The organism is Erythrobacter sp., assembly GCF_039988855.1.
Classification (GTDB): domain Bacteria; phylum Pseudomonadota; class Alphaproteobacteria; order Sphingomonadales; family Sphingomonadaceae; genus Erythrobacter.
Map to the genome: position 1 here is coordinate 1 of NZ_JBDXIY010000019.1, position 57,671 is coordinate 57,671.

Genomic DNA, 57,671 nt, shown 5'->3' on the forward strand with positions numbered 1-57,671 from the left:
AAAAAAAGGCACCGCTCTCGATTGAGAGCGGGGCCTTTTTATTTGTCCAATGGTTGTTGTTATTCTGGCGGAGTTGAAGGGCCTACTGCCAAGTGCGAAAAGCTGGCTTGTGCGTAATTGCCGTCTGCTTTGTCTTGTTCCCAATCACCCGTTCCCGGGCATCCTGCATACCATGAGGATGCGCCAGTTCGCGTGCTGCATTGATTGTAGATGCCAGCCTTAAAATACAGCGAGTCCCCGCCATAAGCATAAGGATTATCCTTCGCATCAGCACCTCTGATCAGGCTGCGGGTTTGCTGAATTGTGCCCAAACGTTCATTGTGAAAGGTTAGGTACATCGTATTCCGATGGACGTTGATGGTGTAACTAAAATCCTCACCCAATGCGATGCCATTTGCACCAGGGTCTTCGTCGTTGTCCCATGTGTAGCCAAAGACTGGGACTGCAAGGTCCGAGCGATTGGGATCATCCTTTGCCAGATTGCGCTCATAGGTCCAGAAAACCGAACCGGTTTCATGCTCTGGGAATTTCTTATAATAGATCTTGATTGGCTCATTGCCATAACCAAACCCACTTCGCGTGCTCTTGTATTTGAGCGCGTGGATCTGGCCGACAACCGCTGAGAATGCCGGTCGCTTCGATGGGTCGCCGGCATTGGTGGAGACATGATCCACCCGAAGAGTTGCTTCGAGTTTGCCGCCGACCGCACCGAATTTATCGGAGCTCTTGCGTGCTTCTACTGCGAAGTTATTGCCGGGCTCATGGGTGCCAATGCGGGTGTTGGTCCCGCGCAGCATCTGACGCAGTTCGCTACGCGTATTGGTAGAGTTTGCAGTTGTTGGCGCCTTGTTCGGTGCCGCGAAAACCAATCTTCCTTCATCGTCCAAGAAAAAGAAATCTGAGTGAGTGAAACCTTGGAGTTCACTTACAGAAATGTCGTCTGGCTTCTTGTCGTTATTGCGATCGGTGGGCAGAGTTATCTTCCAGAAGCCCAGATCAAATGCGTCGCTTGGGGCGGGTGATGTATCACTCGCCGCGACCAGCGAGAATGGAATTGCAAGAGCGATTGCGCTCCCAGCGAGCGCCATACTGCTCTTCTTAAGACACTTAGCGAAATTCATTTTTTGTCACTCCCAGAATCCAATCTTTCTTTTATAGGGGCCCTGCACCAACACAGCCTGAACAAAGACCTCGCTCATAGGCGGTGATTCTGTGCTACGAGCCCTTCAAATGCTCCTCTTCTCACCTGCAACGGCGAGCAATCCACAGGCTAGGCCTTGTGGAGCGAGTGTCAATCAAATGAACATACCTATCAAGGCAGGTCTGTACTACCAATTAACCGATTTTCATCTAACATGCTGAGAGAAAACAAGAAGCACAGCCCAATTGGAGAGACTCGCGGTGAAATTTTGTTGCTTTGATCCAATGCTGTCTCGCGTACCGAATCACTATGGCGGAACCGAGCAACGATAGAAATGCTCACCTTCGTTCCGTTAGAAAAGATCTAACAAATCCAATAATTCAGTACCTTAGGGGCCATCACATTCCCTTGTTCTCAGGTTGTTGCAATTTGGCATCGTCTGCTAATTGGTTAGATAAAAAAGTACATTTTGGTATGTGGCAACGGTTGACACGTGGGGGGATGCCGGTATTCCAAAAGCTCAAAGAGCCTTTAGGGAGGGGCAAAATGGGAAATCGCGTAATTGGTCGCCGCGCTTCATCGCGCATTTCGTTCTCAGCTGCATTGCTTGCTGGAACCGCTTTTGTTGCGAGTCCTGTGCTTGCTCAGGATGAGCAGCCTGAGGAGGAAGTTGTAGATGTCTCTGAGGGGCAGGGCGATGAAATTGTTGTTGATGGTTTTCGTGCCGTCGTCCAAAGCTCGATTCAAGAAAAGCGTAATGCAACCGAGGTTTTCGATGCGCTTTCTGCGGATGAAATCGGCGATATCCCGGCGCTATCTATTGGTGAGGCGCTTGAGACGCTCACTGGCGCTGGCTCGCACCGCGAAAATGGCGGGGCGACCGAAATCTCGATCCGAGGTCTTGGTCCATTCTTGGGTTCGACGGTTATCAATGGCCGTGTTGCAACCAACGGTAGTGGTGATCGCTCGGTGAACTTCAGTCAGTTCCCTTCTGAGCTTTTCACGAAGATTGGTATCTACAAGACGCAGGCTGCAAGCTACATCGAAGGTGGTGTCGCTGGTCAGATTGTGCTCGAGACAGCGCGTCCGATCGACTTTGGTAAGCGCCGGGTTCAGGGTGAGATCAAAGCCGAGCTCAACCCAGACAATTTCGATATCGACTCTGATCAGCGGTTAAACGATGTTGGTTATCGCGGTTCGTTGAGTTTCATCGATCAGTGGTCGGTCGGTGATGGTGAGTTGGGTCTGTCCCTCGGTTACGAGCGGCGCGATTCCAACAATCCTGAACAAGAAGTTCGTGTTTCCAACACGATCCGTGCATGTGTGGTCGATCCAAGCACCACAACTGATGGTGTGTTCGACGATGGAAACTGCGATACGAACAGTAGCGTGATTGATGGTCTTCGTGACGGCAGCGTGGATTTGCCTTTCGTGATTGCGCGCAACAGTTATGCGCTCCGCCAGAATCTCTCTGCTGACACTCGCAATGCATTCTTTGGTGCAATCCAATATCAGCCGAGTCCGAATGTCGATATTAATGCAGATTTTCAATACTCGACCAGGAAGCAAAGTGAGCAGCGTTCTGATTTGAACTTTGCGGAGGGTCGTCGAATTGACGAGCAGGATGCTGCCAATTCGATCCCAGGCTTTGATCTTCTTTTCACCGAAAGCGGCGCGCTGCGTCAGTTCACGAGTGAGCAACGCATCGAAGCTGTCAGTGAGTTTCTTGAGCGTGATGAGGAATATTACGGTGGTGGCTTGTCGATCGATTTCAGCCCTGCTGATCGCCTCACGATTTCACTAGACGGATCGTACTCACAAACTCGCCGCATCGAAGAGGCTGTGCAGGTTCGTTTCCGGACTGAAGATGACGAAGACATCTTCGGCAATACGGGGGCATTCACACCGAGCGTTGAGAATGATGGCGGCACCCAGGATGACCGCGTTGAAAGCGTTATCCAAATCTTCCAAAATGGTTCCGAAGGCGTGAACTTCGTGGTTCAAGACTTTGATGTGGACAACCATAATTTGTTTGCCAACGATCCGCGCGTGCGTGCTGATTTGGAGCAGGATCGCTTTAACAGCATTTGGGCTGTGAGGGGTGATGTTGCCTATGAACTCGACGGTTTCTTTAGCTTGTTTCAGGCTGGCACTCGCTATCAAGAGCTAATCTATCGCGATGTTCCAGGTGCTCAATTAAATACCAGCCGTTTGGAATTTGGGCAGTCTACCGGTAACCCGTTTAGTGATAATCCAATAGATCCTAATGATCCGAGAAGTGGTGCGCTTGCGACCGCTAACCAAGAGTGTCGAACTAGTTTTCCTGAATCAGGTTTCTTATCCTCCATCTCTGGCGGCAACCCTCTGGTCACTCAAGTCGACGCTAGCGGAAATGTTGTGAGCACAACAAACACATTTGCAACGTTCGATGCGCGCTGCATTGTACAGGTTCTCGAGCGGGTGGATCCGCAGGGTCTGCCGCTTGATGAAGACGGCAATGTGATTTTCCCGACCGGCGAATTTGACTCGATCCAAAATACAGACGTGACGGAGCGGACCTGGGCGGGTTATGTTCAGGCCGACTTCGATGGCGAGCTTGGTCAAATGCCAATTCGCGGCAACGTGGGTGTAAGGGTGGTCGATACCTCGGTGCGTTCGCGCGGATTCCGTGCGGCACTTAATGTGATGGTTACGCCTGGCGATCCGTTGGATCCGACCGATAATGGTCAATTCGTACTGGCGCAGGACAATGCAACGTTGGTCTCGGAGGTGTTTGAGAACTCCTACACAGAGTTCCTTCCAAGCGTAAATTTAGTGGCTGAATTCCAGCCTGAATTGCTTGGTCGTTTTGCTGTGTATCGCTCTCTGTCTCGTCCTGACCCGTCCAGCCTTGGTAACGGACGCTTCTTTAGTACTAATAATGATGAGTTTGCGACCGCAATTGATGCACTTAACGGTGGTATTGATCAGGTCACTGCGACCGGCAATCCTGCAACAGAACCGCTGCTTTCGTGGAACGTTGATGCGGGGCTCGAATGGTATCCGAATGACGATACGATCCTTGCTTTCAACGCGTATTACAAGAGCTTCGATGGCGGGTTTGAAACTGTTGGGCAGTTTGAGCCTTTCTCAATTAGCGGCCAAGATGTCGACCTGTTGGTAACTCAGGTTCAAGTCAATGATGACACGAGCACTATTTTCGGTCTTGAGGTTACTGCTGCGCACCGCTTCAGTTACCTGCCGGCGCCTTTGGACGGTTTGGGTTTTAAGCTGAGCTACAATTACGCAGACTCAAACTTCGAATTTGAGGATGATACGCTCGGGGCGCTTACGACCCTCAACCCTGATGGTACTACTTCGGTGTCTAACGGCCTGATTCCGCCGTCAAATCTATTTGGTTTTTCAGAGCACGTTTTGTCAGCTCAAGCCTACTACGAAATCGGCGACTTCGATTTCCAAGGGATCTACAAATATCGGAGCGATTACTTCCAGCAATTCGTCACAACACCAGGCCGAATTCGCTTCGTCGATGATGTGAGTGTGTTTGAGGCGCGTATTACATACGCGCTGAATGACAATCTCCGTTTCTCGCTTGAGGGCCTGAACCTGTTCAACCAACCGCGCACTGACTTCCGCGGCGCAGCGGACGATCTTGGCCAGGTTCTGGTCTTCGGTCCTCGCTTCTTTGCAGGTGTAAGGGCGCGTTTCTAAAGACCTAGGACTGCCGCGCCTTAATTGGCGTGGCAGTCTACTCCTTTTGACCGACCGACTTGTCTTAACTATGGGACATTGAGATACGGAGTTCCGAGCATTAAGAGTATTGGAAGCGACAATGACGAGTAAGCGACTTTTCCAATCTGTGGCCGAGCAAATCTCGGAACTGATTGATGAAGGGGCATTTCCCCCAGGAACCCGCCTACCCGGTGAGCGGGAATTGGCAGAGCGCCTCGGGGTAAGTCGTGTGACTATTCGAGAGGCGGAAATTGCGCTTCAGGCTGTCGGTCGCCTTGAAATCAAAACCGGCTCGGGCGTTTATGTCGGTGAAACGGTCTCTGAGAATGTGGCTGCACTCCCTACCTCGAGCGCATTTGAGGTGACCGAAGCTCGTTTGCTCGTAGAATCTGAGACCGCTGCGCTTGCTGCGCATAATATGACCGATGCGGTGGTCCAACATCTATCGAGCCTTATTGAGCAAATGCGGACCGGCGACGAAGAGATCGCAAATGCAGCCGATGAGGAGTTTCACCGGGCGATCGCAGAGGCTTCAAACAATACCGCAATGGTGCACACCGTGAAAGAGCTTTGGCGGATGCGTGAAGATATTCCCGAGGTGAAGACGACTTACGAAGCTGTCTGTGTCCATGATGCGGAATCGCGCACTCAAGAGCATGAGGCGATCTTCTTTGCACTGCGTGATCGGGATCCGGCAGCGGCGCGAACCGCCATGCGTGAACACTTTCATCGTCTAATCGAGGCGATGCTCGACGCAACCGAGCGAATGGCGATGGAAGAGCTTCAAGAAAAGGCTTCTAAGAGCCGGGAGCGCTTCGCTGCCGCGTCAAAAATTGGCTAACCAAATTGGTGCGACAAAAAACCCTCAACTAATATGCCAGATTGATTGACACGCGTTGGCTCGGGTCTATAGTTGTGCAATAAGAGTTTGGATGAGGGGATTGATGGTATGTTGGCGAGGTTAAGCCTTGTGACCGCTGTGCTTTGGCTTTTGACTAGCCCAGCTGCTGCTGAACGCATCCTTGTTCATGATCAGGATCAGTATGCAGCCGCCGCAAAGTCGGTTGAGGCTGGTGATGAGATCGTTCTTGCAAACGGCGAATGGCGCGACTTTGACCTTGTGATCACTGGCAAGGGGAGTTCGGCTGAGCCGATAATTGTAACGTCGCAAGAGGCTGGAAAGGTTGTTCTTACTGGACAGTCTAGCCTTCGTATCGGCGGCGAATATATTCACGTGAACGGGCTTGTCTTCCGCGATGGGTTTAGTCCGCGCGGTGAGGTAATTTCATTCCGCCGCAACAAGGAAGATTTGGCACGCCACTCACGTGTTAGTGGAGTTGTTGTCGACGGCTTTAGTAAGTCTGATCGGTATGAAAGTGACTATTGGGTTGGAATTTATGGCCAGAACAATCGCTTCGACCACAACAGCCTCATCGGCAAAACCAATAAGGGTGTGACGCTCGCAGTAAGGCTTGATAGCGAGGGTAGCCGCGAAAACGATCACCGGATCGAGTTTAACTATTTCGGGCCTCGTCCTGTGCTTGGCTCCAATGGTGGTGAGACTCTTCGGATTGGGACCAGTCGTTATTCAATATTCAACTCGAACACTGTGGTGGCGAACAATATCTTCGACCGGACCAGCGGTGAGGTGGAGATCATCTCGTCTAAGTCGGGTGGCAATATTTTTCGTGGGAATGTCTTCCTGCGTTCACGCGGTACGCTGACGCTGCGTCATGGCGACAACAATGTTGTCGAGGGCAATGTCTTCTTAGGGGGTGGCGAGGGTCACACCGGAGGTATCCGTGTGATCAATCGCGGGCAGACAGTCCGCGGTAATTACATGGAGGGGCTCCGCGGAGAGGCCTTCTCCAGTTCGCTTGCCATTATGAATGGTGTGCCCAATTCACCCGTCAATCGCTATGTCGAGGTTGAGGGTGGTGTGATTGAAGGCAACACAATCGTCGATAGTCGGCGTCTCGCCTTCAATGTGGGGGCTGATCAAGAACGTTCGGCAGCGCCCAGTAATACGACATTTGCCAATAACCTTATGGCGGGCCTTGAGGGAGAGTCTTTCATCGAGGTCTACGATGACATTTCAAAAATCGCCTTTTCGAACAATGTTGTGGGCAAAGGTGAGGTCGACGAGGAGTTGCCTAGTTTTGCGCAGCGGCCCTTTGAAATGGAGCGCGCTGAGAATGGCCTGCTCTACCCGGTTGACCCCGCGCTTGCGGATGTTGGCGTTTCTCGTGCGCTTACCCCGGTAACGCTTGAGCAGGTTGGGGCGTCGTACTACCCCAAGCCTGAAAAAGGGGCTGTCTTTGGTTTTACAGGCAATGTGATTGCAGTTGAGCCGGGTGATGACACGTTGGTGGACGCTATTCTTGCGGCGCAAAGCGGTGATGTGTTGGAGCTTGCTCCGGGTGATTACACCGTAGAGCGGACCATTTCGTTGAAGACGGCGATTACTATCGCGGCAGCGCCAGGTGCGGGGAGCGAAAAGCCTGTCATCTACTTTGGCCGTCCCTCACTGTTTGAACTTCGTGAGGGGGGGAATCTCAAGCTTGAGAATGTGGTGATCGACGGGGCGCTTGCACCAGATTCCGTTGGGAATTCGGTTATTCGCACCACAACCTACCCGATCAAATCAAACTTTGCAGTAGAGATGCACGGCGTTACTGTGCGCGGGCTTATCGTCAATAAGAGCTTCAATGTGCTGACCCTTGGTAAAAGCACTTTAGCGGACCGGGTTGTCATCCGAAACAGCGCTTTTGCTGACATCACAGGATCCATCGTTTCAGCGAAAGCAGAGACCGAGGACTATGGACAGTATAATGTCGAAAACCTTGATATTAGCGAGAATACCTTTGCTCGGATCGGTGGTCCGATAGCGGATGTATATCGCGGTGGTAGGGATGAAAGCACCTTTGGTCCGGATGTCACCATTGCGCGCAATGCGATGGATGATGTTGGTCGAGCGTCGACAAATGGTTCACAGGCGTCGGTGCATCTTCACGGAGTTCAAATCGCTAAGGTTAGTGAAAATGCGATCCGCGGATCAGCGCCGGCTCGCGTCGTTCATACCGTGGGCACGCCTAAGACGGAAATCACTAACAACGCTTTTGCTGGGACCCCTGCGTTGGTCCTAGAAGAGCTCAACTTTGAAGGTGCGCACCGCGCCCAGCTTTCAGGCAATGAATTTGCCACTGGGGGAGATCAATGATGCGCGCCCTTACCTTTGCCTCCGCGCTTGCGCTTTCTGGCGTTCCGGCTATCGCGCTGGCCGCTGATGGACATGCGCAAACGGGTCACGAAGCAAATGACGCGCACGCCCCGCTTTTTGCAAGCGAAATGGAGCTGGCGCGCGGTTTCGTGGATGGCATGATGGCATCAGGGGTTGTGGTCCCGCAGCCCAAAGACCCCGGCGGCGGCTACACTCACGAACAACACAAACGCAATTTTCGAGCGATCTATCAAGGCGGGCAGCTGTTCCAGATCACCGGTGACGAGCGATACCGCGACTATGTGCGCGATCTGCTACTCGAATACGCCGAACTTTACCCGACCTTGGGCGAGCATCCAGCCAAAGCGAACCAATATTCGGGCCGCATTTTCTGGCAGGTCCTCAACGATGCCATGTGGTTGGTTCATGCGGTGCAAGGCTACGGCAATATCCGCGATACGCTGAGCGATGCAGATCGCCAGACAATCGACGACCAAGTGTTCCGCCCTGCGGCGCACTTCCTATCGGTTGAATCGGTTGCGACCTTTGACCGCATTCACAACCACGCCACTTGGGCGACCGCTGGTGTGGGCATGACGGGATATCTTCTGGGCGATGCTGACATGGTCGAGCGCGCTCTGGTTGGTTCTGACAAAAGCGGTGAGGCAGGCTTTATCCGCCAGACCGAACTGTTGTTTTCACCCGACGGATATTACACCGAAGGCCCCTATTATCAGCGGTTTGCCCTGCTTCCGTTCCTCGTTTTTGCCAATGCGATTGAGCGTAATGATCCGCAACGCGCGATCTTTGAGCATCGCGACGGCATTCTATTGAAGGCTCTGCGCACCACAGTTCAGCTGAGCTATCGCGGCTATTTCTTCCCTTTCAACGATGCGATCCGGGATAAGAGCCTGCGCACGGCAGAACTCTATGAAGGCGTTGCGATTGCTTACGCGCAAACCCGCGATCCGGCGCTTTTGTCGATTGCTGAATTTCAGGGACGCACTGTCCTGACGCCCGGCGGCGCAATGGTGGCAAAGGATCTGGCGGCGGGCAAAGCCCAGCCCTTTCCTTTTCGCTCTTTGCTCCTAAGCGACGGGCCAGAAGGCAACCAGGGCGCGGTCGCTGTCCTTCGCCAAGGCAAATCCAATTCGGAAGGTGAACCGGCCACCGTGCTGATCGCCAAAAACAGCTCGCAAGGTATGGGCCACGGCCATTTCGATAAGCTTGCATGGCAGCTTTACGACAATGGCAACGAGGTTGTTCGCGATTATGGTGCGGCGCGTTTCCTCAATATTGAGGCAAAGCGCGGCGGGCGTTATCTGCCTGAGAACACGACTTGGGCCAAAGCGTCTGTTGCGCACAACACCCTAGTTGTGGATGAGGCCAGCCACTTTGATGGCGATGGCAAATACGCTGACAAATTCTGGCCCACCCAAACATATTTCTCTGATGCTGATGGGCTTCAGGTCTCAAGCGGCATGATCGACAGCGCCTATCGCGGCGTTTCGATGAAGCGCACGCTTTTGATGGCTTCTATTCCCGGCTTGGAACAGCCTTTGGTGATCGATCTTGTGCATGCATCAAGCGATGCGGCGCACCAATATGATCTGCCATTGCATTATTCGGGTCATATCATGGAGTATGACTTCGACGCGCAGCGCAGTGTTGCTCAGCGTCCCGTGCTGGGCTCTGCCAATGGTTATCAGCACATTTGGGTCGATGCGACAGGGGCGCTGGACGATGGCAAGGGCGCGCTCACGTGGATCCTTGATGGGCGTTTCTACACTTACCGCTTTGCAGCCAACGGCCCGGTCACGGCGATCCTTGGTGAAAGCGGCGCGAATGATCCGGAATTCAACCTACGCCGCGAACCGCTTCTGATCCTGCGCGCGCAAAGAGAAGGTGGGCACGAGGGCGCAGTGTCATTTGCAAGCCTGATCGAAGCGCATGGCAGTTATGATGGCGCGGCAGAGCAAACACTCAATAGCCGTAGCTTGGTAGCTGACCTCACGCACACACGTGTGGGCGCGGCAGATATTGTTCAACTGACCCTGAAATCAGGGCAGCGTTACGCAGTTGCGGTTTCGCACAATCCTGATCCTGAAGCGGCGTACAGCGCCCAACTTGATGGCGAGACCATCAGCTGGAACGGATATGCGGGCGTCATTGTGTTGGCAGCAAAAGAGTAATGGGAGAGCCTAGAATGGAAATGGTGAAAGAGGCGCAAAGCCCGCCCTTTGTGGTCGCGAAGGATACACCCAAAGAGGACCTGGGAGGCGGCATATCGCGCCAGATCCTTGGCTATGGGCCTGAAATCATGATTGTGCGGGTCTGGTTTGAAAAGGGTTCAGTGGGTGACGTTCATTCCCATAGGCACAGCCAATCAACCTATATCGAAAGCGGCAAGTTTGAGGTCTTAATCGACGGGAGCAAGCAAGTTCTCGAAGCTGGCGACAGCTCCTACATCGCGCCCCATTTGGACCACGGCACAATCTGCCTTGAGGCTGGCGTGTTGATCGACACATTCAGCCCGATGCGCGAAGATTTTTTGGGTGAGGGGAACTAAAATGAAAATGCAGGGACTGCGTTGGTGGGTTGTAAGCCTCGTCGCGATTGCGACGATCATTAATTATATCGACCGCCAAACCATCAATGTTCTGTGGCCCGAGCACATCGCGCCTGATCTGTTCCCCGACATGGATGCCGACGGGCATAAAGAGATTTTGGGCCTCATCAGTGTGGTGTTCATTTTCTCCTATGCCGCGGGTCAGGCCATTTTCGGCAAGATTTTTGACTGGCTTGGCACACGGCTTGGTTTTGTCCTTTCCATTGGTGTTTGGTCGCTGGCAACAGCGGCACACGCCCTTGCGAAAGGCGTCGTTAGCTTCAGCATCTTCCGGGCAATTCTGGGTATCGCCGAAGCTGGCAACTGGCCTGGTGCGACCAAGGCGAATGCGGAGTGGTTCCCGACTAAGGAACGCGCCCTTGCGCAGGGTATTTTTAACTCGGGCGCAGCAATCGGTGGCATCATTTCGATCCCGTTGATCGGTTTCCTTGCGATTATCCTCGATTGGAAGCTGATCTTCATAATTGTCGGCTTGGTTGGCCTTGTGTGGCTCCTGCCATGGTGGTTCATCGTCAAAGGACCGCCCAAGAGCCACGATTGGCTGACCGAAGAGGAGCGCGAGTATATCCTTTCAGGTCAGAAGGCTGAACCTACTGACAGCATTGATGACGACGACGAATACAACCCTTCGACCGGCGAGCTTTTGTCACGCAAGGAAAGCTGGGGAGTGATTATCGCATCGGCGGCAATCGATCCTATCTGGTGGTTGTTCATCATCTGGATCCCGACCTATTTCCTTGAAGTTCATAACTTTGCGATCAAGGACGTCGCGGCCTCTGCGTGGCTACCTTATGTAGGCGCTATGGTTGGAGCATGGGCCGGCGGTCTTCTGGCCGGCAACCGCATCAAGGCGGGTTGGAACGTCGATAAGACCCGCAAATTCGTGATCACGCTGGGCTGTCTGATTATGCTGCCCTCGCTTCTTGCGCTTTCGGTTGCATCATCACCATGGACAGCTTTGTGGCTGATGTTTGCGATCCTGTTCGGCTTCCAGGTTGCTATCGGCAATGTGCAGACTTTGCCGAGTGACCTTTATGGCAAAGGCACCGTTGGGACTTTGTCAGGTATGGCCGGAATGGCGGCCAAGCTCAGCGCTGCGGCGTTGACGGCGATCGTTCCGATCATGACGGCGGGCGCCAATTATTATTCTGTTTTCGTCCTGGGGGCGGCCATGGCACTGACGGCAATTGCCAGTGTCTGGTTGCTTTGCGGCGAAATCAAACCACTCAAACCAAAATCGGCGTAAGGCCTCGTACATTCCTAAAGGGGAAACGAATATGAAATTTGCAGGCAAAGTGGCAGTGGTCACCGGCGGAAGTCGAGACATTGGCCGCGCGGTTTGCGTCAAGCTGGGCTCTGAAGGGGCAAGCGTTGTCGTCAACTATAACAACAATCAATCCGATGCTGACGCTACGGTTGCTGCGGTTGAAGCCGCAGGTGGTAAGGCAATCGCAGTCAAGGCGGATGTGACGAAGCCCGCCGATGTCGATGCTCTAATCGCTGCAACCCGCGAGGCGTTTGGCGACGAGGTTCATGTTCTCGTCAACAATGCTGGCGGATTGGTAGCGCGCAAGACGCTTGAGGAGATGGACGAAGAGTTTTTCAACTTCGTCATGCAATTGAACGCGACCTCTACTTTCCTTGCTTGCAAGGCGGCGGTGCCATTGATGTCAGAGGGCGCGTCGATCGTGAACCTTGCTTCGTTGGCTGGCCGTGATGGCGGCGGCGGCGGTGCAATCGCATATGCTACCTCCAAAGGCGCTGTGATGACTATGACCCGCGGTCTTGCCAAAGAGCTTGGCCCCAAAGGTATCCGTGTGAACGCGCTGTGCCCCGGCATGATTGCGACCACATTCCACGACAAATTCACGCCGGATGCCGCTCGTGAAAACGTTGCAAACTCAACTCCGCTTCGTCGTCAAGGCAAGGCTGAAGAAACCGCCAATCTTGTCGCATATCTTGCCTCTGACGAAGCTTCATTCGTGAACGGCGCGAACATCGACATCAACGGCGGTCTTGCCTTCTCATAAGAGCTACGAAGAGAAAGCAAACACATGGATACCTCTCTTTCAGAGCGCCTTGCATCTGCTCCTGTCGTCCCACTTATTGGTGAGAACGATGCGGACCGTGCTGTAAAAACCGCCGGTGCATTGGGCGCTGGCGGCCTGAGCGTCATCGAAGTGGTAATGCGCAGCGATGATGCGCAAAAAGGTATGGAGGCGATTCTTGCGCAGACCGAAGGCTTAATCGTGGGCGCTGGCACCGTGCTGACGCTGGATCAGGCGAAATCGGTTCGCGCAAGCGGCGCTGAATTTATCGTGTCACCGGGGCTAGTGGATGAGATCGCCGAATATTGCTTGGCGGAAGAGATCCCTTTCTTCCCTGGCACGATGACCGCAGGCGAAGTGCAGCGCGCTTATGCTCTTGGCCTTCGCGACGTGAAGTTCTTTCCGGCATCGCTCGCAGGCGGCGTGCCTATGCTCAAAGCCTTGAGCTCCGTATTTCGTGAGATGCGCTTTATGCCGACTGGTGGCGTATCCGCAGGAAATCTTGCTCAGTTTCTAGAATTGCCAAGTGTGCTTGCCTGTGGCGGCAGCTGGCTGACACCCAAGGAGGCAGTGGCCAGCGGCGACTACTCCAAGATCACAACCCTTGCGAGCGAGGCCTTGGCCATCGCGCAGTCTGCTCGCTGAATGAAGGCTCCTCTCCATGTCTGAATTCCTTTCTTTTGGTGAAATTATGCTCCGGTTGAAAACACCGGGCCACCAACGCTTTTTCCAATCACCCGAGTTTGAAGCAACGTTTGGCGGCGGTGAAGCCAATGTTGCTGTGGCCTTGTCTAATTACGGTTTCGATGCTGGCTTTGTCAGCGCACTGCCCGACAATGACATCGGCGAAAATGCGATCATGGAATTGCGCAAATTTGGTGTCGATACCGCTCACGTCAGCCGCTCTGGCGACCGGGTTGGTATCTACTTCCTTGAAACTGGGTCGAACCAACGCCCATCCAAGGTTGTATACGACCGCGCAAACTCATCGATCTGCAATGCAGGTTTGGATGAGTTTGACTGGCCGACAATCTTCAAGGGTGCAAAGTGGCTCCATATCACTGGCATTACCCCTGCGCTTAGCCAATCGGCAGCTGACCTTTCGATGGCCTGTGTGAAAGCAGCGAAGGAAGCTGGCCTCACGGTCTCATGCGACTTCAACTTCCGCGGGAAACTTTGGAAATATGGCAAGACAGCCCCCGAAGTGATGCGCGAACTCGTGAAGTATGTCGACGTCGGCATTGCCAATGAAGAAGATTGCCAGAAATCTCTCGATATCACTGTTGATGTAGATGTGGAATCAGGCGAGCTCGATACGGCAAAATATGAAGCATTGGGCCAGAAAGTCCTTGATATTTATCCGAACATGCACACGATTGCGATTACACTTCGCGAAAGCCTTTCTGCGGATCGCAACAATTGGTCAGCTTGCCTACGTACGCGCGAAGGTGGCTTTAAGCTCAGTCGCAAATATGAACTGACCGATATCGTGGACCGCGTTGGTGGAGGGGACAGCTTTGCCTCAGCCTTGATTTATGGCCTTAACGCCTATGAGGATCGCCAGCAAAGCTTGGAGTTTGCAGTGGCCGCAAGCGCGCTCAAGCACACGATCTTGGGCGACTTTAACCGCGTCACCGTGCCAGAAGTTGAAAAACTCATGAGCGGCGATGGCTCGGGCCGAGTTCAACGTTAAGGCGCTAAGTGTCGATAAGCCCAGCCTCGATCGTGCTTAGCATTCAAATGCTCCAAGAGATGAGCCCGCTTCCTCGCGCGATGAATGATAATTCGTCGCGCGAGCAGGAGTTATTCGAAAGGCGGGTTGAGCGCGAACTGGTTGATGATACCGACTAGCAGCGGGTTGACTTTGGATCGCTAAGCGGATGCGCTGGGCAGATTGATCTGCGGCTTGGGTCCGGACGTGAGGGACGGCGCACGCATCAATCTGTTGCGTGCAGAAGGCCTAATTACAAATCTCTGCTCTCCAGCTGGGTGCTTCATCGCGAAGTTCCCATATAATGGGCTGCAATTGATCGCACTGCAAAGTCATCCCGCCTCAAGAATGGAATACTCCATTTGGATGATGTTCCATTTGATTGGGCCAATACCTCACTCTAGGTGTGGGAGCGAAGATTAGAGCTGATCAAATAGAGGAATGGCACTTTGTCCAGAATTCTCATCGATGGATACAACTTGGGATTGGGGAAAGGCGCCAAACTTTGCGATCATGATGCCGCTTTTGACAGATGATCTGCCCACTGAATTCTATGGTTAGAGAGTTTGCTCTAGCGCTCCATCGACACTAACGGCGCTAGGACATTGTTGACGTGCGTGCCTATGATGTACGTGCGCAAAAACGATCTTGGCATAAGGGAACTGGGTATAGATGGGCAAACTTTCCGGTATTCGTGTTGTTGATCTTTCGCAGTTCCTTCCCGGCCCCATGATGAGTGTCATGATGGCGGATCAAGGCGCAGAAGTGATCAAAATCGAACCACCCCAAGGCGACCCAGCGCGCGAACAGGCTCCATTCAGCAGCTATAATGGTGAAGAGCACTCGGTTTGGTTCGCCAACCTTAACCGGGGTAAGAAGAGCGTTGTCCTCGATCTGAAATCGGACGAAGGCAAAGCGCGGCTACGTGAGCTTATCGCGGATGCCGATGTGTTTGTTGAAGGGTTCAGGCCAGGCGTGATGAAGCGGCTGGGATTTGATTATGGCAATGTGAAAACGATCAAACCCGACATCGTTTACTGCTCCATCTCTGCCTTTGGTCAGCAAGGTGATCTGGCCCATCACCCTGCACACGACATGGCTGTTCAGGCTCTTGCCGGATTTCTTGCTGTCAATGATGGTGCTGATGGCGCCCCGGTTGTGCCTGGCGCAGCGAGCGCTGATCTTGCTTCTGGACTTACTGCGTTGTCGGGTGTGCTAATGGCGCTCATCGGTAGGGACCGAACAGGCGAGGGTGCGTATATCGACTGCGCAATGTTCGACAGCCTTCTGCCGTGGTGCGCGCACACTGCCGGTAGCGCGATTGCAGGTGGACCCAGTCCCGTATCACAATCGCAACGCTCATTAGGCGGAGCCGGCTTTTATCAGGTCTATCAAACTTCAGACGGCAAACATGTCGCCTTGGGAGGGCGCGAGGTAAAGTTCGCTAAGAACCTTTTGACCGCGCTTGACCGCTTGGATTTGCTACCGCTCGCAGAAGCGCCCGCAGGAGAGCAAGGTGAATTGATCGCATTTCTGGCGCAGGTTTTTGCCACAAAGACGCGGAGCCAATGGGTAGAATGGTTTGCCGATAAAGACGTCGCTTTCGCGCCCGTATTGAACTTTCGAGAAGCCCTTGACGAACCCCATATCGCCGAGCGCGGATTGCTTGTCGAAGCGGAAGGCGGCGGCAATCACATCGCGCCAGCAATCCGGTTTTTGGGGGAGGAATGGACGCCGGGCTGCGTCCCAAAAAAGGGCGAGCATCATTCATGACACTGCGGCTTGAAATTGACGGGGCCGTTGGCCATTTGCTGATCGATCGGCTTGATCAACGCAATGCGTTTAACATGGATATGTGGAGCGCAATGCCAGAGCTGCTCGATCGAGCAGAGGCGAACCCGGATCTGCGTGTGTTGGTGCTCCGATCAGCCAATGCGGGAAGCGCATTTTGCGCCGGTGCCGATATCAAGGAGCTCTTGGCGAATAAGGATGATGCCAATTGGCGCAGCGCCAATCAGGCGGCAATCAACCGTGTTCAGTACAAGTTAGCGCGGTTAGCGCTTCCAACGCTCGCTTATATCGAAGGCGATTGCATTGGTGGCGGTTGTGGCTTGGCATTGGCCTGTGACCTTCGCGTAGCAACTTTATCTGCGCGGCTGGGAATTACGCCTGCAAAGCTTGGCCTTGTTTATCCATTTCACGATGTAAAACTGCTTACCGATTTGGTTGGCCCGGGACAGGCAAAGCGCATTTTGTTTACAGGCGGTTTGATTGATGCCCAAGAGGCAATGCGGATTGGTCTGATCGAATGTATCGACGATGATCCGACCTCAATAATCGAGGCATTGACCGCCGCGAGCCCCCATTCAATCCGCGAAGGCAAGAAATTCGTGCGCCGGGTCCTGGATGGCCAGGAAGAGGATGATGAGGCGACTTTGCGCGTCTTCGCTGATGCGTTTGTAGGCCCGGATTTTCTTGAAGGAACCACTGCCTTTGTTGAAAAACGCCGACCGCAGTTCGGTAAGTGACGATCACATTCCCCGCTGCGCTACGAAGATTTCCTGACGCCTGACCCAGTGTGCTTGACGTGAATGTGATAGGGCGCGATGTTCAGGTCAAAGAATAGAACAAGAATGGGGAGAGGGCTGTTGCGCAAAGCATGGGTGACACTCGCATGTGCGAGCATTTTGGCAATTGGTGTTGTTAGCTGTTCTGGTGGTGAACCCGAAGCGCCGCCTGAGCAATCCGGCGATGGTACTGATACAATCGAACTCGCAGAATTCCCCGATCGGCCTTATTGGGGCGATACGCACCTTCATACCGATAATTCGGTTGATGCCTTTGGGTTTGGGACAAGGCTTGGCCCAGAGGCGGCTTTGCGATTTGCCCGCGGCGAAACGGTAACAGCCACTACCGGAGCTGAAACACAGCTTTCGCGGCCGCTTGATTTTCTTGTGATCGCGGATCACTCCGACGCCCTTGGCGCGACCCGGCGGCTTTATGATGCACCGCGCTGGTATGTGAATTGGGTGATGGGTGACGAGACCGTACTTCGCTGGTACGACATGATGCACGAAAGCCCGGAACAATCGACGAAGGCTATTGGCGAACTGATCTCAGCGGCAGCAGAAGACCGCATCCCAGAGGCGATGGCAGCAGACGCCGAAGCGTCCGAAGAGGCGACGAAGGACATTTGGAATACGCAGCTTTCCATCCTCGATCGATATAACGAGCCCGGGGTCTTTACAGCACTTGCAGGGTATGAGTGGACGGCAATGCCCAATGGCAACAACTTGCACCGAGTGGTCATGTACCGCGACGGATCTGACAAGACCCGCCAAACTGTGCCGTTCCCCGGCCTTCAAACCACGCCTCCGCAGCTATGGGAATATATGAAGAGCTATGAGGAGAAGACCGGCGGGCGAGTGCTAGCTATTCCTCATAATCCGAACCTTTCCAATGGTTTGATGTTTCAGATGACCATGGAGGATGGCTCGCCAATGACGCCCGAATACGCGGCTCTTCGTGCTTGGGCGGAACCCGTGATTGAGGCGACACAGATCAAAGGTGACAGCGAAACGCACCCCTACCTGTCACCCAATGATGAAATGGCAGGTTTCGGTGTTCAAGGTTGGGACTTTGGCAATTTGTCTCTGAGCGAAATGACCGAACCTTCCATGTATGCAGGATCTTATGCGCGCTCCGCCTTGCTGCGCGGGCTTACGCTGGAAGAGCAGATGGGAGTAAACCCATACGCCTTTGGCATGATCGGTTCGACGGACAGTCACACTTCACTTGCAACCGGCGATGAAGACAATTTCTGGGGCAAGCATACCGGGAATGAGCAGAGCTATGAAGACCGCGCTATTGTGCCTCAAAATCTTGGCACTCGCGAGGGGCGCTTTGGTTGGCATTATCTCGCCGGCGGATATGCGGCTGCGTGGGCGCGGGGCAATACAAGGGCAGAAATCTTCGATGCTTTCGCCCGGCGTGAGGTTTACGCAACCACCGGACCGCGTATGAGCGTGCGCATCTTTGGCGGCTTTGGCTTTACCGCATCTGATTGGGACGAGGACTGGGTACGCAAAGGTTATACAAGCGGCGTCCCAATGGGCGGGGAGCTTGACGACCAAGGCGACGCGCCCAGCTTCCTAATCAGCGCGATGAAGGACCCGGACGGTGCAAACCTTGATCGTGTTCAGGTAATCAAGGGCTGGCTTGATGCCTCTGGCGCGATGCAAGAGCAGGTCTATGATGTTGTTTGGAGCGATATGGACACACGTCGCAGATCGGGCGGCAAAGTACCCTCTGTTGGCGACACGGTGAACCGTGATGACGCGAGCTACACCAACGATATTGGCGCTGCCGAACTGCGCACCACGTGGACCGATCCTGACTATGTGCAAGGCCATCGGGCATTCTATTATCTGCGTGTGTTGGAAATCCCAACACCGCGCTGGACTTTGTATGATGCGGTCCGTTTTGGGGTAACGTTGTCGGACGACGCGATGGCTGATGCTGTGGCACAGGAACGCGCATACACCTCACCAATTTGGCTCAAACCAAACAGCTAAGGGTTCTGCGCAAATGAAGCTACCCAATTGGACGCGCGAACCGCTCGTTCACTTCATGGCCTTGGGCGCTGTTCTTTATGTGGCGCTGACATGGGGTGGGACGCAGCCTGATCCGGCATCACGTGTGATCAGCGTGGGTTCTGCCGAAGAAGAAAAGATTGCCGAAAGCTGGACGCTTACCATGGGCCGCTCGCCGACCGACGCAGAACTTGATCTGGCGGTGGATGCCTATGTCCGCGAAGAGGTGCTTTACCGCGAGGCGTTACGCCTTGGCTTTGACGAAAGCGATGCGATTGTGCGTAGGCGGATGGTCTCCAAGATGGATATGTCCGCAAGTCTTGCGGCGGAGACGGCAGAGCCTTCGGAAGAGGTTCTTCGCGCATTTCTCGAGGATAATCCTGAACTTTACGCGGGCGAAGCGTCCGCCAATGCGAGAGTTAGCTTTGATCAAGCCGTCTTTTCCAGCGAGATGAGCGCGCGTGCCGCGATGGCCAGGGCTCAAGTAAAAGGCGATGCGACAGGCTTGCCCCGCAATGTGTCAACGACGCCCATGCGCGACATCGAAGCACAGTTTGGCCAGCAATTCGCCGCCGGAATGCGGGGACTTGAACCTGAAGATGAGTGGCAAGGACCGCTTGCCTCTGGCTTCGGTTGGCATCTTGTCCGTTTGACCGCGCGTAATGTGCCTGAACCTGATTTCGAAACTTTGCGCGTTTCAATCGTCAACGATTGGCGAAGTGCTGAAATCAAGGCGCGTAAGGAACGCGCCTATGAAACGCTGCGCAGCGCTTATCGCATCGATATCGACCGGTAGCTTTCGTGACCCGCTTATTTCTAGGCCTGCTTGCCGTATTGCTGGTTTTTCCGCTTGGCTCACTTAGCGCGCACGAATTGCGTCCGTCGGTCGTGGAAATGCGCGAAGTGGAGAGTGATCAATATACGCTTGATTGGAAGGTCACACTTTCAGCCGGCAGCGCTGGCATGCTTGCAAGCCGGTTAGAACCGGTGATCCCAGACAATTGCTCTATCAAAGGAGAGATAGTGCAACGTATCCAGTCCGCCGCGCTTATGGGGCGGGCCAGCATCGCATGCGAAGGTGATCCTGCAGGCGGCCAATTTGGCCTTAGTGAACTCTTGGGCAAGTCCGATGCAATCGCACGCTTCGTCCCGATTGACGCTCCCACGCAGAGTTTCCGTTTGACGGCAGACAACCCTGCGGCAGTTATTGCGTCAGAGCCTTCCCCCTTTGGTGTACTCGCCGACTATTTTGTGATCGGCGCAGAGCACATCATCTTTGGCTGGGACCACCTCCTTTTTGTGATCGCTCTTGTCTTGCTGGTGCGCAGTCCGTGGCCAGTGGTTAAAGCAGCGACGGCGTTTACAATCGCTCACTCCATAACACTTGTGGCGACAATCCTTGGCTTTTCAGGTCTGCCCGGCAGACCGGTGGAGGCGTTGATTGCACTTTCCATTGTATTCCTCGCGGTGGAGGTGGCGTTGGTATTGCACGATCCAGATCGGCAGACACTGACCCGGCGTTTTCCATGGGCGGTCGCTTTTGCATTTGGGTTGATCCACGGGTTTGGCTTTGCTGGCGCGCTAGCTGAGATTGGTTTGCCTCAGACACAGCTCGCGGCCGCTCTATTTGCGTTCAATATCGGGGTTGAGGCGGGCCAACTGCTCGTTATTGCGCTCACAATGATCATTCTCACAACCCTAGGCCGCGCGTCTGAAAACACACAAGGCCTCGCCCTCAAAACCAGCACCTATGCAATCGGGGCGATTGGCAGTTTCTGGTTGATCGAACGGATTATTGGCTAGTCCGGACCATTGAGCAAGAAACGTTTCAAGCGGGCGGGTAATGGTAGACTTGCTTGATTGGTACGAAATCCGTGCCGCGACCAAAAATTGGTCTTGTTGCATGGCCGATCGGCGCGATTGATCAAGACTTGTGCTGTGTGTGGGGCAAAATGCCTTGCGCATGGACGGAGTCTTGAATACCCGCAGACACAAATTGCCTTCGCGTGCGCCCATCCTAACGCAAAAATGCCGGGTCCGCCGCATTCACACTTAGCAGCCGCAATCGGCACTGGGATAGTTATGAGCCTTTACGCCTCTTACCTCGACGAGATTGAAACCCGCAAAATCCAAGGTCTTTCGCCAAAGCCGATTGATGGCGGACCGTTGGTCGAAGAGCTGATCGTGCAGATCAGAGATGAAGGACACGAGCACCGGGCGGATTCGCTGAACCACCTTATCTACAACACGCTTCCCGGCACGACGAGCGCGGCTGGTGTGAAAGCGGCGTTCTTGAAAGAGATCGTTCTGGGCAAAGAAGCGGTGGCTGAGATCACGGTTGGGTTTGCGTTTGAGCTGCTCTCCCACATGAAGGGCGGCCCGTCGGTCGAAGCTCTGCTCGACCTCGCACTTGGCGCGGATGCTGGCATATCTAAGCAGGCTGCCGAAGTCCTCAAAACACAAGTTTTCCTCTACGACGCCGACACGGCGCGCCTTGCAGCCGCCCATGAAGGCGGCAACGCGGTCGCTACCGAGATCCTCGAAAGCTACGCAAAGGCAGAGTTCTTCACCAAGCTTCCCGAAATTGACGAAGAGATCAAAGTCATCACCTATATCGCTGGCGAAGGCGATATTTCGACCGACCTCTTGTCTCCCGGCAATCAAGCGCACTCGCGCTCTGACCGTGAACTGCATGGCAAATGCCTGATTTCACCAGAGGCGCAAGACGAGATCACTGCGCTTAAAGAAAAGCACCCTGATGCGCGCGTCATGTTGATCGCGGAAAAAGGCACGATGGGCGTTGGCTCTTCGCGTATGTCGGGCGTGAACAATGTCGCGCTTTGGGCGGGGAAGCTGGCGAGCCCTTATGTGCCGTTCGTCAACATCGCTCCGGTTGTGGCGGGCACCAATGGCATTTCGCCGATCTTCCTGACCACAGTGGGCGTGACCGGCGGCATTGGCCTCGACCTTAAAAACTGGGTCAAGAAGACCGATGAGAACGGCGAGGCCGTAAAAGACGGATACGGCGACCCGATCCTTGAGCAAACCTATTCGGTTGAAACCGGTAAGGTCCTCACGATCAACACCAAGACGAAGAAACTCTACGAAGGCGACGAAGAGCTCGCCGATGTGTCGAGCGCTTTCACCGCGCAGAAAATGGAATTCATGAAGGCAGGCGGTTCATATGCCGTGGTCTTTGGTAAGAAGCTTCAATCATTTGCACAAGCTGCTCTGGGCCAACCGCTCAAATCGTCCTACGCGCCAAACCGCGAAATCAGCGTTGAAGGCCAAGGCCTCACCGCAGTTGAGAAAATCTTCAACCGCAACGCAGTGGGCGTTGCCGATGGTCAAGTGCTGCACGCAGGTTCTGACGTTCGCGTTGGCGTGAACATTGTTGGTTCGCAAGACACCACCGGCCTGATGACGAGCCAGGAGCTTGAAGCGATGGCTGCAACGGTGATCTCACCAACTGTGGACGGCGCTTATCAGTCGGGCTGTCATACCGCGTCGGTTTGGGACAAGAAAGCGCAAGCCAACATCCCCAAGCTTATGAATTTCATGAACAAGTTTGGGCTGATCACCGCGCGTGACCCTAAGGATGGATACCACGCGATGACCGATGTGATCCACAAGGTTCTGAACGACCTTACCATCGACGACCGCGCGGTAATCGTTGGCGGGGATAGCCACACACGCATGTCAAAAGGCGTCGCATTTGGTGCAGACTCTGGCACGGTGGCGCTGGCTCTTGCCACGGGCGAGGCGACTATGCCGATCCCTGAAAGCGTCAAAGTGACCTTCAAAGGCACGCTTAAAGACCACATGGATTTCCGCGATGTGGTCCACGCAACACAGGCGCAAATGCTTAAGCAATTTGGCGACAACGTCTTCCAAGGCCGCGTCATCGAAGTGCACATCGGCACGCTGCTGTCCGATCAGGCATTCACCTTCACCGACTGGACCGCAGAGATGAAGGCGAAGGCTTCGATCTGTATCTCCGAAGATGAGACGCTGATTGAATCGCTGGAAATCGCCAAAGGGCGCATTCAGATCATGATCGACAAAGGCATGGACAATGAAGGCGGTGTTCTCGCTGGCCTGATCGCGAAAGCGGACAAGCGCATTGCCGAAATCCGTTCTGGCGAAGTACCGGCGCTGCGCCCTGATGCTGACGCGAAGTACGCTGCCGAAGTGGCTGTTGACCTCGACATTATCGCTGAGCCAATGATCGCTGACCCGGATGTCAACAATAACGATATTTCAAAGCGGTACACCCACGACACCATCCGTCCGATCTCTTACTATGGCGGTGAGAAGAAAGTGGACCTTGGCTTCATCGGCTCGTGCATGGTTCACAAGGGCGATATGAAGATACTGTCTGAAATGCTCCAAAACCTTGAGAAGCAAAACGGCAAGGTCGAATTCAAAGCACCTCTCGTGGTTGCGCCTCCGACCTACAACATCGTTGATGAGCTTAAGGCAGAGGGCGATTGGGAGCTTCTCGCGAAATACGCAGGCTTTCAATTCGACGACACCGATCCGAAGAACGCGGCGCGCACCGATTACGAGAACATGCTCTATCTTGAGCGACCCGGCTGTAACCTGTGTATGGGCAATCAAGAGAAAGCCGCCAAGGGCGACACAGTGATGGCAACATCGACCCGCCTGTTCCAAGGCCGCGTTGTTGAGGATGCAACAGACAAGAAGGGTGAGAGCCTTTTATCATCCACCCCGGTTGTGGTGCTTTCAACGATCCTTGGCCGCACGCCAACGATTGAGGAATACATAGCAGCCGTTGAAGGCATCAACCTCACCAAATACGCACCGCCCGTTGCGGCGTAAGGGGGCCCTCGCAAGGCGATAACAGACCAAACCGTCCGGCCGCCGTCGTTGTTGGTTACGTGCGCATTGACTGGGTGGAGCAAGACTGCTCCCCCGTCGTGTGCCGCTGATCCGCGGCTGGGTTGGAGAGAGATCGCTTAAAGGCAAATGCATTGGTTCGCCGCTCAAATCTGACGAATTTCAAGTTGCTGCGCTTTTGTTGGTGATTTCCAAAATAACGATGGTTGAATGTGATCTAGCCAACGGATTGAACGATCTTCCGCCTCGTATTGAGCATGAGTTTGCGGGGGCGTTTTGGGTAAGGGTCGAGCATAAGGCTCAATTCAACAATTGGATCTGCTAGCAAAACAGGCTGTGATTGAGTGAGCTCTCAAGTAACTTGTATGAATACTTAGTGAGTACACGCCGAGGGTTTGTCCCTAACTCAGTGTTAACCAAACTGCTTTAACACATCCGCCAAGCATGAGGACCTTCATCTCATGCGCAAGCGGGGTTTCACAATGCAATCACAATCAAGTTTGCCTTCGCAAGATATAGCGGCACAAGTGGGCCCATGCGAAGGCGCAAATGGCTTTGTCGCGCCGGGATTCGAACCTGTCGCACACGCTTTTGCAGCGAGCGTTTTGTCAGGTGAAGCTCTGGGAGCAGCGTGCACTATCATCCGCAATGATGCGGTCTTGGTCGACCTTTATGGCGGGCGGAAAGATAGAAATCGCGATAAGCCTTGGGCATCTGATGACATTACCCTTGTCTATTCGCTTACCAAGGGTCTCACCGGCATGGCGGGCGCTGTTGCGGTTTCACGCGGGTTGTTCTCTTACGAAGAGGCGGTTGCGGACATCTGGCCCGAATTTGCGGCCCATGGCAAAGACCGTGTGACCGTTGGCGAGGCATTGTCAGAACAGGCTGGTCTTGCAGCAATCGACTTTAAACTCACGCTTGAGAACATTGGCGATGAGGCAGCGATTTGTGCTGCTATCGCTGCGCAAGAACCCAATTGGACGCCTGGAGATCACTCGGGCAACCACGCCTATACGCTAGGTTGGATTGCAAGTGAGCTGATCCATCGCCGCGATCGAAAGGGACGCCGACTGCCGCAATTCTTCGCTGAAGAAATTGCTGGTCCGCTTGGGCTGGACGTGTTTGTTGGCCTTCCGTCAAACTTCGACCGTGAACGCATCGCGCGGATTGAAGGGTTTGGCATGCAAGACCTGTTTATCCATCACACGACCATGCCATGGGCGCTCACGTTCGAGATGTGCCTGCCCGGTACATTGGCCTTCCGCACGCTCAACAACCCGTTGGTCCTTGCTGGGCCCGGGGCGCTCGACAATGAAGAGTTCTGGAAAGTCGGGCAGGGCGCAGCTGGAGGAATGGCTTCGGCGCGCGGTCTTGCACAGGTCTACAATGCATTTGCCCGCGGTGGTGAGAAGCTGGGCATCACTGAGCAAGTGATGGAGACCCTCAGGCAAGGGCATGCTTATCCGCATAAAGGCCTCAAGGACCAAGTGCTCACCGCCGACATGTATTATTCCTATGGCTTCGAAAAGCCGTTCAACGAGTGGGAATTTGCCCGGACCCGCAGCGCCTTTGGCAGCTTTGCGGTGGGTGGTTCACTCGCCTTCTGCGATCCTGAAGACGGTGTTTCCTACGCCTGGATCACCAATCGGCTTGGCACCGGAAAGTGGGATGACCCCCGCGAAAAAATGGTGCGCGATGCTTTCTACAAATGCCTGGAGAACTGCTCATGAGTATTGCTCAAGTTGTTCTGTCCGACGTCCATCTGGGCGCGCGCGACAGTATTATGACGCATCTAACCGCCCATGATGAGATCGCGGATGGCCCTTCTGAAGTCATGACGGCGTTTGCCAATGGAATGCGTGAAACGCTTGGAGATGCCAAACCGCAGCTTGTTCTGCTCGGCGATGCGCTTGACCTTGGGCTCTCGCCTTTCGGTGATGTTTCTAAGAGTTTTTTGCAGCTGCTTGATGCCTTCTTCCCAGTTAATGGTGAGGATATTTTTGCTCGCGAGATCATCTATATAGCTGGCAACCACGATCACCACTTGTGGCGTATTGCTCAGGATAATGGTTTCCTGGAAGCAGTTGAGGCTGGCGATATTCCAAGTGATTTGGCTTCAACCAGCCGCATTTTCGGCATGCCATCGCGCCGGTGTCGTTTGATGGAATCGCTCATGAAGCACCGTCCGCATCTTGCAGATGCTTCTGTGCACATTGCCTATCCCAATTGGGGCATTGCCAACAAAGACTTGAACCGCGCTGTTGTGATGCACCACGGGCATTACCTGGACGGCATGTACCGTGCGCTTTCCAATATGCGCGGCTTCCTTGGTGATAGCGATCCTCGTCCTGCAACTATGCAGCAGCTGGAACAAGAAAACGGGCCTTGGATTGACTTTCTGTGGTCCGACCTCGGCTCTGCAGGTGATGTGGGTAATGAAGTTGGTTCTCTTTATGAGACCATGCTTAGCGCTGGCGCGAGCCACGACTTTGCTGAAAGCCTTTCGCGCAGGATTACGGGCGGGTTGCATTCAAAACTTGGCATCAATCCCAAGATGCAGCTCAAATACGGGATCACTCTCGACAATCTGATCCGCGCAGGCGTCGATCTTACGGCTGGCCGCGCGGCAGAACGGCAGCGTGATGGCCACGGACACGTGCTTGGTCAGGACGAGGTTGATGATCTGGGTTGGTATCTGAACACGCCAGTGGCCGCTGAAATGCAAAGAGAGCTTGGCGGTATCCCGCGCGAAGTGAACTTTATCTTCGGTCATACGCATAAGCCGTTTCAAGATGAGCTTCTTGTTGATGGTTTTGAAGTGCCAGTTGGCGTTTTCAATACCGGCGGGTGGGTGCTTGATGAGCCTACTCTCATGCCAGTCCAAGGTTGTGCTGCCATGCTGATCTCCAACGAACTGGAAGTCGCCAGCCTTCGCCTATTCAATGATCCGACTGATGGCACCATGGCCCCGGTCCGCGCCGAGGGCAGTGGCCGCTTGAGCAGGCTTGTCGATGAAACTAGCGAGGCGGTGAGCCGCGCATCAAGCCATTGGACTGAATTCTCTAACATCGTTCACAAACGCATCATCGAGGAGGCCGACAAGCGCGTCGTGAAGCTCCTTGAAGAATCCGAAAAATACGCGCGGGAGGCAGCAGAATGAGCATTCAGCAGACCCCATTTGGGCAGAAACGCATCGCCAAATCGCTTAATCAAGTGAAGTCTCACTACACCGTTCTGGTTGTCGGCTCCGGCTATGGCGCTGGTGTTGCGGCGTCGCGCCTGGCACGCGCTGGACAAGATGTTTGCGTGCTTGAACGCGGGAAAGAGCATCTACCGGGCGAATACCCCAACAAGATCGCTGATGCGCAAGATGCAGTGCAGTTCAATGTCAAAGGCGGCCGGATTGGCGCGCCGAATGCGCTGTTCGAACTGCATGTGAATGATGACCAATATGCGCTCGTCGGTTGCGGCCTTGGCGGCACATCGCTCATCAATGCGAACGTCTCTTTGGAGCTCGACAAACGCCTGCTTAACCAAGCTCATTGGCCCCAAGCGTTCCGTGATAATCCGCACATGGTCGACGCCTACTATGAACGCGCACGCGAAATGCTTAATCCGAATGCGTATCCGGATACGTATCCTAAGCTTGGCAAGCTTGAGGCGCTTGAGCATTCGGCCAACGAAATGGACGAGCGCTTCTATAAGACCCCGATCAATGTCAATTTTGAGGATAAGACCAACAAGTTTGGTGTACCTCAACCGGCTTGCAACAATTGCGGTGATTGTACTTCTGGCTGCAATGTTGGTGCGAAGAACACCACGCTTATGAATTACTTGCCCGACGCGGCGAACCACGGTGCGGAAATTTTTACTGAAGCCAAGGTCTCCCATGTCGAACGCGTTGGCGATGTCTGGCATGTCCATGTCCAGCGCAATGATGGCGGCAAGGCTAGTGCGCCTGTTATCATAACAGCTGACCATGTAGTGCTCGGCGCTGGCGCTTTGGGTTCGACAGAAATCCTCCTGCGTTCGCGTGAAAAAGGGCTTCCACTCTCAGCCTGCTTAGGTGCAAGCTTCTCAGGCAATGGCGATGCATTGGGCTTTGCCTATGACAGCTATTTCAAATCCGAGCGAAAGGGCGATGAGGTCCAGGCAGAGCCGTTCTATGCGATTGGCGTTGGCGCGAATGATGTTGCGCAAGAAGCCTATCCCGGTCCGTGCATCACTGGCGTCATTGATATGCGCGATAACGAAGATGTGACCAAAGGTCTCGTCATCGAAGAGGGCGTTGCCCCCGGTATTCTCGCCGCTGGTCTTGGCCCGGCCTTCTTTTTCGGAGAAGCTCTCGCCGACGGCTTTACCCGCTTTGGTTTTGACCAGGTGAAACCGCGCCTAATGGACGCAAAAACGATGGGCGAGGCGGTTCAGAGTGACCCTGCTTCCATCGCAGATCTTGCTTACAAAGGCCCCATGGCGCGCACGCTCACATATCTTGTGATGAGTATTGATGATTCTGGTGGTCATCTCAAACTCGAAGACGACCGCCTTACCATCGAGTGGAAGCATGCCGGGCAGCAGCGCACTTTCCGCCGTGATGATGACAAGATGCGTGAGGCTGCAGAGGCGATCCAAGCGCAATATTTCTCCGACCCTCTTTGGTCAGAACCTATGGGGCAGAAACTCATCACTGTGCATCCAATCGGTGGATGCGGTATGGGTGACGATGCCGAAACGGGCGTTGTTGATGACACTTGCCGTGTGTTCGCAGGTGCGTCCGGCGCAGAGGTTCACGAGGGTCTTTATGTATGTGACGGCTCTGTCCTTCCGGGCGCTGTGGGCGTAAACCCGCTGCTTACCATCACCGCAGTATCTGAACGCGCTGTTGAATTGCTTGCTCAGCGTCAGGGCTGGACCATTGACTATTCGCTTGACCAAGAGACGGCTCTTCCACCCGCAATCGAGGCAGAAGAATTAGAGGTCGAAGTGCACGAGGTGCCCCACAAGGAGCACCTCAAACTCGGCATCGCCAAATGGGTGGCGGGCCATGCGATTGGTCCGGTAGCCGACAGCATGGTGAAAGCGGCGCAGCACTTCAGATCTGGCGCGATTGACGACGGCAAAGCGGCCATCCGTAAGCTTATTGAAGAGCACCCTGAAGCGATGAGCCCGGGTATGGATTTTACCGAAACCATGGCAGGTTACATCAGTGCGACTGGTTGCCACCACCGCCCTTGGGGCCATGTCGAGCGAATTCGTGATGACTACGAAAACGGTGCAGCGTGGGGGCAATCTGAAAAGAGCTTGTGCAGCTTCAAATTGACCGTTGCGACAGACAATCTCCACCGGATGATTGAAGACAAGAACCATCGTTCGCGGATCATTGGCGAAGTTCTTGTGACGACGATTTCGCCTGAGCCCATGAAAGTGCGCGATGGGGAATTCCAACTTCTTGTTACCAACCCCGACAAGGCTGAGAGCTGGACCATGAATTACACCATGGTTTTGGATGGACCAGACGGTCCGATCCATTTTCATGGGCATAAGACGCTGGAACAGCGCGGGAAATCCGATCCATGGACTGATCTTACGACGTTGTTCGTGACCCTTCGTCATGGCGATGAGGACGGCGAGCTTATCGGGCGCGGTGTTCTGAAACTTGGCATTGATGAATTCATGCGTCAGCTGACCACCATTACCGTCCACGACAGTGACACTTTGGTGGGTCATGTCGTGAACCTGATCCCGAAAGCGAAAAAGGCCATCGAGACCTATTTCATGGCGAAATACGCAGGCTTCTTTGCGATGAATGTGTTCCGTGCTTACGGCGGAATGTTGGCAACGCTCAACGATTTTCCCACCAAAGATGCAGAGAACCTCGTCCTTCGTGAGCTGCATTTGCCCAGGGCAGAAAGCTACATTGTACCGACCGAAGACGGCGTGAATGTGGGGCTCTCCCGTTATCGCGGCGGTATGCGCGGGCCGATTATGTTGGCTCCGGGCTTTTCGGTCAAAGCCTCAAGCTTCGCGACGCCAACGATCGACAAGAACCTGACCGAAGCCCTTGTCGAACAAGGTTATGACGTGTGGCTCTTCGATTATCGGGCAAGTGCGGATTCCGGCAATGATCGTGAGAAACCGCCAGAGTTCAATATCGACGATATTGCGCGCTACGATTGGCCGGCGGCCATCGCTAAGGTGAAGGCGGTTTCAGGCGCTGACAGCGTTCAGGCGCTTGCACATTGTGTGGGTTCGATGAGCCTTCTTATGGGGATTGGTGCCGGTTGGGTAAGCGATGTGCGCTCTCTCATCAGCTCGCAATTGACGTTGCATCCGGTAACAGACTGGCTGAATTATATGAAGTCTGACCTTGGCGTGGCAGGCGCTCTTGGAGAGGTGTCCTTACTCGACGGACATATGGATTTCGTCAGCCAAGGCAGCGATGCCGACAATCAGATCGACGCTGTCATGTATCAAGTGCCAATGCCCGAAGGGCAGGAGTGCAAAAGCCCGACTGTGCGCCGTGTCTTTGGCGTCTTCGGGCCTAGCTGGGATATCCGCCAGCTTGGTCATGACACCTATTTGGCGTTGGGCAGCATGTTCAGCCGCGTATCTCTAAGCCCGTTTGAGCATCTACAGGATATCATGCGTGCTGGAGTTGCGGTGAACAAGCAAGGCGATGCTGTTTACACCAGCCAAGAAGCAGCCCGCCGATTGGCTTTGCCGATCACCTTCTTGTCAGGCGCCACCAATCAGATTTTCTACCCTGAAAGCGGTCAGAGAACACGGGTTTGGCTTAGCCAACACAATGGCAATGACCTCTACGAGCAGCGGATTATCCCGGATTATGGCCATATGGATCTGTTCATCGGACGCAATGCGGATCGCGATGTGACACCGACTGTACTGGAAGAGCTTGAACGGCTCGACCAGATGCAGCGGCGCGAGGCCGGCGAGGCGGGGCGCCGCACCGCATAGACAATAATCTGCGCAGTGGAACTGGCAGGTCTAAAGCCTAGAGATTTTGGGCAAGGCCTGCCAACGACCCGCTGTTTTTAATCGTTTTGAGGCAGATCGTAGTTGTGCTGCCTTGCACGCCTGGCAGCTTTGATATCTCATGGCGAAGCAAATCATCGAGATGCTCAACGCTGCTGGCATAGACCCTGAGCAGATAGTCGCTCGAGCCCGCGGTTGTGTGGCATTCCATGATCGCTGGGTGATTGCACACAGCCTTTTCAAAGTCCGAATATGCGTCAAAGCCGATTGTTACCGAGATATGGCATTGCACACCCAGGCCGAGAGACGCCGGATCAAGACGCGCGCCAAAGCTTGAGATAACTCCCTCATCGCGCAAGCGTTGAACCCGGTTCCAGCACGGGGATTTGGACAGACCAACTTTATCCGCCAGCTCCGCAAATGAGATGCGCCCGTCGCGTTCGAGCAAGCTCACGATCTTCCAATCAAGATGATCCATTCCAGCCCTCATTCGATCAAGGTTAGTTCAGTAAGTACAGGCGGAGAGTATGTTATGAACAGTCTCATTGAAATGGAACAATGTTCTTTTTTGGATTCAATTAGTAAGAATATGTTCTGATTTAGAGCGGTTTGCAAGCGATTTTAGGACAATGGTCGCGTGAAAATCGTCTAATGTGCTGCAATGCTGATTACAGGCGAAAGAGGATCAACCACCATGGGTGCAGCGCATTTCTTTGAAACGCCGCCAGAGGACGTCGCCGAGGATTGGAGCATGTCTCAAAATTGGGCGCAATTTACCCAAAACGACCACGACCGCTGGAGTCACTTTGCCGCAAAGCAGACTAGGGCGCTCCAAGGGCTTGCCTCTGATACATTCCTTGAGGGAGTGCGCGCACTCGAACTCGATACTATGGGTGTACCGGACTTTGACCGTTGGAACGAACGTTTGCGCGAAGTCACAGGGTGGGAAGTGGTTGCCGTGCCAGGCGTCATTCCGAACGAACCCTTCTTCAAAATGTTGGCTGAACGCAAATTCCCGGTTGCCGATTTCCTTCGTCAGGGACCTTCATTTGAATACAGCGACGAACCTGACATGTTTCACGATGTCTTTGGCCATATGCCGATGTTCATCGATCCCACCTTTGGCGAATTTATGAGCGCCTATGGCCGCGCTGGTATCAGGGCCGAACGGCAAGGCATGTCTGATTGGTTAGGGCGGCTTTATCTTCATACGGTCGAATTCGGTCTTATCCGTCAGGGTGGCGGGCTTCGCGCTTACGGCGCTGGCCTCATGTCGAGTTATGCCGAGACGGTGCATGCACTCACCAGTGGCGCGCCTCGCCGGCTACAATTTGACTTACCGCGTTTGATGCGGACCCAGTGGCCGTTTGATGAGTTCCAGCCGACCTATTTCGTGATCGAGAGCTTTGACGCGCTGCTCGAAGAAATGGAGACGACGAGCCTTAAACACGTGTATGCAAGCGTTTCGGACTTGCCGTTGATCCCCATTGGCGAAAGCGTGCCGGGGGATTGCGAATATGAGAAAGCTGGCGCGGACGCATGAGCATCAAGAAGACTATCGTCGATGGGGTCGAAACCTTCGAGGCGCAGATTGATGGTGAGACGATCCAATGGGACCGGGGGCTTTCCTATGCCCGTCATATTCAGATCGAAGCGCTCTTAAACAGTCAGGTTCCGGTGTCGGATAAGCCCGATGAAATGCTCTTCATCATCATGCATCAGACGATGGAGCTTTGGATAAAGCTGGCGCTGCATGAGGCCAATCAGGCGATCGAAGCTTTGCGTTCTGATGAACTGGGCAAGGCGGAGAAAACGCTCGACAGGATTGCGACCGTGTTGCGCCATATGATCCATTCGTGGGAAGTGCTGGCGACCCTTTCTCCGCATGATTTCCTCAGTTTCCGGGGTTTTCTTCGCAAGGCATCTGGCTTTCAATCGCATCAATATCGCGCATTGGAATTTTGCCTCGGGCTAAAACGCGCAGACCTTGTGCTGGTGCATAATGATGATCCGGAAAAACGCTCTCATCTGGAAGAGGTGCTGGCGGCGCCATCGCTCTATGATGAGCTGCTGCGCCTGCTTGCACGCCGGGGATTTGGCATTCCTGCCAGTAGGTTAGAGCGCGACTTTGCGCAAGAGTATGAACCTTGTAACGAAGTTGAAGACGTTTGGCTTGCGATTTACTCCAATCCTGAAAACAATTGGGATCTCTACAGCCTTGCTGAAAAAGTCACTGCGGTTGAGTACTATTTTCAAGAATGGCGTTTTAAGCACATGAAGACGGTTAGCCGTGTGATTGGTCATAAGTCTGGGACCGGCGGGTCATCGGGTGTGAATTATCTGGTGAAGGCATTGGACCTCCCATTTTTCCCGGAACTTTGGGCGATGCGTACGCGCATGACTGCCCCAAAGGAGGGCGGCGTATATGCCGATATTGAAGATGGCCAAGATGAAGGAGGCTGTCCTCTTGGTCACTAAGATGTGGGATATTACGCAGAAACTGGGTTCGCGTACGCCGTTATGGCCCGGTGAGCCCGACCTTGTGGTCCAGCGCAATGTTGATCTTGGCCCCGATTGCCCGGTCAACATCGGCCAAGTTACCGCGCCGCTTCATGCTGGAACCCATGCCGACGCGCCGCTCCATTATTCCAACGACGGCGTTGATAGCGCGGGCTCTTCGCTGGCAGCATATATTGGGCCATGCGTGGTCGTCGATGTGCGGCATGCCGGGGAACGCGTTGAGGCGGAGGATTGTGATTGGTCGGCGATGGGAGGTACCTCGCGCGTCCTATTTCGCACCTATGACCGCTTTCCCCATGATGCATGGGATGAGAACTTCAAAGCCATTGCGCCCGATGTCGTGGCGCGGCTTCGCGAAGGCGGGGCCGTCTTGATTGGCGTTGATACGCCTTCGCTTGATCCGCAGACCTCTAAAACGATGGAGGCCCATCGCGAAGTGCTGGCCGGTGATATGCGCATCTTAGAAGGGCTGGTGCTCGATGATGTGCCGCCGGGAGCGTATGAGCTTATTGCCTTGCCTCTCCCGTTGGAAGGCGCGGATGCGAGCCCGGTTCGCGCTATTTTGAGAGAGCTTACTCAATGACCATCACGCCCGGCACAATCGCGCAGATGGACGCTGCCGATCCGCTTGCGCGTTTTCGTGATGAATTCGCGATACGCGAAGGGTTGATCTACCTCGACGGCAATTCGCTGGGCATGATGCCCAAACGGACCGTGGCACGAATGAACCGAACGATAACCGAAGAATGGGCGGACGGGCTTATCACAAGTTGGCTGGGTGCGGATTGGGTCAATTCGGCGGCCCGTATTGGCGATAAGATTGGCCAGATTATCGGAGCTGAGGCGGGTGAGGTGATCGCGGGTGACAGCACTTCGATCAATATCTTCAAGGCTCTTACCGCTGCACTTTCCTTGCAAGAGGGACGGCGTGTGCTCCTAACCGAGACCACCAATTTCCCGACCGATAACTATATGATGCAAGGCCTTGCTCGCTTTGGTGATCTCGAATGCCGCGAGGTTGGACCAGACGCGGTTCTCGATGCGCTTGATGAAAGTGTGGCAGTGCTGCTCCTTACTCAGGTGCATTACAAAACCGCACGCATTCGCGACATGGCTGAGGTCACGGCCCGCGCGCATGAAAAGGGCGTTTTGGTAGTCTGGGATCTTAGCCATTCGGCAGGCGCGATCGAAGTTGATCTTAATGGTGCAAACGCGGACTTTGCGGTGGGCTGCGGGTACAAATTTCTAAATGGAGGCCCCGGTGCGCCCGCATATCTTTTCGCTGCCAAGCGTCACCACCATGCGAACCCGGTTTTAACCGGCTGGTTTGGCCATGCGCGCCCCTTTGATTTCGATGGAGCATTTGAGCCAGCGACCGGAATCGACCGCTTCCAATGTGGGACACCTCCCGTATTGGGGATGAGCGCATTGGAAGAGGGGGTTGACCTCATGCTGGAGGCGGACATGGGCGCTTTGCGGCAAAAGAGCGTCGCATTGTCCGAACTGTTTGTTGATCTGATGGGGCAGAGCTGCGGCGAATATGGGTTCGAATTTATCTGTCCCAAGGATAGCGATGAGCGCGGCAGCCAAGTCGCCTTTGCCCACGATCAAGCCTATGCCATAATCCAAGCCTTAAAGGCGCGTGATGTGATTGGCGATTTTCGCGCTCCCAACATCATGCGTTTTGGCATCACGCCGCTTTATCTGAGCTTCTCCGATATTGCAGAAGGTGTGGAGCGATTGCGCATGATCTGTGAACAGCGCGAATGGGACTGGAAAGAATACCGCACGCGCGCGGCAGTCACTTGACGCGAAGGACGCGCCTTTCCAGAGGCGAGCTCTGTTAGGAAGGATAAAGCATAAGATGAAAACTGTTCTTGTCACCGGTGCGTGCGGCATTGTTGGAGCCGTGGTTTGGGAAACGCTTTCGCAATCGGGCTATGATGTCATCGGTGTGGATTTGGCGGAAAGTCTGCCTTTCGAAGGGGAAGGGCTTGATTTTCGAGGCGGGGTTGATCTGACAAGTGAGGACGCGGTTCAGGGGTTGGCGGACGCTATCAAGGCGCAAGGACGCACGCTTTATGGGCTGGTCAATATTGCAGGCGGTTTTGTGTGGGAGGAGACGCTTTCCGGTCCTACCGACACGTGGAGCCGGATGTTCGAGATGAATGTGATGACCACTCTCAATTCTTGCCGCGCATTCGCGCCGCTGCTGGCAAACCCATCCAGCATAATCAATATCGGTGCGGCGGCCGCTGATAAAGCGGGTCTTGGGATGGGCGCATACGCCGCGTCAAAGTCCGCCGTTATCAAGCTTAGCGAAGCTTTGAATGAAGAACTCAGGGCAAGAGGCGTTCGGGTAAATGTCATTTCGCCGACAATTGTCGATACCCCGACTAATCGCAACGACATGCCTGATAACGACTTTAACGACTGGGTCGCCCCCAGCCAGATCGCCAATCTGGTGGCATTCCTGCTTTCGGATAAGTCTGCTGCGATCAACGGTGAAAATGTGCGCATTCGCGGGCAGGTTTAGGTCCAAACGCTAGTCACCTAGAACGGGATAACCACGCCAAGGTTTGACCTCGCGGATGGAAAAACTGCTTTTCATAGTGGCAACGCCGGGAAGCTTGGCCAACGCTTTGCGGTGGATCCTGTCGAAGTGGTCGAGGTCCTTTGCCGCGATCCGCAGCATGTAATCCGCTTCGCCTGATAACAGATGGCAAGAGAGAACCTCTTCAAAACCGCAGGCCGCCTCCTCAAACCGATCCATCGCCTCTTGTCCCTGGTTGGCGAGTGTAATCTCGACAAACGCCTGCATCTTGAGCCCGAGTTTCCTCGCATCAAGCCGCGCCGCATAGCCGGTGATGGTGCCATCCGTTTCAAACGCGCGCATCTTGCGGTGAGTGGCTGAACTCGACATGCCGACTTCTCCCGCAAGATCTGCGATGGAGCGGCTGGAGTCTTCTTGAAGCTCGCGCAAAAGGCGAATGTCTGAATTTGGCAAAATTTCCCTCCATAAGGAAAAAATTGGGTGAAGTTCCCAGTGTGAAGCGCGTGTCTTGCATAATAGGGGGAAATTCCCGTGGCAATGGTGATATTATCCGTAGTGTAATTGAGAGGAAATTTGTCATGCGTGTCGGTTGTCCAAAAGAGATCAAGAATCACGAATATCGTGTCGGTTTAACGCCAGAGAGCGTGCGAGAACTGGCCACCCATGGTCACGAGGTTTGGATCGAAAGCGGTGCTGGCCTTGGCATCGGCGCATCCGATGAAAGCTATATTGAGGCAGGTGCCAAGATTGCCGATGGGCCCGACCCAATCTTCGCCGAGTGCGAAATGGTTGTGAAGGTCAAGGAACCCCAAGCAGTTGAACGCGCCAAGCTGCGCAAAGATCAAGTGCTCTATACCTACCTCCACCTGGCACCCGACCCCGAGCAAACGAGCGACCTTGTGAAATCAGGCGTTACTGCGATTGCTTATGAGACGGTCACTGGCGCGGAAGGATCGCTCCCATTGCTTAAGCCCATGAGCCAGGTCGCCGGCCGAATGAGTGTGCAAGCAGGTGCCAGCGCCCTTGAAAAAGCGCATGGCGGCCGCGGCGTATTGCTTGGCGGTGTGCCCGGTGTTTTGCCTGCTAAAGTAACAGTGATCGGCGGCGGGGTTGTTGGCTTTAATGCAGCCCAAATGGCTGCAGGACTTGGCGCTGATGTCACCATCCTTGATCGCAACCCAGAGGTTTTGGAGAAGCTCGCGATCCACTTTGAAGCGCGCGCCAAGACACGGTTTTCTAACCTTGCCAACCTGCAAGAAGCGGTGTGCGAGGCAGACCTTGTGATCGGTGCAGTGCTGATCCCTGGAGCAGCGGCTCCAAAGCTGGTTTCACGTGATCTGCTCAAGAAGATGCAGCCGGGTGCAGTGTTGGTCGATGTCGCCATTGACCAAGGTGGGTGTTTTGAAACCTCTAAGGCGACAACTCACGCAGAACCGACTTATGTCGTTGACGATGTGGTGCATTATTGCGTTGCCAATATGCCCGGTGCGGTTGCTCGGACCAGCACCTATGCGCTCAACAATGTAACGTTGCCTCACGCTCTGCGGATTGCCAATCTGGGGTGGAAAGAGGCTCTTCGCACTGACCCTCATCTCGCAGAAGGGCTCAACGTTCACGCAGGTTCAGTCGTGTATAAAGCCGTCGCGGATGAGTTGGGCTATGATTACGTGCCGGTTGCCAATGTGCTTGTGTAAGGCGGTCTAGGAGTAGAACTCAATCTTGAGCTCGGCGTATTTGTTCAAGGAAATCGGCGACTTTGTGTTTGAGCAAGTCGGCTTGCGTCTCCAAGTGGTTGGAGGCAGTCATGAGTTCGGCTGACACTTGGCCGACGCTGGCTGCGGTGCTGCGCAATCCTTGGGTTGTAGCTGACACGTCAGCGGCACCTGTCGCGGCAAGATCAATGCTCTGAGCGAGACTTCGACTGGCTTGGGATTGTTGGTTCATCGCTGCGGCAATATTGGCGGCTGAAGTTTCAACGGCTCCGATTTGCTTCCGCATATCGGCAAGCTCCTGCGCGCTTGCCTGTGTCCGAAGTTGCATATCTTCTATGTTGCTTGAGACATCGCGTGTGGCGCGACTGGTTTGGATGGCAAGGTCTTTAACCTCGGCGGCCACAACAGCAAAGCCGCGTCCCGCCTCGCCCCCTCGCACGGCTTCGATCGAAGCGTTGATCGCAAGGAGGCGAGTTCGCCCAGCGATCGAATCAATGAGATTGGCAATGTCGCCAATTCCTTCTGCGCGATTCATGAGATCGGCAACGCTGGCGTCAGTTGCGGTTGCTGTTTGATTGGTGAAACGCGCGAGCTGTGCTGCTGTTTCGGCTTGTTCTGATACATTATCGATTGAGACAGCAAATTCGTCCGATGCCGCCGCAGCTGCGGTGCTTCCATGGGCGACTTGATCGATCGCGGTCGCAATGTCTGCAATTTGTGCGGTCGCACTCGATGCTTCGCGCGACACATCCTTTGCCGTGGCACTAAGACGCGAAGCGGCGGCAGCGACAATGCCAGAAACCTCGCCGATATTGGCTTCGAACCGGGCGGCGAGATCAAACAGTTCCTTGCGGCGGGCTTGATCCTTGTGGACCCGGCGCTCTTCCTCGCGATTGCGCTCCTGTTCGCGTGCTTCGAGCAGGCCGCGCTCGGCCTCATGGGCAGTTTCGATCGCAAGCCGTTTCTCGGCCTCGCTTGCCTCCAACTCTGCGGCATCACTGACGTGCTGCAAGGCGTCGCGGGACCGGCGCAGGAATTGGGCATAAAGGAGCAATACCAGATATATCCAAGCCGATATGTAATAGAGGCTATTGGTTTTGTCTGGCACGAGACTGGCAAGAATTCCGCCGCTGGCAACGATGCCCATAAAACCTAGGGCGAGTAGGGGATGGGGCGAGCAACCAATCCCGCCCATTGCAATCACAGCGACCCCGGCTCCAACGGAAATTCCCTGCCATTCATCCGGTAAAAAGACGATTGTTGTGTAAACGAAGATTGACCATCCTACAGCGATGCCAAGCAAGGATATGAAGGTGACAACAGTTCCCGATCTTGGGTTGTTGTATTGAACCTTGCAAAAGCGCGAACCTGGCATGCAGCATAGCCCAATCGCGAGAAAGAACACGTTTGTGAGCAGAGCAAGCCGGACAAGCCACGTCAGATCACCAACACCGACGGCAAAGCCGATCACCCCCATCACCAGCACGCTGGACCAACCTGTTTGCACCAGATAGGCGGCAACATAATTGTTTTGATACGTGCGTTGCAGTGTCTCCCAGCGCGGATTGTATGCTGGAACCCCTAAAATCGTGATTGTCTTGGCGAAGACTGTGTTTGGCGGCGCTTTGGCGGGGAGAGTTCCGTTCGGTAATCCCTGTGCTCGAGCGCCGCTATGCCCTGCATCAATGCCATGGTCATCTTGGACCAAAAGAGTTCTTATCAGTGGTTCTGGGGTTACCGCATTCATCGCCTGCCCGCCTTTGGCAATGGCTCTAAGTTGACTGGGTTGAAGGGAACTTAAATAGGGTTTGCGGGTTAGCCCCTCGGGAAAACTACCTTCTATCATACCGCCCAAATAGACAGATGGGACCGAGGACTACAGCAAAGTCCCGTTTGATCCCTTGAGCTTGATATAGCGGTGGGTTCGCCTGTGCCGTCACCATAATGGTCTTGTGAGGAGTGTGCAGGAACGTATGTCTGCGGCGCATTGTTTGAGGGGGGATAGGTGAATGAGAGTTGGAAAAATGACAAACTTGTGATCGCGGCCTTGGCAAAGTCGAGCAAGGGAGAATGTTCATTCAAAACGTGATTTCCATCACTGCATTCCCATTAAAGTCCCATTAGGTTCAGCTCTTATTGAAGCGCAGAATTGATCCAGATTCGTGTCAGGTCACAAAAAGAGGTACACTTTGTGGGTTAGGCGAATGCGGCGATTCTGAAGCTTGCCGTGTTCTTACAATGTAGATGCGCAAAGCGTCTCTAAGGTGCGACAATGTAATGAGGGGGGGCTTTCTTTTCCCGCTGTGAGGGCAGCGACATGGGAAGAGGGTTTGAGGCTCCCAAAAAGGGGGTAAATGTGGGGCGTATTTCCACAAAAATTTCAGCTATCTGCGCGATTCTTGCAGTATCGATGACGGGTGCCTCGGCACAAACTGGATCGGTTCTGACAGCGGACAGTTTTCCAATCGGCGATAGCGATGGGATCTTGTGCCAAGTGCAAGATCGCAGCATCGACAATCCGGCCAAGCAGTCGATTTTCGACCGTCGCTGGGCGATTGTGTGCCGCGATAGCCCGCGACCCATTGCAGAGATTTTTGCGTTTGAAAGCTTTGATGCCGAGGCGCGAGAAGCCATCAAATCCATGCGCCGCTTTGCTGTGAGCTGCCCGGCGGGCGCCACGATGGTACCTGGCCCGGTTGCTGGGTCTCGCAAACAAATTTGCACAGTCGATGAAACACAGCTTGATTGGAGTCAGATATCAAGTGAGTCAGACGGACTGACCTATTACGCTGAGGGCTTTAGTGCGTATGACGATGCGACAGCTTTGGCTTTGCGTTCGGTACTTGGCAACGCGGTGGCACAAGGGACAATTGATGCTGCCTCGACAAGCGTTTCTGACCCACTGTCCTTTGCACGCGTTCAGGCGGACACACTAAAACCAGAGCAGGCGTTGGCCGAAGGATATCGCCGAAATCTAGCCGGGGAATATGCAGAGGCGGCGGCTTATTTTGAGACGCTGCAAAAGCGGTTGCAGGATGATGGTGATGATGCGATCAATCCCGGCGAGTTTTTCGTCAACCGGGCTTTGCAAAAGAGCAATCTGGGCGAATTTTCCGTCGCCAATAAACTGTTTGAACAGGCTCGAGATTTTGGCGGCGATGATCAGATAACAGCGCGACTATTGCGCAATTTCGAGGCGATCCACCTCCTCAATCAAGGGTTTGGCGATGCGGCTATCGACCGTTTGAGCCAGACCCTTCCGCCTAGCGCATTGGGGGCAAGGTCGGCGGACGGCGAACTCTCGATCACAGTGCCCATTTCAGAGCGTCTCAACCGCGAACAACGCGGCGGATATCTGTTTGGCATTGTCGATGAATTGAGCCTTACGGCCGAAGAGCGCGCGAAGATTGTGGATGCGCAGGCGTTGCAAATTCGCGGGACTGCAAAGCGTCTTGGCGGAGACCTTGAAGGGGCTCGTGAAGATCTGATTACGGCCTATGAACAGGCTTTGGCGGTGCGCGATGGCCGGGTGACGTCGATCACACGCTTCCGCAGCCAAATTCTCGGTGATCTGGCTTTGATTGCTGAGCGGCAAGGAGATGCAGCATTAGCAGAGGACTATCTACGTAATGGGCTCGCATTGGTGCGTGCGCAATTCCCAGAGCGGCGCACAGTAACTGCATCAGAGGCTCGGCTTGCCTCTTTCTTGCTTCGCGAAAATCGTGAAGGGGAGGCGCTTGAGCTATACGGCAATGTGATTGAAAGCGCGCTTGGTAAGCGCAATGCGACCATCGGTTTTGCCAACCAGCTGAACCCGTATTACGAACTTCTTGCGAGCAGAGTTGCAAGCGATCCAGAGGCAGCAAATGCCTTCTTTAAAGCGGCTCAAGTTTTGATCCGGCCCGGCGTTGCTGAAACGCAGGCCGTGCTTGCAAGACGGTTGAGCTCCAAATCCGATGAGGCATCTCGCCTGTTCCGCCAGTCAACCGATCTGGGCCGCGAAATCGAACGCTCACGCATTCGTTTCGCAGCATTGAGCGCACAGCCTGAGACGGCGGGAACGAAGGCACGTTCAGATGAGCTTTTGGCCCAGATTGCGCGGTTGGAAGACGCGCAAATCAAAACACAAGTCCAGCTTAATGCTTTCCCGCAATACCGGGTGGTTTCGCCGTCATCGCTGGAGCTAGATGAATTTCGAGCCACGTTGAGACCCGGCGAAGTCTATGCCCGGGTTGCATTGGTTAGCGATGACGTCTTCGTCTTCTTCACCGACCGCCAGAAGGCATCCGCTTACCGCGTTGATATGACCACTGATGAACTCGAAACGCAGGTCGATATCATCCGGGAATCGATCTCGGTTTTTGATGGTGGTCAGAACATCACATTCCCCTTTGAGATTGCTTCGGCCCGCGAACTTTATGGTAGGCTTTTTGGCCCGATTGCACAGGACCTTGAGGGTGCTGAGCATATCATCTTTGAGCCGGACGGGGCCTTGCTTCGCCTGCCGATTGATCTGTTGGTCACGGACGATGCGTCAGTGGAGCGATACCAAACTCAGCTCGTCGGGCCACAGGGTGATGAGTATGACTTTCGCGGTGTAAATTGGCTTGCGCGTGGCCGGACGATTAGCACGGCTGTCTCGGCAGAAGCGTTTGTCCAATCGCGCCGTTCGCAAAATTCGCGGGCGAAGCGTGAGTATGTCGGCTTTGGTGAGAATGCTCCTGTGGGCACAAGCTTTCCAGCAAGCTTCACATCTGACGCGGCACGCACTTCGCTCGATTGTTTTTGGCCAACAGGCCAATGGAACGACCCGATCAGCGCCAACGAACTGCGAACAGCAGCGGGCCTTATTGGTTCAGATTTGGCACAAGTTGTCACCCAAGAGAGTTTCACTGACGAAAGCATCAAAACGCGCGATGATCTCAATGAGTTTCGGGTGCTACACTTTGCCACGCACGGTTTGGTCACAGCGCCCAATCCCAATTGCCCGACAATGCCCGCACTCGTGACTTCCTTTGGCGGGGCAGGCTCTGATGGTCTGCTCAGCTTTGAAGAGATTTACGAGCTCAACCTTGATGCCGACCTCATCATCTTATCAGCATGTGACACGGCGGGTGCCGTCAGTATCGAAGCAACACTTGCCGCTGGTATTCAATCTGGCGGTGGTTCTGAGCTGGAAGGATTGGTTCGCGCCTTCATCGGGGCAGGCGGGCGTGCAGTCATGGCAAGCCATTGGCCGGTTCCCGATGATTTCAACTCCACAGAACGATTGATGGCTGAAATGTTCCGTAGGGGACAAAATCAAACCATCGGCCAAGCGCTCGGTCAATCGCGTGCACTTTTGATGGATGAGGCGGCAACATCGCACCCGTTCTATTGGTCGGCCTTTGCCGTGATCGGTGATGCGACACGCCCATTGCTTACGGGCGCGAGCACTGATCGAAGCCAAAATATTGCCATGCTGGATAAGCGTGGAGGAGCACAATAATGCACACGTCTGTTTGGAAAACTGCCAGCATTGCTGTGCTCGGCATGACCGCTGTCGCGCCAAGTGTTGCTTTTGCACAAGGCCAGATTGCACCCACTCGTGAAGAAATCGACAGACGCGGGATTGAGGCTGAATTGCGCGGTGAAAGCAATCCGGTTTCGGTCGAAGGCGACATTGAGCGTGCACCTTGCCCGCTCGCTGCTGACCAGTTTGCTGATGTACGTTTTACGTTTAGCGCGCCTCAATTCTCGGGGCTTGAAGGCATCGATCCTTCTATTTTGCAGCCTGCCTATTCCGAGTATGTTGGCAGCGAGATTCCCGTCGCGACCATTTGTGACATTCGCGACCGTGCAGCCACAATATTGCGCGCCAATGGATACCTTGCTGCGGTTCAGGTGCCGGCCCAAACCATTGGCGAAGGCACCGTCGAATTCGACGTCCTATTAGCCAAAATGCAATCTGTTCAAGTGCGCGGTGATGCAGGCAGTTCAGGCAAAGCGTTGCAGCCGATCCTTGATAAGCTTGCAAGCAGCAAAGTGTTTAACGCCAAAGAGGCAGAACGTTATCTTCTTTTGGCGCGGGACATTCCAGGCCTTGATGTTCGTCTTACACTCCAGCCATTGACCGCAGAGCAAGGCGGCGCGCCTGGAGACGTGGTTGGCGTCTTCGACGTTGTGCACACGCCGGTGATCATCGATGTGAACTTTCAGAATTTCGGCTCCCAGCAAATTGGACGCTTTGGCGGGCTTGCGCGTGTGCGGTTTAATGGTCTCACCGGGCTTGGTGACGAAACCATGATCAGCGCTTATTCGACCCATGACTTTGACGAGCAAATCGTCGCATCGGCATATCACGAGTTTAAGGTCGGTTCGGAAGGGTTGACGTTTGGAATTTCTGGCACAAAGGCATGGTCACAACCTAACGTGCCTGGACCCAATGTGTTCGACACCGACACCTTGGCGATCTCTGCTTATGCACGCTACCCATTGATACGGTCGCAGGCCAAGAATTTGAGCCTTTCGGTTGGCGGTGATTTCATCAACCAAAGCGTTGATTTCACCGATCTTGATTTTAGCAGAGACGAACTACGCGTTGCGTTTGCTCGCCTCGATTTTTCAGGCAATGACGAAGGAAGCATCAATGGGCGCGGCGGTTTCACCGTTTTCGAACCAAAATTTGCTTACCAAGCGATGCTGGAAGTTCGCCAGGGCCTAGACGTGTTGGGCGCAAGTCCGGATTGCGGAGTGGGCTTTGCGACATGCCTTGCGTCAGGCGTCGTTCCGCCAAGCCGACTGGACGGTGATGCAACCGGATTTGTTTTGCGCGGCGACACGAACGTTACTTACCGTCCAACGCCCACCTTCGGTTTAACGGCCAGAACGCGTTTCCAATGGTCGCCTGACGCTTTGCTGGGTTACGAGCAATATTCAGGCGGTAACTTCACGGTTGGGCGCGGTTACGATCCTGGCGCGATCATCGGCGATGAAGGCATAGGGTTCCAGCTTGAAGCTTTCGCTGGTTCTCTAATCCCCGAAACACCTGACGGCGTCGCGGTCCAGCCATTCGCATTCGTCGACTACGCAACCGTCTCAGTAAACAATATTGCTGATGATAGTGACACGCTGACCTCTGTTGGAGGAGGAGTACGCATGGCGATCGGGCGTCAGGCCTTGTTCGACCTGTTTGCTGCCGTTCCGTTGGACCGATCCGATTTCGCAGCCAGCCGAGGTGATGTCCGGATCCTGGGTACCCTTACAGTGCAGCTGAAGCCCTGGTTCAATTGAGCCCGTGGGAAGATAAAATCATGAATAACAGCAATCCGACTCAGCCCCAATTGCTCCAGCAGCGTCCATTGCGCCTGAAATGGATGCGCAGTGCCTCAATCCTTGCGGCGGCCTCAGCGATGATAGCAGGTGGTATGCCTGTATATGCTCAGGCGGGACCTGGAGTAGCGGCGCCAAATGCTGCTTCAATGGCGTCACGGCTGCCTCAAGGAGCATCAGAGCTTCGTGTACCAACTCCAACGCAGCTGCGCTCTCCGTCTCAGCCTCCCGTTCGCATTATCAATGCGCCGCGAGCTGATGTGCCAACAGTTAATGTGCCGACCGTCGATACGCGGGCGCTGCCAATGGCTAATGATGCGTCAAATGTGCCGTTCTTCAGGCAGAATGCGGTGGCGCCGCTGGCTCCTGCGCTCGTTTCGACGCCAACACCGCCAACGCCCCAGGCTGCGTCAAGCGGTAATGGGGCTTCAGTAAACGCCACCGCAGCCTTTGACGATACGCAGATCCGATTTACCCCTTCTGTGGCAGGCGACACCGTAGAAATCCTTGGTACATCTGCGATTGTTGATTGGACGACATTTGTGGCAGGCAACGGTGGTCCGGTCACCTTCCTTGATGCCGGGCAGAACCTATTGTTCACCTCGGCTGAAAATGACTTCACCGTCCTTAACCGGATAACGACGCCAGGCGTGGACGCGGCCGTCCGGATCGACGGAAATGTCACTTCTACCACCAATGGCAGCGCGGTGGTGGGCGGCAATGTGTGGTTCTCGAGCGCTGGTGGGCTCATCCTTGGGCCAACTGCATCGTTTAACATCGGCAGTCTGCTGCTGACTTCCAGTCAAGTTGATCCAAGTGATGTGGTTGCAGGTCCATCGTCAATCGATCTCCTCGGGGTTGCTGATCTGGGGTCGGCAATCGAAATTCAGAATGGGGCAACGATCAACGCGCTCAACAACAACTCTTATGTTGCGATGGTCGCCCCTCGGATTGTCCAAAACGGCACTGTAAACGTCAATGGTTCGGTCGCCTATGTCGCGGCTGAAGAAGCCACGTTGACCATTCAAAACAATCTATTCGACATCTCTGTCTTGGTTGGGAGCGAAGATGGAAATGGGATTGTTCACGGCGGAACGACAACAGGCCCTTCATCTGTTGCCGTCACGGACGAACAAGCGATTTACTTCGTCGCGGTGCCGAAGAATGATGCGCTCACCATGCTGCTTAGTGGTGATATCGGTTATGCAGCGGCTGGTTCGGCCGATGTTGTAAACGGCAATGTTATCCTCACTACAGGGGACCGCGTTGAAAGGCAGGATACGACGACTGTCATTGGTGGGACGCAGGTTCAAATATCGTCCAACACGGTGGATACTACCGTTGATGGCGGCCCAGCCGGGAGCATTGAACTTTCTAGCCTAAGCTTAAACTCCGACACGCAGGTTTTCGCTGAAGACACGGTTAGCTTAACCGCATCTTCCACCTTTGTTGACGGAGATCGTGATATCACGGTCGGCACGGCGGTGAACGAAGTTACCCTCGAGGTTGTCGGGGGCAGTGCGGTTGATATCTCTGTCAGCGAAGTTGCTCTAATCGATGTTAGCGGCTCACTTGCCGTGAGGGCGGGGGATGGTGCTGGCAATGGCGGTGATATCACCGTTGATGTCGATTTTGACGATACATTCAGCAGTCCTGACGGCGGCACTCTGACGGTTGGCGGTAATCTGACTTTGGATGCCAGTGGGCGCGGGTTCGATGACACCGGCAACACGCGAAACAATGGCGGCAATGGTATTGGCGCAGACGGTTTTGGCGGCGACGTCAGCGTGACCGTTGGGCAGTTTGCAGGGATTAATGTTGGCGGCTCGGTTGTGCTGGATTCATCGGCCAATGGCGGACGCGGTGATGTCCGGCAGGGTTCGGCGGTGGCAGGCAATGCTTCGTTCGCGGTCAATGAAGGCTTTGTTGATATCGGAGGTACCCTCACGATCAACGCCGGGGCACGTGAGGCGGGAACCGCTGTGCTCGTTGGGCAGGCGCTCGAAGGGGGCGATGCGACCGCTGGCAATGTGAACTTCACTTTGAACGGTGGCGGAGTTGATGCTGGCGCGATTGATATCTCCGCGAGCGCAACGGCCTCTAGTGGTTCGGATAATACGATCGCCCAATCTAACGATGCGTCCGCAGGTGCTGTATCTTTCGACATTACAGGCGGTGCCCATTTCTTCGGTTCGATCGACATCAGAGCATCGGCAGAAGCAGTGGCGTCGTTCGATGGGAGTGCACCAGATTCATTCATCGGTGATGCTGGACGCGGTCAGGTAGGTATCAACATTGGTAACGCGGACACTCTTGTTGATGTTGGTGGCTCGTTTGACATCGATGCCTCAGCCACTGGCAGTGTATCGGCCCCTGTCGGCGACACAGTCGCTCTTACAATCAGAGATTCGGGCTTTGGTTCAGTCTCTGGTCTGACGGTTGGTGGTCTACTTGGCATCAACGCCAATGCCCGAACCGGTGCGCGAGGGACGGTTACAGAAGCCGGAAGCGTTAGCATCACTGCCGACAATGGCACGCTGATCGCAGACAGTGTCTTTATTACTAGCGATGCATTTGTCTCCTTTTCCGCTGCAACTGCGCTCAATGGAACCGACTTCCAAGGTGGTAGGGTCAACATGACGGCCACAAATGGTGGGTCGATCTTCATCAGTGAGTTCAGTGAGATAAGCGCAAACGGAATAGGCCGGATCATTGAAAATGCTCCTGCCCCTGGTATCGGGCAGGGCGGCTCAATTATTGTCTTGGCGGACAATAGCGTTATTAATTTTGGTGATTCGCTTTTCTTAAACGCCAATGGTGTGGCTAACACTGGCGTGAATACAAGCGGAGGGACCGGCGCAGGGGCTGGCGGCACTGTCAATATCACTGTTCAAGGCGGTAATGGGGTTTTGGGCTTCGCTGATCTGTTCGCGGGAACAGACGGAACCTTTGCTTTTGATGGCGAGACCTTGGACAATTTCTTCGTCGGGAGCGGCAGCTCCGGGACCGGCGGTCTTACCCAATTCAACGTTCTTGGCGGAAGTCTAGACGCGCTGGACATCACGGTTTCGTCGGATGGCGAAGGGGGGCCTGGCGGAGTGAACCCTGGTGGCGCTGTCAATGTTGTCAACGGACTTCAGGATACAGGCGATGGCGGTGGCGGCGTCGGAGGCGAAGTTGTTTTCAATCTGGATGGCGGCAATGCGACGGTTGTCAATCTTGACGTCACGTCCAATGGTAGCGGAGGATTTGGAGCCAGCGGTGACATCTTTGATGACACAAACGGCGGCAATGGCGGCAATAGTACAGGCGGTTCTGCGACGTTCAATGCTGTCTCTGGTAATTTGACCGTAACTGATACCCTTACTGTGGAAGCCACTGGCAACACCGAGTTTGGCGGTATCAACATTGGTGGTGATGGCGGCAATGCCCGCGGTTCTATCGCTGGCGAAGGCGGAGATTCCATCGGCGGGTCCGCCGTATTTGATTTGGTCGGCACGGCCACGGTCAATGCAACCAATGTTATTGTCTCAACACAGGCGTTCGGCGGCGATGGAGGCGAAAGCCGTGCTGACACCAGCGGCAACCCCGATCAAGGTGGTGGCGATGGCGGCAATGCTATCGGAGGCACCGCGCTGTTCAATGATGTTTCTGGTAACCTTACCTTTGACTCGCTGGTGGTCGATGCAAGCGGACGCGGCGGCCTTGGCGGCGAAAGCAGCGGCGGATTTTCCGGCAATGCTACACAAGGAGAAGGCGGGCAGGGCGGAAGCGGCACAGGCGGCGACGCATTGGTATCACTCAATCAAGATGATGCCGTCGCCAAAACTTATTCAGTCCTTGCGTTAGGGATTGGCGCTACCGGAGGTGAGGGCGCATTCGCTGGTGCAGGCGGGCAAGGTGTGGGCGGCAGAGCCGAACTTGTCGTCAACGATGTGGTGGTTGTTTTTGACGTTCTTACCATTGATGCGTCGGCAAGCGGCGGATTGGCCGCGGATGTAACCGGCGATCAAGTCGCCGATGGTGCGGATGGCGGCGATGCTGAAGGCGGCGAAGCATTGCTGTTAGTTTCTGGCAGCAACGCAGACTTCCAAGCGGACTCGACCATTTCGATCATCGCGGGCGCTACGGGTGCGCAGGGCGGTCTTGGCTCGGTTAGCCTTGATGACATTAACCGGAGCGGCAATGGCGGCCGTGGCGGCGATGCGATCGGCGGTTCCGCAACTGTTGCAGTCGAAGACGATGCAATGGTTACGATTGATACGATTGATACGGTTGATTTCATTGTCAATTCGGACAGTGTTGGCGGCGCTGGTGGCAATGGTCAGGCCCATCTATTTGGCGGAACTCCAGGGGACGGGGGTGTTGGCGGTGATGCAACAGGCGGTGTGATCAGCATCGCAGCTGCCAATGGCGGTGAGGTCACAGTGGTCAACGCGTCCGGCCCGGTTGAACTGTCCAGTTCCGGTATAGGCGGATCTGGTGGAACAGGCGGCAATATTGATAGCGGGACTGGCGTTGGCCTAGGCGGTGCTGGCGGTGACGGCACGGGCGGTTCGCCGCGTTTGAGTGCGGTTGGCGGTACGATCAACATTGGTGATCTAACCCTGTTTGCAGCAGGTCTTGGCGGAAATGGCGGGGAGAGCGGTGTTGCTCTTAGCAATCCGCTGGACACCGTTGCACGCCAAGGCGGAAATGGCAGCGGCGGCACTCCGCGCATTGAGGCAATCGAAGGCAGTCCGGGCATTATCAACCTTGGCAATGTCACTATTGTTGCAAGCGGTAGCAGCGGGTTAGGTATCCAACCGAGCTTCGGTTTCGGCGGTCAGGTGACCATCAGTGACACGTCCATCGATCCAGCTGGATTGATTACCTTTGATAATCTCACAATTGATGCAAGCGGCACCAATGGGACCAATGCAGGCCTGATTTCGATCTCTTCCAATAGCGGCCCGATCACGGTCGCAGGCCGCCTTGATCTTGATGTCTTTGGCGACATTGAAATTGCTATGGCAGGCGATGGTCAATTGGTAGTCAACCCGAGCGCAGGTGCGCTCAATACAACCACTTTCGACGCATCAGGTGATATCACCATCGACCATCAAAATCCCTCAGCCGGGGTCAACACAATTGATGCGGGAACGAACTTTATTGCGACCTCGACCGGCGGGGCTTTCGATGCGTCTGACCTTGGCGATATCGTTGCGGGGACGAATGTTTCGATTACCGCGGCCGACATCGCTTACAATTCTATCACAACGCCGCGCGTGGTTAATCTGACAGCGACGGCGGGTTCGATCACGGGCTCTTCTGATGGGACGATCTCTGCATCCGATGTTCTGGATGCGATTGACCTTATTGCGGTTCAAGATGTGGCCTTTGGCACTTTGATTAGCAATGCAGGCAATATCGACATCGACGCAGGTGTCGGCGTGACCGGAGTGAGGGTTGATGCCGCGCAATTCGTCAACATAGACGCAGGCGGAACCGTCACAATCGACGAAATCGACAGCACCCGCTCTGCGATTGGCATTGTGACGGTCAATGCTGGCGCGATTGACATTGGCCAGGTTGACGCGGGTTTCATTACGACCCTGACAAGTATGATTGGCGATCTAAGCGTCGATGGATTGAACACGCCTGCAACCGCTGACCTTACATCAGCTGGGGCAATTGACTTGGGCACCGGAACTGTCGGCGAATTTACCGCTGATGCGGTAGGCGATGTCACAATTGGTAGCATCACCACGACTGGTAGTGCTGGAGATTTGCGCATTGCTGCTGGCGGAACAGCGAGTTTTGACAGTCTAGATTCCAACAGGTTGATCAATATCGATGCGACGGACATCGTTGGCGGCGATGCAGCTGCGGATGGTTCGATTGCGCTCGAAGCCGGATCAATCGATGTCGGCGATGTATCAACGCAGGGTTCTGCTAGTATCACATTGACCTCTACGTCAGAGGGCATTGCAACAGGTCAACTCAGCACAACCCAAGGCCTGATCTTAGTCAATTCAGCAACTGATGGGGACATTGGCGAGATTGCCGCATCGGCGAGTGCGTCTGTCACAACCGACACAGATCTCATTATCGGTGATGTGGATGCCGGTTCAAACGGTTCCATTAACGTCGGCGGCAATTTGACTGCTGGCAACCTGTTTGCGGGGACCATAAGCCCCGGCCTGAACGTGGATGTTGGCGGCGATGCCAACATCGAAAGCGCCACAACCAACGGTTTGCTTGACCTGGACATCGTCGGCGCGCTGAGCGGTGGTGATTTCATTGGCCAAGGCCCCGGCAGCATTGTGACTATCGATGCAGCATCGGTTGACGTTAGCCTTGTGCAATCGACCAACCAGAATGTGACGGTTGCCGCACCGGGCGCTGTCTCTATCGGTGACCTCGTCGCCAATTCCAGCTCCACCGTCACGGGCTCTTCGGTCAACCTCGACAACGGGACATTGGCCCAAGGTCTGGCGGTTACTTCGACATCAGGTGATATTACTGGCCTTGGTTCGATTACAGTTGCGAATACGGCCACTTTCGATGCGATCGGCAATATCGCTATCGGCACTCTTGAAGCGGGCGTGATCTCGCTCACCAGCGGGGCCGATTTGCGCTTCAATGGCTTGATCTCTCCAGCTGCGATTACCTTGTCTGCAGCGGGCGTCATTGGCGCAACTACGCCGGGCGAAGGCGATATTGATAGCGGTGGCAATGTCGACCTTACCGCGCAAGCCATCGACATGGGTGATATCACCAGCACCGGTGCAATTTCAGCAGATGCAAGCGTTGGTGATGCGAGCTTTGGCGCGCTTAACGCGGGCACCACGATCGACATCACTGCCCAAGGAAACCCTCTGCTTGAGAGCGTAACCAGCGGCGGCAATGTGACGCTTTCGGGTGCTTCGGTTGATCTTGACGGTGGCGATGTTGGCGGGAGCTTGACGCTTAACGCCTTGGCCGGTGACATAACGCTTGCGTTTGATGGCACCGATCAATTGGTCGTTGCTGCTGGGGCAACCTTCAATGCCATTGGCAGCATGTTTGTCACCCATACCAACAACACCGCCGACACCGTTTCTGTGGATGTTGGCTTTGGCACGCTTGTCGATATCGGCGGCTCATTCGTTTCAGAAGCGGGCTCCATTCTGGACAGCGGTATTGATCTGACGATGTTTGCCTCTGACAGCATAGAAGCGGCAGACCTGCGCGCGACTGAGGCTATCTTCCTGCAGGCAGGGGGCAATGTCACGCTCAACAATGCGAGCGTCACGGGTCCCCAAAGCGTCAGCAATCTCCGCGGGATCATTATCGAGGCAGGCTTCTTCGATTTTGGAGGCAGCGGCTTAGCTTTTGATAATAATGCCAATGCGACAATCACCGGCACTGTCACAAGCTATGACGATATCGACATCACCGCAGGCGGAAACGCCGTGTTTGCGGGCGGATCAAACACAGCAGCGGATAATGCGCTGATTGTGAATACTGGCGATGATATCATCGTTGAGGCAGGTGCAGTGCTGTCGAGCGCAAATGATCCGACTGACCCAATTACGCCCGCAGCGCCCTTCGAAGGCGGCCCTAATCTGGAGCTGATTGCAGGCGGGGAAACAAACTTACTTTCCATTCCGACAAGCCCGATTGCCTCGCTTGTTATTGACGGAACCCTTGACGCCAATGACGCATCGATCATCCTTGAAGGAAATGCGATCGAAGGGCTTGATAGCGATCTCATCGCTGGGTTTATCAAAGCGGACGTCCGTGATGCTCCGAACACTGGTTCAACGTTAGAAGACGATAACGGGTTACTAAGCGGGCCATGCCTAGAGGGGGTTATCTGCCTTGGGGACATGGATGCTGAGAACGTCATCGAAATCGGCATCGATAGCAACAATGACGCGATCCAGTTGTTCATTGAACAGGCCCAGATCAGCGCGACCGACATCTCGATCCAGACCCGCAATGACATTGTCATGGGCACCAATGGGATCGACACTGATCTTAACGCAACTGGCACTTTCTCCGCTGAAAGCACGACGGGTAATGTTGATCTTCGTGATGCGAGCATTGGCGCCGATCAGATTCTGATAACAGCAGCGGGCAGTGTTTTGGGTACTGGTGTCCTGACAAGTGGCAATGACATCGGGATCACGGTAGGCGATTCCATTATTGTCGGCGGTATCGATACAGGCGGCGAGCTTACCACTGTTGCGGACATTGGCGGTGGTTCCGGCTCTTTTGAGGTTCCTGGCAGCTTCATCGCCGGTTTCTTCAACCAAGGCGGCAGCAGCATCGATCTGTTCGCAGGCGGTAACATCAATATCGGCGAAGCATCTTCGCCCTCGGATGTCATTCTTACGGCCAATGGAGACGTATCGCTTGGTTTTGCAGGTGTCGGCGGTGCCATTTTGCTTGACGGTGCAAACATCGACTACGGCCTCCTTGATGGCAGCGATGTTTTTGTAAGCGGCTTTGGCGTGGTCAATGGTGGTGACGCGAGAGGTGGAAGCGTCGATATCGGCGGCGATCTGGTGAATGTCGGTGATATCGATGCAGGAACTGTGGCCTCGGTAAGCGGCGGGTCCATCGCAGTCCGCGATGTAACAGCGGACGAGATCGATCTCTCAAGTGGGTCTGACATTTTCTTTGATCGGCTCGATTCCACAAACTCGATCGACCTTGACGCGAGCAGCGGATCAATCGCATCGAATGGCGGCAGCGCGGATATCTTGAGTGACGGAGATGTGACTCTCAATGCAGTTGATATCGAAGTCGGTGATGTCACGTCTGGCGGCTTTGTATCAGCCAATGCGACAGGGGGTGATGCAAGCTTTGGCTTGGTTGATGCCCAGACCGATATCACAATCGATGCAGCAGGTGCGCCAACCTTGGCCGGTGCGATTAGCGGGCAGGACACATCGATCACCGGCAGTTTGGTTGCCATTGATCTGATTGATGCGGGCGGAAATGTGGATGTGACCGCGACAAGTGGCGGCGTGAGCATTGTTAACACTCTCGCTGGCGGCAACATTACGATCTCTTCGGCAGGCGACATCGATGTCGACCATGCCGAAGCTGACGGCAACTTTACCGCTACGGGCAGCAGCACGATTAGAACCGGCCTCAATTCGATTATTACGGGCGGCGACATTGTTATTGATGTCGCTGATGCGGCCGACCTCGGGAACTCAAGTGCGGGCGGACTTGTTGATGTGTCCGCACTCTCGATCGAGTTTGTTTCTGTTGTGGCGGGTACTACGGTCGACATGATCGCCGACACCTTTGTTCAAGGTACCACGCTTACAGCCGGCGACACCGTTGATGTGGTTTCTGGCACTGCTGGCGGAACAGGGGGGGGCTCAGGTGGACCTGTTGCGATAGGCGGTAACGGAGAAATCGATTTTGGCACTCTTACAGCCATAGAAGCCAACCTGCTTGCCATTGGTGGGCCTGTTACGGTTGCAGATGCCATTATCGATGATCTGTTGACGGCTGAGGGAACCGCGATTGATATCACTTCTAGCACGAGCCTTACAGTGGAGGCGCTCGCGAATGATGGTGATGTGTTTGTTTCTGCCCAGGACATTCTTGAGGCTGTGCTGGCCAACGCGACAAACGACGTAACCCTTGAAAGCGTGAGCAGCGACCTTGTCGTCAACGATGCGCAAGGATCAAACGTGACCCTTATCGCCGCCAATACTGTCCAAATCGCTGGTATCGCTGATGCTGGGACCTTCTTGGATATCGCGGCAGGCGGCACCTTTGATGCGGCCAATGGCTCTGCGTTCGCAGAAGCGATCAATGTGCTTTCTGGGGATGTGGTGCTTGGCAATGATAGCATCATCGGTGACGCATCGCGCACCTTCTCGATCGACTTCCAAGCCTTTGGATCGATGGTGATTGGCGGTGTAAATGACGTTATCAACCCGTATCAGATCGACAATACCGAATTGACTAGAATTTCATCGGGTGGAAGTCTGAACTTCACTGCCTTCCCTGACGTAAGCGGGCTTGCGGCGCTCATTACATTGGATCAGTTGGACGTGACTGCAGGCGATGGTTCGGGAAGCTTTAACCAGAACTTTGGCCAGTCGACCACGCTTGGCTTTACGGCAGCGGGTGATATCGAAGTGCTCGGCAATCTGAGTGTTTCAGGCGCCCTTGTAGATACGGCGGTTTCCTTCGATGCGGCCAACCGTGTTCGAATCGATACGGCCAATGGCGGTATCTTCATATTGAATGCCAACGGCGCTCCGACGGGCGATCTATCTGTGGTTGCGTCCGACTTTATCGCTGTAACGGATCAAGCCCTTATCGATATTAGCGGCATCAGCCTTGCTGAGATTGATCTGCGCCTCGGGGACAGTGATGGCGTCGATCGCCCAGAAGGGATCATTCGCGCTGATGCTTTGGCCATTCAAACAACAGGTAGCGACGTTTTTGTCCAAAATACGGCGCTAGGCACCGCTTTTGATGACCGCCGCGGCATTGAGGTGAACTCGCTTTCGATCTCGAATGGTGGGACGACAGACCAACCGATTGTGATCAACGGCGTCGTTTCAGGCGAAACCGGCATTGAAGCAATTGCGGTGACAAACATTAGCAGCACACCTGCCGCGGCCTCGACGATCAATGGCTGTTTGATTGCTGATCCTGCATTGTGTGCGACGGGCACCACTCCGCCCACATCCCCTCCTACGACACCGCCAACGACGCCTCCGACCTCAGGTCAAGAGCCGAACTCGGAGATCGAGACGCGTGATCTTATTGAAGATGGTCTTGTACCGCCTGAGGTGCAGCCGGAAGGACTGCTTCAAGGTGGACTTATTGATCTTACTCCGGATGCGAGTTTTGGCGATGATCCGCTAATCGACGATCCCGTCACTGGTGCCGGAAATGAGGATTTCTGGGTTGGTGAAGAAGAAGAATGCGCAGATGGCGAAGGTTGCAGCACTTAAGGTTGCTGCGCCCGCCACCACAAAGCTCTCTCTATCATCGTGGTGGCGGGTTGAGGCAATCGGTGCTCGCATCGCCAGTGTAAAGCCCGCCATCGACATAGACGACCTGACCGCTCACATAACGCGCCGCGTCCGAGCTAAGGAATTTGGCCATGTCAGCGATTTCGTCGACTGTTCCTAGGCGCTTAGACGGAATTCGGCTAATCGCGTCATCGAATTTTTCGGGGTCTTTGTTCAAGAATTGGATGCCCACCGTGTCGGCGATACCGCCCGGTGAAATGATGTTTGCGCGCACTCCTGCGGGGCCCCACTCCACGGCGCACACTTTGGTCAATTGGTTGACCCCAGCCTTTGCGGCGCAGGCATGAGCCTGCATCGCGCTCGCCCGGTCAGCTTGGCCTGCGGAGATGGCGATCAAAGATGCTCCAGGTTTGGTGAGGTACGGAAAGCTGGCGCGAAATGCATTGAACGTCCCGAATAAATCGATGTCGACTACGGTGCGAAAGGCGTTGGGCGACATGCCCAAGAGAGGTGCATAAAAATTGCCTGCAGCGCCGGCGACAAGCACATCAATTGTCCCATAAGCCTCTGCAACTTTGGCAAGCGCAGCTTCGACCGCGTCATAGTCGCGAACATCGCACGAAAAGCCCATTGCATCGCCGTAACCTGTGCACTCCGCCTTGATATCGCTTTGCGCATTGGCGGCCCGTTCCGGATCGCGGCCGATAACCGCAACCTTCGCCCCTTCGCGGGCAAAGCCTTTGGCGATGCCAAGGTTTATCCCGCTTGTCCCGCCCGTGATAAATACGGTTTTGCCTGCATGTTCACTCATCGCTTGATCCTTTTTTGGGCCTCTGGCTCGATCGGGCTGCGCCGCCGAACGGTCAGCCAACTTAGCATAAGGTCATCTTGCAGCCTTGGGTAATTCAACTTTTGGTGCAGACTTCGACATTGTTCGATAGCTTCCTCGAAATTCGGACTGGATGTGAGAGTGGGCCCAAATTGCATCAAATAGCCGACATCAATCCGGCCTCAGCCCAGGAATCAGCATGAAATAGCTCCCAATTCCCCCCGATCAAACGCTGGACTGTTCGCAAAAGTTTGTAAAAAGGCGGCAGTTTGGCTCGCAACCCTTTTGGTGTCTGCCGTGTAATGCGCTAAAGGTAGGTCCCCGATAATCTAAAAGATTGCGAGCAGGCCCATGGCGCTTCGGATGTTTAAAAAAATGCTTGGCACATCAATTGTGACCGCATTCGTGGCAGTCGCAGGATTGGTGGCTCCGGCAGCGGCGCAGGAAGATGATGCGATTCAGTACCGGATGAAGGCGGGCGATACCCTCTATGCGCTTGCGAATGATTACTTTGTCTCGGAGGGGGCGGCGTTAGAGGTTCAACGACTCAACCGTATTCGAAACGCACGAAGAATCCCCGTTGGCGCTCAAATCAAAGTGCCACGGTCATTGCTCAGATGGGATCCTGTGACCTTGCAGATTGCAGCTTTTGCCGGGAGCGTAAGTATTGAGAGCGGCGGAACGCGTCAAACGCCGCGTGCGGGTCAGGCAATCGCCAGAAATACAATTGTTTCAACTGGCGCTCAGTCGTTCATTTCTCTTCAGGGAGAGGGGCGTACGGCGCTTTCGCTTCCTTCAAATTCGCGGGTGCATATCCGGCGTGCACGGAGGTAT

General features: G+C 54.5%; 34 protein-coding genes (1 of these 34 running past the window's edge). 29 read left to right on the plus strand and 5 right to left on the minus strand.

The features are described from left to right. Positions 1 to 59: 59 nt before the first annotated feature. Positions 60 to 1,121 (minus strand): polysaccharide lyase family 7 protein, encoded by a 1,062-nt coding sequence (locus ABJ205_RS12185; RefSeq protein ID WP_348155082.1) that lies wholly within the window; start codon positions 1,119 to 1,121, stop codon positions 60 to 62. A gap of 566 nt (positions 1,122 to 1,687) precedes the next feature. Here ABJ205_RS12185 and ABJ205_RS12190 point away from each other — a divergent pair. The 19 genes from ABJ205_RS12190 to ABJ205_RS12280 all read left to right on the plus strand — a co-directional run bounded on the left by ABJ205_RS12190 (position 1,688) and on the right by ABJ205_RS12280 (position 30,911). Beyond that, positions 1,688 to 4,852 (plus strand): TonB-dependent receptor, encoded by a 3,165-nt coding sequence (locus ABJ205_RS12190; RefSeq protein WP_348155085.1) that lies wholly within the window; start codon positions 1,688 to 1,690, stop codon positions 4,850 to 4,852. Between the two features lie 121 nt (positions 4,853 to 4,973). Next, complete coding sequence (locus tag ABJ205_RS12195) at positions 4,974 to 5,714, plus strand: FadR/GntR family transcriptional regulator (protein WP_348155087.1); 741 nt, start codon at positions 4,974 to 4,976, stop codon at positions 5,712 to 5,714. Between the two features lie 108 nt (positions 5,715 to 5,822). Then, positions 5,823 to 8,093 carry a polysaccharide lyase 6 family protein gene (locus tag ABJ205_RS12200; protein ID WP_348155090.1) on the plus strand — a complete coding sequence of 757 codons (2,271 nt, stop codon included), beginning with the start codon at positions 5,823 to 5,825 and terminating at the stop codon, positions 8,091 to 8,093. Next, a complete protein-coding gene (locus tag ABJ205_RS12205) occupies positions 8,090 to 10,285 on the plus strand; it encodes an alginate lyase family protein (RefSeq protein WP_348155093.1) in 2,196 nt (731 codons plus the stop codon). The genes ABJ205_RS12200 and ABJ205_RS12205 overlap by 4 nt, the downstream gene beginning before the upstream one ends. 14 nt (positions 10,286 to 10,299) lie before the next feature. Next, positions 10,300 to 10,662, plus strand: a complete 363-nt coding sequence (locus ABJ205_RS12210) for a cupin domain-containing protein (protein WP_348155096.1) — start codon at positions 10,300 to 10,302, stop codon at positions 10,660 to 10,662. Between the two features lies 1 nt (position 10,663). Continuing rightward, positions 10,664 to 11,968, plus strand: a complete 1,305-nt coding sequence (locus tag ABJ205_RS12215; RefSeq protein WP_348155099.1) for an MFS transporter — start codon at positions 10,664 to 10,666, stop codon at positions 11,966 to 11,968. 31 nt (positions 11,969 to 11,999) lie between these two features. Beyond that, entirely contained in the window at positions 12,000 to 12,752 is a 753-nt protein-coding gene (locus ABJ205_RS12220) for a glucose 1-dehydrogenase (RefSeq protein ID WP_348155102.1), read from the plus strand. Positions 12,753 to 12,776: 24 nt separating this feature from the next. Then, on the plus strand, positions 12,777 to 13,415 hold the full coding sequence (gene eda, locus ABJ205_RS12225; protein WP_348155104.1) for a bifunctional 4-hydroxy-2-oxoglutarate aldolase/2-dehydro-3-deoxy-phosphogluconate aldolase: 639 nt from the start codon (positions 12,777 to 12,779) through the stop codon (positions 13,413 to 13,415). A 16-nt stretch (positions 13,416 to 13,431) separates the two neighbouring features. Further along, on the plus strand, positions 13,432 to 14,463 hold the full coding sequence (locus ABJ205_RS12230) for a sugar kinase (protein WP_348155107.1): 1,032 nt from the start codon (positions 13,432 to 13,434) through the stop codon (positions 14,461 to 14,463). An 8-nt stretch (positions 14,464 to 14,471) separates the two neighbouring features. Next, positions 14,472 to 14,621 carry a hypothetical protein gene (locus ABJ205_RS12235; RefSeq protein WP_348155109.1) on the plus strand — a complete coding sequence of 50 codons (150 nt, stop codon included), beginning with the start codon at positions 14,472 to 14,474 and terminating at the stop codon, positions 14,619 to 14,621. A 532-nt stretch (positions 14,622 to 15,153) separates the two neighbouring features. Then, on the plus strand, positions 15,154 to 16,254 hold the full coding sequence (locus ABJ205_RS12240; protein ID WP_348155112.1) for a CoA transferase: 1,101 nt from the start codon (positions 15,154 to 15,156) through the stop codon (positions 16,252 to 16,254). Continuing rightward, positions 16,251 to 17,009, plus strand: coding sequence for an enoyl-CoA hydratase-related protein (locus ABJ205_RS12245; protein ID WP_348155115.1), 759 nt, complete (start codon positions 16,251 to 16,253; stop codon positions 17,007 to 17,009). The genes ABJ205_RS12240 and ABJ205_RS12245 overlap by 4 nt, the downstream gene beginning before the upstream one ends. 120 nt (positions 17,010 to 17,129) lie before the next feature. After that, positions 17,130 to 19,055, plus strand: coding sequence for a DUF3604 domain-containing protein (locus tag ABJ205_RS12250; RefSeq protein WP_348510061.1), 1,926 nt, complete (start codon positions 17,130 to 17,132; stop codon positions 19,053 to 19,055). Between the two features lie 13 nt (positions 19,056 to 19,068). Further along, positions 19,069 to 19,869, plus strand: a complete 801-nt coding sequence (locus tag ABJ205_RS12255) for a peptidylprolyl isomerase (RefSeq protein ID WP_348160850.1) — start codon at positions 19,069 to 19,071, stop codon at positions 19,867 to 19,869. 5 nt (positions 19,870 to 19,874) lie between these two features. After that, positions 19,875 to 20,876, plus strand: coding sequence for a HupE/UreJ family protein (locus tag ABJ205_RS12260; RefSeq protein ID WP_348160849.1), 1,002 nt, complete (start codon positions 19,875 to 19,877; stop codon positions 20,874 to 20,876). Positions 20,877 to 21,155: 279 nt separating this feature from the next. Next, the gene (locus tag ABJ205_RS12265) at positions 21,156 to 23,915 is read left to right on the plus strand and encodes a bifunctional aconitate hydratase 2/2-methylisocitrate dehydratase (protein WP_348160848.1); all 2,760 of its coding nucleotides are present in this window, start codon (positions 21,156 to 21,158) and stop codon (positions 23,913 to 23,915) included. Between the two features lie 500 nt (positions 23,916 to 24,415). Then, complete coding sequence (locus ABJ205_RS12270; protein WP_348160847.1) at positions 24,416 to 25,666, plus strand: serine hydrolase domain-containing protein; 1,251 nt, start codon at positions 24,416 to 24,418, stop codon at positions 25,664 to 25,666. Further along, positions 25,663 to 27,096, plus strand: coding sequence for a metallophosphoesterase (locus ABJ205_RS12275; RefSeq protein WP_348160846.1), 1,434 nt, complete (start codon positions 25,663 to 25,665; stop codon positions 27,094 to 27,096). Before ABJ205_RS12270 ends, ABJ205_RS12275 begins: the two co-directional genes overlap by 4 nt. Continuing rightward, the gene (locus ABJ205_RS12280; RefSeq protein ID WP_348160845.1) at positions 27,093 to 30,911 is read left to right on the plus strand and encodes a GMC family oxidoreductase N-terminal domain-containing protein; all 3,819 of its coding nucleotides are present in this window, start codon (positions 27,093 to 27,095) and stop codon (positions 30,909 to 30,911) included. The genes ABJ205_RS12275 and ABJ205_RS12280 overlap by 4 nt, the downstream gene beginning before the upstream one ends. Before the next feature lie 37 nt (positions 30,912 to 30,948). Here ABJ205_RS12280 and ABJ205_RS12285 read toward each other — a convergent pair whose 3' ends face one another. After that, positions 30,949 to 31,407, minus strand: a complete 459-nt coding sequence (locus ABJ205_RS12285; protein ID WP_348160844.1) for an Lrp/AsnC family transcriptional regulator — start codon at positions 31,405 to 31,407, stop codon at positions 30,949 to 30,951. A gap of 216 nt (positions 31,408 to 31,623) precedes the next feature. Here ABJ205_RS12285 and phhA point away from each other — a divergent pair, with 216 nt between their 5' ends. From phhA to ABJ205_RS12310, 5 genes are read left to right on the plus strand one after another with little or no spacing between them, the layout of a single operon-like run. Further along, positions 31,624 to 32,472, plus strand: coding sequence for a phenylalanine 4-monooxygenase (phhA, locus tag ABJ205_RS12290; protein WP_348160843.1), 849 nt, complete (start codon positions 31,624 to 31,626; stop codon positions 32,470 to 32,472). Next, entirely contained in the window at positions 32,469 to 33,407 is a 939-nt protein-coding gene (locus ABJ205_RS12295) for a tryptophan 2,3-dioxygenase family protein (protein WP_348160842.1), read from the plus strand. The genes phhA and ABJ205_RS12295 overlap by 4 nt, the downstream gene beginning before the upstream one ends. Further along, on the plus strand, positions 33,355 to 34,032 hold the full coding sequence (gene kynB, locus ABJ205_RS12300; protein WP_348160841.1) for an arylformamidase: 678 nt from the start codon (positions 33,355 to 33,357) through the stop codon (positions 34,030 to 34,032). Before ABJ205_RS12295 ends, kynB begins: the two co-directional genes overlap by 53 nt. Next, complete coding sequence (gene kynU / locus ABJ205_RS12305) at positions 34,029 to 35,258, plus strand: kynureninase (RefSeq protein ID WP_348160840.1); 1,230 nt, start codon at positions 34,029 to 34,031, stop codon at positions 35,256 to 35,258. The genes kynB and kynU overlap by 4 nt, the downstream gene beginning before the upstream one ends. A gap of 55 nt (positions 35,259 to 35,313) precedes the next feature. Beyond that, positions 35,314 to 35,985 carry an SDR family oxidoreductase gene (locus tag ABJ205_RS12310; protein WP_348160839.1) on the plus strand — a complete coding sequence of 224 codons (672 nt, stop codon included), beginning with the start codon at positions 35,314 to 35,316 and terminating at the stop codon, positions 35,983 to 35,985. Between the two features lie 9 nt (positions 35,986 to 35,994). Here ABJ205_RS12310 and ABJ205_RS12315 read toward each other — a convergent pair whose 3' ends face one another. Next, complete coding sequence (locus ABJ205_RS12315) at positions 35,995 to 36,456, minus strand: Lrp/AsnC family transcriptional regulator (protein ID WP_348160838.1); 462 nt, start codon at positions 36,454 to 36,456, stop codon at positions 35,995 to 35,997. A 125-nt stretch (positions 36,457 to 36,581) separates the two neighbouring features. On the opposite strand from ABJ205_RS12315, the gene ald reads away from it, so the two are divergent. After that, entirely contained in the window at positions 36,582 to 37,697 is a 1,116-nt protein-coding gene (ald, locus tag ABJ205_RS12320) for an alanine dehydrogenase (protein ID WP_348160837.1), read from the plus strand. Positions 37,698 to 37,716: 19 nt separating this feature from the next. Here ald and ABJ205_RS12325 read toward each other — a convergent pair whose 3' ends face one another. Beyond that, complete coding sequence (locus ABJ205_RS12325) at positions 37,717 to 39,462, minus strand: methyl-accepting chemotaxis protein (RefSeq protein WP_348160836.1); 1,746 nt, start codon at positions 39,460 to 39,462, stop codon at positions 37,717 to 37,719. 663 nt (positions 39,463 to 40,125) lie between these two features. Between ABJ205_RS12325 and ABJ205_RS12330 the strand changes: the two genes are divergently transcribed. Genes ABJ205_RS12330 through ABJ205_RS12340 form a run of 3 tightly spaced genes read left to right on the plus strand, consistent with a single transcriptional unit; the run spans position 40,126 to position 55,987 of the window. Further along, the gene (locus ABJ205_RS12330; protein WP_348160835.1) at positions 40,126 to 43,203 is read left to right on the plus strand and encodes a CHAT domain-containing protein; all 3,078 of its coding nucleotides are present in this window, start codon (positions 40,126 to 40,128) and stop codon (positions 43,201 to 43,203) included. After that, complete coding sequence (locus tag ABJ205_RS12335; RefSeq protein ID WP_348160834.1) at positions 43,203 to 44,987, plus strand: ShlB/FhaC/HecB family hemolysin secretion/activation protein; 1,785 nt, start codon at positions 43,203 to 43,205, stop codon at positions 44,985 to 44,987. Before ABJ205_RS12330 ends, ABJ205_RS12335 begins: the two co-directional genes overlap by 1 nt. Before the next feature lie 20 nt (positions 44,988 to 45,007). After that, positions 45,008 to 55,987 (plus strand): hypothetical protein, encoded by a 10,980-nt coding sequence (locus tag ABJ205_RS12340; RefSeq protein WP_348160833.1) that lies wholly within the window; start codon positions 45,008 to 45,010, stop codon positions 55,985 to 55,987. A gap of 34 nt (positions 55,988 to 56,021) precedes the next feature. On the opposite strand, the gene ABJ205_RS12345 is transcribed toward ABJ205_RS12340, so the two are convergent. After that, entirely contained in the window at positions 56,022 to 56,819 is a 798-nt protein-coding gene (locus tag ABJ205_RS12345) for an SDR family oxidoreductase (protein ID WP_348160832.1), read from the minus strand. Positions 56,820 to 57,200: 381 nt separating this feature from the next. On the opposite strand from ABJ205_RS12345, the gene ABJ205_RS12350 reads away from it, so the two are divergent. Continuing rightward, positions 57,201 to 57,671, plus strand: partial view of a FecR domain-containing protein gene (locus tag ABJ205_RS12350; RefSeq protein ID WP_348160831.1) — the 5' portion only. The gene runs 846 nt beyond the window's last position; the window shows 471 of its 1,317 coding nt (coding positions 1–471); its start codon is at positions 57,201 to 57,203; its stop codon lies beyond the right edge, outside the window.

Excerpts from the sequence above, each read along its gene's own strand:
- ABJ205_RS12185 (WP_348155082.1), bottom strand. The coding sequence starts at position 1,121 with ATGAATTTCGCTAAGTGTCTTAAGAAGAGCAGTATGGCGCTCGCTGGG.
- ABJ205_RS12190 (WP_348155085.1), top strand. The coding sequence starts at position 1,688 with ATGGGAAATCGCGTAATTGGTCGCCGCGCTTCATCGCGCATTTCGTTC.
- ABJ205_RS12195 (WP_348155087.1), top strand. The coding sequence starts at position 4,974 with ATGACGAGTAAGCGACTTTTCCAATCTGTGGCCGAGCAAATCTCGGAA.
- ABJ205_RS12200 (WP_348155090.1), top strand. The coding sequence starts at position 5,823 with ATGTTGGCGAGGTTAAGCCTTGTGACCGCTGTGCTTTGGCTTTTGACT.
- ABJ205_RS12205 (WP_348155093.1), top strand. The coding sequence starts at position 8,090 with ATGATGCGCGCCCTTACCTTTGCCTCCGCGCTTGCGCTTTCTGGCGTT.
- ABJ205_RS12210 (WP_348155096.1), top strand. The coding sequence starts at position 10,300 with ATGGAAATGGTGAAAGAGGCGCAAAGCCCGCCCTTTGTGGTCGCGAAG.
- ABJ205_RS12215 (WP_348155099.1), top strand. The coding sequence starts at position 10,664 with ATGAAAATGCAGGGACTGCGTTGGTGGGTTGTAAGCCTCGTCGCGATT.
- ABJ205_RS12220 (WP_348155102.1), top strand. The coding sequence starts at position 12,000 with ATGAAATTTGCAGGCAAAGTGGCAGTGGTCACCGGCGGAAGTCGAGAC.
- eda (WP_348155104.1), top strand. The coding sequence starts at position 12,777 with ATGGATACCTCTCTTTCAGAGCGCCTTGCATCTGCTCCTGTCGTCCCA.
- ABJ205_RS12230 (WP_348155107.1), top strand. The coding sequence starts at position 13,432 with ATGTCTGAATTCCTTTCTTTTGGTGAAATTATGCTCCGGTTGAAAACA.
- ABJ205_RS12240 (WP_348155112.1), top strand. The coding sequence starts at position 15,154 with ATGGGCAAACTTTCCGGTATTCGTGTTGTTGATCTTTCGCAGTTCCTT.
- ABJ205_RS12245 (WP_348155115.1), top strand. The coding sequence starts at position 16,251 with ATGACACTGCGGCTTGAAATTGACGGGGCCGTTGGCCATTTGCTGATC.
- ABJ205_RS12255 (WP_348160850.1), top strand. The coding sequence starts at position 19,069 with ATGAAGCTACCCAATTGGACGCGCGAACCGCTCGTTCACTTCATGGCC.
- ABJ205_RS12265 (WP_348160848.1), top strand. The coding sequence starts at position 21,156 with ATGAGCCTTTACGCCTCTTACCTCGACGAGATTGAAACCCGCAAAATC.
- ABJ205_RS12270 (WP_348160847.1), top strand. The coding sequence starts at position 24,416 with ATGCAATCACAATCAAGTTTGCCTTCGCAAGATATAGCGGCACAAGTG.
- ABJ205_RS12275 (WP_348160846.1), top strand. The coding sequence starts at position 25,663 with ATGAGTATTGCTCAAGTTGTTCTGTCCGACGTCCATCTGGGCGCGCGC.
- ABJ205_RS12280 (WP_348160845.1), top strand. The coding sequence starts at position 27,093 with ATGAGCATTCAGCAGACCCCATTTGGGCAGAAACGCATCGCCAAATCG.
- ABJ205_RS12285 (WP_348160844.1), bottom strand. The coding sequence starts at position 31,407 with ATGGATCATCTTGATTGGAAGATCGTGAGCTTGCTCGAACGCGACGGG.
- phhA (WP_348160843.1), top strand. The coding sequence starts at position 31,624 with ATGGGTGCAGCGCATTTCTTTGAAACGCCGCCAGAGGACGTCGCCGAG.
- ABJ205_RS12295 (WP_348160842.1), top strand. The coding sequence starts at position 32,469 with ATGAGCATCAAGAAGACTATCGTCGATGGGGTCGAAACCTTCGAGGCG.
- kynB (WP_348160841.1), top strand. The coding sequence starts at position 33,355 with ATGCCGATATTGAAGATGGCCAAGATGAAGGAGGCTGTCCTCTTGGTC.
- kynU (WP_348160840.1), top strand. The coding sequence starts at position 34,029 with ATGACCATCACGCCCGGCACAATCGCGCAGATGGACGCTGCCGATCCG.
- ABJ205_RS12310 (WP_348160839.1), top strand. The coding sequence starts at position 35,314 with ATGAAAACTGTTCTTGTCACCGGTGCGTGCGGCATTGTTGGAGCCGTG.
- ald (WP_348160837.1), top strand. The coding sequence starts at position 36,582 with ATGCGTGTCGGTTGTCCAAAAGAGATCAAGAATCACGAATATCGTGTC.
- ABJ205_RS12325 (WP_348160836.1), bottom strand. The coding sequence starts at position 39,462 with ATGAATGCGGTAACCCCAGAACCACTGATAAGAACTCTTTTGGTCCAA.
- ABJ205_RS12330 (WP_348160835.1), top strand. The coding sequence starts at position 40,126 with ATGACGGGTGCCTCGGCACAAACTGGATCGGTTCTGACAGCGGACAGT.
- ABJ205_RS12335 (WP_348160834.1), top strand. The coding sequence starts at position 43,203 with ATGCACACGTCTGTTTGGAAAACTGCCAGCATTGCTGTGCTCGGCATG.
- ABJ205_RS12340 (WP_348160833.1), top strand. The coding sequence starts at position 45,008 with ATGAATAACAGCAATCCGACTCAGCCCCAATTGCTCCAGCAGCGTCCA.
- ABJ205_RS12345 (WP_348160832.1), bottom strand. The coding sequence starts at position 56,819 with ATGAGTGAACATGCAGGCAAAACCGTATTTATCACGGGCGGGACAAGC.